The organism is Nocardioides sp. Root151 (assembly GCF_001427925.1).
GTDB lineage: Bacteria > Actinomycetota > Actinomycetes > Propionibacteriales > Nocardioidaceae > Nocardioides.
This window is the reverse complement of record NZ_LMGG01000007.1, coordinates 113,183-168,796: the sequence shown is the minus strand read 5'-3', so window position 1 is coordinate 168,796 and position 55,614 is coordinate 113,183. Positions and strand designations below refer to the sequence as shown.

The following is a 55,614-nucleotide window of genomic DNA, read 5'->3' as shown; positions in this document are numbered from 1 at the left end:
CGACGCCGACCAGCATCAGCACGAACAGGAAGAGCATCAGGATCGCGCCGGTGTAGACGATGATCTGCACCGCGAAGAGGAACGGCGCGTCGAGTACGGCGTACAGGACGGCCAGCGAGATCATCACGACTGCCAGCAGGAGCGCGGCGTGCACGGCCTTGCGGACGAACAGGATGCCGAGCGCGGCCAGCACCATGATCGGTGCGAGGATCCAGAACGCGGTCACCGGGCGTCCCCCTCGTTCGTGCGGGCCTTGAAGTCGCCGCGGTAGTAGTCGCCGTCGTCGTCACCGAGCAGCATGGCGTGGGGCGGCTGCTCCATGCCGGGCAGCAGCGGCGCCAGCAGGTCGGACTTCTCGTAGATCAGGTCGGCGCGGTTGTCGTCGGCCAGCTCGTACTCGTTGGTCATCGTCAGCGCGCGGGTCGGGCAGGCCTCGATGCAGAGGCCGCACAGGATGCAGCGCAGGTAGTTGATCTGGTAGACGCGGCCGTAGCGCTCGCCGGGGCTGAACCGCCCCTCACCGTTGGCGCTCTCGTCGTTGGAGGCACCCTCGACGTAGATCGCGTCGGCCGGGCAGGCCCACGCGCACAGCTCGCAGCCGATGCACTTCTCCAGGCCGTCGGGCCAGCGGTTCAGCTGGTGCCGGCCGTGGAAGCGGGGCGCGGTGGGCAGCTTCTCGAAGGGGTACTGCTCGGTGACGACCTTCTTGAACATGGTCCGGAAGGTCACCCCGAACCCCGCGATGGGGTCCCAGAACTGCTCCTTGAACCCGCGAGACTCCTCGCTGGGCCGATCATTCGGGGCCATCAGATCTCCTCACGAAAGACCAAGGGTTCGGCGGCGCCGCGGACGGCGCCTCCGGCAGGCATGGGCGGGACGGGGTAGCCACCGGCGGGCGGCTCGACCACCGGCTCCTCGGCGGCGTCCTTCTTCGTCTCCGGGATGAAGAGCACCACCAGGAAGGCGACCAGGAAGACCCCGATCACGATCATCAGCTGGCTGCGGTCGAGACCGTCATCGAGGGTCAGCGCCCGCATCGTGGCGACGGCGACGATCCAGATCAGCGAGATCGGGATGAGCCGCTTCCAGCCGAACGCCATGAACTGGTCATAGCGCAGGCGGGGCAGCGAACCGCGCAGCCAGATGAAGAAGAAGATGAAGAGCATGACCTTGCCGAAGAACCAGATCAGCGGCACGTAGCCCTCGTTGGCGCCTTCCCAGATCGCCGAGATCGGCCAGGGGGCGCGCCAGCCGCCGAGGAACAGCGTGGTGGCCAGCGCCGAGACGGTCGCCATGTTGATGTACTCGGCGAGGAAGAACAGCGCGAACTTCAGGCTGGAGTACTCGGTGTGGAACCCACCGACGAGCTCGCCCTCGGCCTCGGGCAGGTCGAACGGCGCCCGGTTGGTCTCGCCGACCATCGAGATCACGTAGATCACGAACGACGGCAGCAGGATCAGGGCGAACCAGCCGGGCACGGGCACGTCGAGGCCGAGCACGTCGAACGACTTGGGGCTGGCCTGTGCCGCGACGATCTCGGAGGTCGACATCGAGCCGGCGTAGAGGAAGACCGCGACCAGGGCCAGGCCCATCGCGACCTCGTAGGAGATCATCTGGGCCGACGAGCGGATCCCGCCGATCAGGGAGTACGTCGACCCGGAGGACCAGCCGCCGAGCACGATGCCGTAGATGCCGATCGAGGCGACCGCCATCACGAAGAGCACGGCCACCGGCATGTCGGTCAGCTGGAGCGGGGTGCGCTCGCCGAAGAAGTTGACCTCGGGGCCGAACGGGATCACCGAGAACGTGATGAACGCCGGGATCACCGCCAGCACGGGCGCGAGGACGTAGACGACCTTGTCGGCCGCCTTGGGGATGATGTCTTCCTTCAACGCCAGCTTCACGCCGTCGGCCAGCGACTGCAGCAGCCCGAAGGGACCGTGCACGTTGGGGCCGATGCGGTGCTGCATGCGGGCCACGACGCGGCGTTCCCACCAGATGTTGAACAGGGTCAGCAGCACCAGCACGACGAAGATGAGCACGGCCTTGACCAGCACCACCCACCAGGCGTCGTGCCCGAAGCCGCTGAGCTCGTCGGTCGCCATCGCGATCATGCCTTCACCGCCTTCACCGTCACCGCGGAGCCCGGCGAGGCGAGGTCCGCGAGCACTCCGTTGCCGTCGTTGTTGGCCGGCACCCAGACCGTGTCGTCGGGCAGGTCGGCGGCCTCCACCGGCAGGGTGACCTCGCCACGGTCACCGGCCAGCGTGACGTGGGTGGCTCCGGCCAGGACGTCGTACGTCGCGTGCGGGACGCGCGCCACGGCGGGACGTGCGGTGGCCGACAACGCGGTGTCGCCGTCGAGCATGGCGCCGTTGTCGAGCATCTGCTTCCAGGTGGCCAGCCAGAACTTGTTGCGGGCCAGCCGGCGCTGCTTGATCTTCGGTGCGGCTGCGGCGGGCGCGCGTGCGCCGTCCCACGGGCCGACCTCGTTCATCTGGCGCCGGGCCTCCTCGACGGTCCGGAAGCCGAGCGGGACACCTGACTCCTCGGCGATGCCGGAGAGGATGCGCAGGTCGGGCAGCGAGCCGGGGTTGCTGAACACCGCGTCGAAGGTGCGCGGGCGCCCTTCCCACGTGACGAACAGGCCGGCCTTGTCGGAGACCGGGGCGACCGGGAAGACCACGTCGGCGGCCCGGGTCACCTCGTTCTCGCGCAGCTCGAGGCTGACCACGAACTCCGCGGCGGCCAGGGCCTGACGTGCGGCCTCGGGGTCGGGCAGGTCGTCGAGCGCGACGCCGCCGACGACGAGTCCGGTGAGCTCACCGGCGTTGAGCGCGGCGACGATGCCGTCGCCGTCACGGCCGGGCTGCTCGGGCAGGGACGTGACGCCCCAGGCGGCCGCGGCGTCGACGCGGGCGGTCGCGTCGGCGACCGGACGTCCACCGGGCAGCAGGTTCGGCAGGCACCCGGTCTCGACGGCGCCGCGGTCACCGGCACGGCGAGGCACCCAGGCCAGCCGGGCTCCCGTCGTACGGGCCAGGTCGACGGCGGCGGTGAGGGCACCGGGCACGGCGGCCAGGCGCTCGCCGACGAGGATCACCGCGCCGGCGTCGAGTGCCGCGTCGGCGTCCTCAGCGAGAGCGGCGAGGGCCTCGCGCTCGTCGCCGGCCGAGGTCGCGACCAGTCGCCCGTTCAGCTTGCGCAGGCCACGCGAGGAGTACGGCGCGACGGCGACGACCCGGGTGCCACCGGCGACGGCCTTGCGCAGTCGCAGGAAGATCGACCCGGCCTCGTCCTCGGGCTCGAGGCCCGCGAGCACGACCACGGAGGCCTTCTCGAGGTCGGCGTAGGTCACCGGCATGCGCAGCACGACCTCGGAGGCCAGGAACGCGGCCTCCTCGGCGGAGTGCGGTCGGGCCCGGAAGTCGATGTCGTTGGTGCCGAGCACCACACGCGCGAACTTGCTGTAGGCGTAGGCGTCCTCGGCGATCAGACGACCACCGGTCAGCACACCGACGCCACCCGACGTACGCGCTGCAGCGAGGCCGCGGGCCGCGACGGCGAACGCCTCGGGCCACGAGGCCGGGCGCAGCTCACCCGACGTGGTGTCGCGCACCAGCGGGTGCGTCAGCCGGTCGGCCTGGCGGGCGTAGTGGAAGCCGAAGCGGTCCTTGTCGGTGATCCACTCCTCGTTGACCTCGGGGTCGTTGCCGGCGAGGCGACGCATCACCTTGCCGCGACGGTGGTCCACCCGGATCGCCGAGCCGCACGCGTCGTGCTCGGCGATCGACGGCGTGGAAACCAGGTCGAACGGGCGCGAGCGGAAGCGGTAGTCGGCACTGGTCAGCGCGCCCACCGGGCAGATCTGGATCGTGTTGCCGGAGAAGTAGGACAGGAACGGGGCGTTGTCGGCGATGCCGATCTGCTGCTGCGCACCGCGCTCGACGAGTGCGATGAACGGGTCGCCGGCGATCTCGGAGGCGAAGCGCGTGCAGCGTTGGCACACGATGCAGCGCTCCCGGTCGAGCAGGATCTGCGCGGAGATGTTGATCGGCTTCGGGAACGTGCGCTTGACACCGCCGGTGGCGGAGAAGCGGGACTCGCCGCGGCCGTTGGACATCGCCTGGTTCTGCAGGGGGCACTCGCCACCCTTGTCGCACACCGGGCAGTCGAGCGGGTGGTTGATCAGCAGGAACTCCATCTGGCCCTGCTGCGCCTTGTCGGCCACCGGCGAGGTGACCTGCGTGTTGACCACCATGCCCTCGGCGACCGGGATGGTGCACGAGGCCTGGGGCTTCGGCATGCCGCGGCCGTTGCCGGCGTCGGGGATCTCGACCAGGCACTGGCGGCAGGCACCGACCGGTGCCAGCAGCGGGTGGTCGCAGAACCGCGGGATCTGGACTCCGACCTGCTCGGCGGCCCGGATCACCAGGGTGTCCTTGGGGACGCTGACCTGGATGCCGTCGATGGTCAGCGTGACGACGTCTGTCTTCTCAGGAGTCGTGGTCATGCCAGGGCTCCTTCCTGCGCGAAGGCCGTCGAGGCGGCCGGGTCGAAGGGGCACCCACCGTGGGTGAGGTGCGCCAGGTACTCGTCACGGAAGTGCTGGATGGACGACGAGATCGGGCTGGTGGCGCCGTCACCGAGCGCGCAGAACGACCGGCCGAGGATGTTCTCGCACTGGTCGAGCAGGACATCGAGGTCCTCCTCGCTGCCCTGCCCCTTCTCGAGGCGGGTCAGGACCTGCACCAGCCACCACGTGCCCTCGCGGCAGGGCGTGCACTTGCCACAGGACTCGTGCTTGTAGAACTCGGTCCAGCGGAGCACGGCCCGCACCACGCAGGTCGTCTCGTCGAAGATCTGCAGTGCGCGGGTGCCCAGCATCGAGCCGGCTGCACCCACGGCCTCGTAGTCGAGCGGCATGTCGAGCTGCTCGGCGGTGAGCAGCGGCGTGCTCGAACCACCGGGGGTCCAGAACTTCAGCTCGTGGCCCGCGCGCATGCCGCCGCCGAGGTCGATCAGCTCGCGCAGCGTGATGCCGAGTGGGGCTTCGTACTGGCCGGGCGTCTTCACGTGTCCGGAGAGCGAGTAGATGACGTAGCCCTTGGACTTCTCGGTGCCCATGCTGGCGAACCAGTCGGCGCCCTTGTCGATGATGCTGGGCACGGACGCGATCGACTCGACGTTGTTGATCACGGTCGGGCTGGCGTAGAGGCCGGCCACCGCGGGGAACGGCGGGCGCAGGCGGGGTTGACCGCGACGCCCCTCGAGCGAGTCGAGCAGCGCGGTCTCCTCGCCACAGATGTAGGCACCGGCACCGGCGTGGATGACCAGGTCGAGGTCATAGCCGGAGCCGTGGATGTTCTTGCCCAGGTGACCGGCCGCGTAGGCCTCCTGCACGGCGCGCTGCAGTCGTCGTACGACGTGGAGCACCTCGCCGCGCACGTAGATGAACGCGTGGTTGGCCCGGATCGCGTAGGAGGAGATGATCACGCCCTCGACCAGGGTGTGCGGGCTGGCCATCATCAGCGGGATGTCCTTGCAGGTGCCCGGCTCCGACTCGTCGGCGTTGACCACGAGGTACTTCGGGTTCGGGTTGTCCTGCGGGATGAAGCTCCACTTCATGCCGGTCGGGAAGCCGGCGCCGCCACGGCCGCGGAGACCGGAGTCCTTGACCGCGGTGATCACGTCGTCCTGCTTCATCTTCAGGGCCTTGGGCAGCGCGGCGTACCCGCCCTGCGCCTCGTAGGCCTCGAGGGTCCAGCTGCGGTCGGTGCCCCAGTTGGCGGTGAGCACCGGCGTCAACATGTCGGTCACGACTTGCCCTCCTCGGCCTGGTCTGACGAGGCCGCTCGGTCGCTCGCTCGTTCCTCGCTCGTCTCGGTCGCGACCGAGGTCTCGGACTCGGCACGCGACGTGGAGGCCTCGACCGACGGCGCGGTCCAGCCCATCGTGCGGGCGATCTGGACACCGGCCAGCGACGCCGGACCCGCCGAGGGGCCCTCGTCGGCGCGGTCGTCGGGGAATCCGGCCAGCACCCGCTCGGCCTCACGCCACGTGCACAGACGCGGACCGCGGGTGGAGTGGACCTCGTTGCCGGCCCGCAGGTCGTCGACCAGTCGTACGGCGGACTCCGGCGTCTGGTTGTCCATGAACTCCCAGTTGACCATCATCACTGGCGCGAAGTCGCAGGCCGCGTTGCACTCGATGTGCTCCAGCGAGACCTTGCCGTCGGGGGTCGTCTCGTCGTTGCCGACCTCGAGGTGCTCCTTGAGCCGCTCGAAGATCAGGTCGCCGCCCATCACCGCGCAGAGCGTGTTGGTGCAGACACCGACGTGGTAGTCGCCGACCGGGCGACGCTTGTACATCGTGTAGAACGTCGCGACACCCGACACCTCGGCCGGGCTGATGTCGAGGATCTCTGCGCAGGCCTGGATGCCCTCGGGGGTCACCTTGCCCTCGACGGACTGCACCAGGTGCAGCATCGGCAGCAGTCCGGAGCGGCCCTGCGGGTAGCGCGCGGCGATCTCACGCAGCTCGTCGTACGTCGCGTCCGTCAGCTGTTGGTCGTTCTCGGAGAACCGGCTGGGTCCAGTCGTCGTCATCGGTCAACGCCTCCCATCACCGGGTCGATGCTGGCGATGGCGACGATGACGTCGGCGACCATGCCGCCCTCACTCATCACGCTGGTTGCCTGCAGGTTCGTGAACGACGGGTCGCGGAAGTGCGCCCGGAACGGCTTGGTCCCGCCGTCGGAGACGACGTGGGCGCCGAGCTCGCCGCGCGGCGACTCGACCGGCACGTAGGCCTGGCCGGGCGGCACCCGGAAGCCCTCGGTGACCAGCTTGAAGTGGTGGATCAGGGCCTCCATCGACTCACCCATGATGTGCCGGATGTGGTCGAGGCTGTTGCCCATGCCGTCGCTGCCGATCGCGAGCTGGCTGGGCCAGGCGATCTTCTTGTCGGCGACCATGACCGGCGCGCCCTCGAGGCCGGCCAGGCGCTCGGCGGCCTGCTCGATGATCTTGAGCGACTCCCACATCTCGTTGAGCCGGATGCGGAACCGGCCGTAGGAGTCGCAGGTGTCCCAGGTCTGCACGTCGAAGTCGTACTCGTCGTAGCCGGAGTAGGGCTGGGTCTTGCGGAGGTCCCAGGCGTAGCCGGTGGAGCGCAGCACGGGCCCGGTGATGCCGAGAGCCAGACAGCCGGCCAGGTCGAGGTGACCGACATTCTCCAGGCGGGCCTTGAAGATCGGGTTCGCGTTGCACAGGTCGGCGTACTCGGGGAGGCGCTTCTTCATCAGGGCGACGAAGTCGCGGATCTCGTCGAGCGCACCCGGGGGCAGGTCCTGGGCGACGCCGCCGGGACGGAAGAACGCGTGGTTCATGCGCAGGCCGGTGATCAGCTCGAAGAGGTCGAGCACGAGCTCACGCTCGCGGAACCCGATCGTCATCACGGTCAGGGCGCCGATCTCCATGCCACCCGTGGCGATCGCGACCAGGTGGGAGGAGATGCGGTTCAGCTCGGAGAGCAGGACCCGCATGACGTTGGCCTTCTCGGGGATCTGGTCCTCGATGTCGAGGAGTCGTTCGACGCCCAGGCAGTAGGTCAGCTCGTTGTGGAACGGCGCGAGGTAGTCCATGCGGGTGCAGAACGTGACGCCCTGCACCCAGGAGCGGAACTCCATGTTCTTCTCGATGCCGGTGTGCAGGTAGCCGATGCCGCACCGTGCCTCGGTGACTGTCTCGCCCTCGAGCTCGAGGATCAGCCGCAGCACGCCGTGCGTCGAGGGGTGCTGCGGGCCCATGTTGACCACGATGCGCTCGTCGGCGCCCGCGTCGGAGCCGATGCTCTCGACCAGCGAGTCCCAGTCCTGGCCGGTGACCGTGAAGACCCGGCCCTCGGTGGTGTCGGACGCGCCGGCGTAAAGGTCTTGTTCCGTCGTCATCAGTTGTACGACCTCCGCTGGTCGGGGGGCGGGATGGTCGCGCCCTTGTACTCCACGGGAATGCCGCCCAAGGGGTAGTCCTTGCGCTGCGGGTGGCCCGGCCAGTCGTCGGGCATCTGGATGCGGGTCAGGGCCGGGTGGCCGTCGAAGATGATGCCGAAGAAGTCCCACGTCTCGCGTTCGTGCCAGTCGGCCGTGGGGTACGTCGCGATCAGGCTCGGCAGGTGCGGGTCGGCATCGGGCACCGAGACCTCGACCCGCACGCGGCGGTTCCAGGTCATCGACAGCAGGTGGTAGACCGCGTGCAGCTCGCGGCCGTGGTCGTCGGGGTAGTGCACCCCGCTCACGCCGGAGAGCAGCTCGAAGCGCAGTGCCGGGTCGTCGCGCAGCTTCTTCGCCACCGCGGTGAGGTTGTCACGATGCACGTGGAAGGTGATCTCACCGCGATGGATCACGACCTTCTCGATCAGCCCGTCGAGGCCGTCGGCGACCACGTCGAACCAGCCGCCGAACGGGCGCTGGGCCGCGGCAGGGAAGGCGACCGGGCTGACCAGGCCGCCGTAGCCGGAGGTGTCGCCGGTGCCCTGGACGCCGAACATGCCGGTGCGTACGCCGACCGTCTCGACCTGGCCGGATCCAGTCGGACCGGTCGGTGCCGGAAGGTTCTCCGGCGACTGCTCGACCGCTGGCTGGTCGGGTTTCTTCTCGTCGGTCATCGAAGCTGGCCCCTCATCTCGGAGGTCGGCAGCGCGTTGAGCGCCTCGGTCTCGAGGTCGACGATCTGCGCGGCACGGTTGGCGCCGAGCTTGGTGTTCTGCACCTGGTCGTGGAGCTTGAGGATCGCGTCGATCAGCATCTCGGGCCTCGGCGGGCAGCCGGGGAGGTACATGTCGACCGGGACGACGTGGTCGACGCCCTGCACGATGGCGTAGTTGTTGAACATGCCGCCGCTCGACGCGCAGACGCCCATCGCGAGCACCCACTTGGGCTCGGCCATCTGGTCGTAGATCTGGCGCAGCACCGGGGCCATCTTCTGGCTGACCCGGCCGGCCACGATCATCAGGTCGGCCTGGCGCGGGCTGGCCCGGAAGACCTCCATGCCGAAACGGGCGAGGTCGTACTTCGGGCCGCCGCTGGTCATCATCTCGATGGCGCAGCAGGCCAGGCCGAACGTGGCCGGCCAGAACGACGCCTTGCGCATGTAGCCCGCGACGCCCTCGACGGTGGTGAGCAGGACCCCGCTCGGAAGCTTCTCTTCAATGCCCATGTCAGATCTCTCCCTCAAGCTGTGAGCGTCGTGCGCGCATGACGGCGGTCAATCCCACTCGAGACCACCCCTGCGCCATACGTAGGCGTAGGCGATGAAGACAGTGGCGATGAAGATGACCATCTCGGCGAGCCCGAAGAAGGCCATCGCGTCGAAGTGCACCGCCCACGGGTAGAGGAAGATGATCTCGATGTCGAAGACGATGAAGAGCATCGCGGTGATGTAGTACTTCACCGGGAACCGGCCACCGCCGACGGGCTGCGGAGTCGGCTCGATGCCGCACTCGTAGGAGTCGAGCTTGGCGCGGTTGTAGCGGGCCGGGCCGGTCAGCGAGCTGACCACGATCGAGAAGATCGCGAAGCCGGCGGCCAGGGCTCCCAACACGAGCACCGGGGTGTAGAGCTCCATCAGTGCGCTCCTTCGCGCTCGTTGATCTCAAGCATTCGGCGCCACCTTGCTCAGGGCGTTGATGATGCGGTCCATCGCGTCGCCGTCACGCGGGTCGGTGAGGTTCGCCATCAGCTTCAGGGTGAAGCGCATCAGGCCGGGCCTCGGCAGGCCGTACTTCGTGGCCTGCTTCATGAAGGTCGGGTTGCCGACGAGGTGGGCGAACGCACGACCGAGCGTGAAGTAGCCGCCGTACGCCGCGTCGAGGGCGGCCGGGTAGCTCTCGAGCACCCGCTCGCGGTTCGCTCCGGGCAGCCGTCCGAGGGCCTGCACGACGATCTCGGCAGCCATCTTGCCGGCCTCGAGGGCGTAGTCGATGCCCTCGCCGTTGAACGGGTTGACCATGCCGCCGGAGTCGCCGACCAGCAGCATGCCGCGGCGGTAGTGCGGCTTGCGGTTGAAGCCCATCGGCAGGGCCGCGGACCTGATCGGCGCGGTGAGGTTCTCGTCCCTGAAACCGAGCTCTTCGGGAGTGTGCGCGAGCCAGCGGCGCATCGACTCCTTGTAGTCCATGTTCTGGAAGGCCGCACTGGTGTTGAGGATGCCGAGTCCGACGTTCGCCGTACCGTCGCCGAGCGGGAAGATCCAGCCGTAGCCCGGCAGCTTGTTGCTCTGGTTGGGCTTGCCGTCCCACAGCTCGAGCCACGACTCCATGTAGTGGTCGTCGTGCATCGGCGTCTCGTAGTAGGCGCGGCAGGCCACGGCCATCGGCCGGTTCTCGCGGCGCTCGATGCCCAGGGCGGTGGCCATGCGGGCGCTGACGCCGTCACAGGCGATCACGATCGGGGCGCGGAACTCGAGCTCGTCGCCGTACTTGCGGCCGCGCTCGTCGACCGACCTCGCGGTCACGCCGACCACCTGGCCGGTGCGTTCGTCGAAGACCGGGCCGGTGACCGACGTGCTCTCACGCAGCCGGGCGCCGGCCTTCTGCGCGTGCCGGGCCAGCAGCTCGTCGAGGTCCATGCGGGCGCGGGCCATGCCGAACGGCGGGTACGTCGTGAGGTCGGGCCACGGCAGCTCGACGCGGTGGCCGGCGCCGATGATGCGCAGACCCTTGTTCTTCTGCCAGCCGGGCTCGTCGAGGTCGAAGCCCATCGCCAGCAGCTGCTTGACCGCGCGCGGGGTCAGGCCGTCACCGCAGATCTTGTCGCGCGGGAAGGACGACTTCTCCAGCACCAGGACGTCGATGCCGGCCGCGGCCAGGTGGTACGCCGTCGCGGCGCCGGCCGGACCCGCGCCGACCACGATCACCTGTGCCTGGCGATCCGCTCCGGGCGTCATCGCGGCGGCGGTCATCGGATGTCTCCCTCACGTGCTGTAGCGCTGTCGGAAGCCGACGCATGTGAGATTGTGAAACACTTCACATGGTGGCGTGCGCCACAGTCTAGGACTCCCGTCCCGCCAGCGAAACCCGGGGGTGAGTTGCTCCGAAACCCCACCTGACCTGCGGAATTACGTCACATTTCCATGCCCTATTTCCGCGAACCGTGGATCGTTGATGCGCGAACCGTGGATCGTTGATGCGCGAACCGTGGATCAGGCAGTGGCGCGGTGCAGTGCCACGATGCCACCGCTGAGGTTGCGGATCTCGCAGCCGCCCCAGCCGGCCTCGGCGATCCAGCGGGCCAGGCCCTGCTGGTCGGGCCAGGCCCGGATCGACTCGGCGAGGTAGACGTAGGCGTCGGGCGCGGAGGAGACCGTGCGGGCGATCGCCGGGAGCGCCTTCATCAGGTACTCCATGTAGACCGTGCGGAACGGCTTGTTCGTGGGGTGGCTGAACTCGCAGACCACGAGGCGTCCGCCCGGCCTGGTGACCCGGCGCAGCTCACGCAGCCCCGCCTTCGGGTCGACGATGTTGCGCAGCCCGAACGAGATCGTCACCGCGTCGAAGGTGTTGTCGGCGAACGGCAGCTTCGTGCCGTCACCCGCCGTGAACGGCAGGTGCGGCTTGGCCTTCTTGCCCACCTGGAGCATCCCGATCGAGAAGTCGCACGGCACGACCGTGGCCCCGAGGTCGGCGAACGGCTGGCTCGACGTACCCGTGCCGGCGGCGAGGTCGAGCACGAGCTCGCCCGGCTGCGGGTCGACCGCACGGATGACGTCCTTGCGCCAGCGACGGTCCTGCCCCATGGACAGCACGTCGTTGGTGAGGTCGTAGCGCCGCGCCACCGCATCGAACATGCGGCGTACGTCGTGCGGGTCCTTGTCGAGTTCGGCTCGGGTCACGCGACAAACCCTATGCGGCCCCGGGTCCAGAGCCGCTTCCGAGGTCACGAGGTGGTGACGCCGAACAGATGACCGGAGAAGTTTCGGCAACCAAATGCCGAGTGAATGCGTCAACCCTTGTGACACTGGAAACTTCTCGGACCTTGGAGGACAGCATGAGGGCCCTGCGCATCATCTTGCTCACCGCACTGACCCTGGTGCTCATGTCGGCAACCGCGTACGGCGCCGGCATGGCCGTGCGCCACCTGAACAACGACGACACCACCTCGAGCGCGAAGTCGCAGACCGGCCGCGAGGGAGCCTCCACCGACGACGGAAGCGAGGCACCGGTCGACGAACCTTCCGAGGAGCCGTCCGAGGAGCCCTCCGAGACGGAGACCCCCGAGCCGCCGGCCGACGTGCTCTCCCCCGGCGACAAGGGCGAGCAGGTGCGCGAGCTGCAGCACCGCCTCTTCCAGATGCAGTGGCTCCCGGAGAAGACCACCGGGGTCTACGACAAGACCACGAAGGACGCGGTCGCCGGCTGGCAGGCCAAGCGCGGCCTCAAGGCGACCGGCGTGGTCGACCAGAAGACGTGGAACAAGCTGGTCAAGATGACCAAGCCCCCCACGCACGACCAGTTGTTCAACATCCTCAAGCCCGGCCCGGCGATCCTGGCCAGCGGCGCGACCGGCGACGACGTCCGCGACCTTCAGGCCCGCCTCAAGGCGATCCAGTGGTACGCCGGCCTGGTCACCGGCACCTACGACGCCAACACGGTCTCGGCGGTGAAGGGCTTCCAGGAGAAGCGCGAGATCCCCGTGACCGGCGAGGTCGACCAGCGCACCATGGACCGGCTGCACGCGATGACCAGCACGCCGACCCACGACGCGAAGCACAACGTCGCCCCCGACCCCGGCACCGCCACCAGCGCCGCGCTGGACCCGCGCTGCGCCACCGGGCGAGTGATGTGCATCGACAAGACCAGCAAGACGCTGCGTTGGGTCGTGGACGGCAAGGTGCTCAAGACCCTCGAGGTCCGGTTCGGGTCCACGCTCAACGACACACCCACCCGCGAAGGCGCCTTCAACGTCGGTTGGAAGGACATCGACCACGTGTCGAACGAGTTCGGCTCGGCGATGCCCTTCTCGATGTTCTTCTCCGGTGGCCAGGCGGTGCACTACTCCTCCGACTTCGCGGCCAACGGCTACGGCGGAGCCAGCCACGGATGCGTCAACGTCCGTGACTACAACGGCCTCGCGTGGCTCTACGACCAGGTCAACGTCGGCGACAAGGTCATCGTCTACTGGTCCTGACCCCGGGACCGGGTAGGCACTGTCAAGGAGTGGTGGTCGCGAGGTTCGGCGTAGGCTGACGCCTCGTGACCACCACTTCGACCGCGGCCGAGCGCATCGTCGTACGCACTTCACTCCTCGAGAAGGACGCGGTCGGGGCCCTGCTCGACGTCGTCCCGCCCGAGTCGCCGGTGAGCTGGATCCGGCGCCGCGAGGGCCTCGTCGGCTGGGGAGTCGCCGCCGAGGTGCGCACCTCCGGGCCGACCCGCTTCTCCGACGCCGCCAAGTGGTGGTCCGAGATGGTGGCCCGCGCCGACATCCGCGACGAGGTCAACGAGCCGGGCACCGGACCGGTCAGCTTCGGCAGCTTCGGCTTCGCCGACGATCCCGGCGACTCGGTGCTGGTGCTCCCCCGCGTCGTGGTCGGTCGCCGCGGCGACCTGGCCTGGGTGACCACGGTCGACTGCGAGATCCCCGACCTGGCGCCTGCCGAACCCGCCCGGGCACCCGTGGTCAGCTTCGCCGACGGTGCCCGCAACGGCGACGAGTGGATGTCCGTGGTGGCCGACGCCGTCTCGCGCATCAACCGCGGGGACCTCGAGAAGGTCGTGCTGGCGCGTGACCTGATCGCCACCTCCGACGTCGACGTCGACGTGCGCTGGCCGCTGCGCCAGCTCTCCGAGACCTACCCGATGTGCTGGACCTTCCATGTCGACGGCCTCTTCGGCGCCACCCCCGAGATGCTCGTCCGCCGCGAGCGCGGCCTGGTCACCTCGAGGGTGCTGGCCGGCACCATCCGGCGGACCGGCGACGACGAGCGCGACCTCGCGCTGGCCGCCACCCTGGCCCGCTCCTCGAAGGACCTCGAGGAGCACGAGTACGCCGTCCGCTCGGTCGCCGAGGCACTGGAGCCGCACTGCTCGTCGATGAACGTGCCCGAGGCGCCGTTCGTGCTGCACCTGCCCAACGTCATGCACCTGGCCACCGACGTTGCCGGCGTGGTGCACGACGCCGAGAGCGTCTCGTCGCTCGACCTGGCGGAGGCGTTGCACCCCTCCGCCGCCGTGGGCGGTACGCCGACCGACGTGGCCACGGACCTGATCGCCGAGATCGAGGGCATGGACCGCGCCCGCTACGCCGGGCCGGTCGGCTGGATCGACGCGACCGGCGACGGCGAGTGGGGCATCGCGCTGCGGTCGGCCCACGTCGCGGGGCCGACGGTGCGCCTCTTCGCCGGGTGCGGCATCGTCGGCGACTCCGACCCCGAGGCCGAGCTGGCCGAGTCGCAGGCCAAGTTCGTGCCCGTGCGCGACGCGCTCACCGCCTCACGCTGAGGTTGAGTGCTGAGGTGGTTGCCCGGGCAGCCACCTCAGCACTCAACCCGGATCAACAGGAGTTCGCGCTGGCGACCCTGACGTTGCCGATCACCGCACGGTGGTCGGAGTGCCGCAGCGGCGCCACCCACGAGCTGACCTTGGTGACCCGTCGCGTGTAGAGGAAGTCGATGCGCGCGGTGCCGCGCTTGTTGGTGTCGCCGTCGCCGGTGCCGACTGCCTTCCAGAGATCGACCAGGTGCGTGTCGAGGACGTCGTGCTCCTGCTGCTCCGGGCCGGCGTTGAAGTCGCCGCCGAGCACCGTCGCGCACCGCGGCGTGCCGATGCGGTCCCGCACCGCCCGGGCCTGCATCAGCCGACCACGACCGGGCTGCAGGTGCGTCACCCAGACGTTGAGCTTCTTGGTGCCGACCTTGACCCGCGCGATCATCAGTCCGCGCCTCTCGGTGCCCTCGGGCTGCGGCAGGGTGAAGCGGTTGGTCGCCACGATCGGGTACTTCGAGATGACCGCGTTGCCCCTCCACCCGAAGGACTTGCGGCTGTTGGCGTCGTACGCCACGTGCCAGCCCAGGCGTCGGGCCAGGTTCTTGGCCTGGTGCACGCCGCCGCTCGCAGTGCGGTTGTCGACCTCCTGCAGGACCGCGATGCTCGCGCCGGTCTTGCGGATGTCGGAGGCCAGGTTGGCCAGGCCGAACTCGCCGAACCGGATGTTGTAGGTGATCACCCGCACGCTGGTCGCAGCGGCACGAGCCTGCTGGACGGGTGCGGCGGCCTGTGTGACCTCGGCCGGGGTGGCCGGGGCCGCTCCCAGCTGAAGCGGTACGACGAGTGCGGCGGCGACAGCGGCGCCGACGAAGGAACGAACGCGCATGGGAGCTCCTCGAGAAGGGGTTCGGTGCATCTCGTCGTACCCGCTGCGGACCGGCGTACACACATATCGTCCCAACGGGCTCGAGTGCTGAAGTGGTTCCCCGGGCAGCCACCTGAGCACTCGACTCCCGTCAGTGGGCCAGCAGCTGCTGCACGCAGGCGACGGCGGCCAGCTGACCTGCTGCGGCGGCGGCCAGCACGGAGGCCATCGGCATCGGGAACGACGACCGATGGGCCAGGTCGCCGGCCGCGTGGACACCCGGGAGTGACGTACGCCCGAAGTCGTCGACCGTGATGCAGCCGCTGTCCTGCAGGTCGAGGCCGAGCTGCTCGGCGAACGGGGCCGACTGCACGAGCCTGCCGGTGCCGACGAACAGTCCGGCGACGGTGAGGTCGTCGGCGCCGTCGAGCTCGACGCGCACCTCGTCGTCGGTGCGGGTCACGCCGAGCACGGGTTCCGCGTGCACGGTCGCGCCGAGGCTGTCGAGCAGTGCGGCGTCATCGGCCGACAGGTCGGCACCCTCGGTGAAGACGGTCACCGACGACCCGATCGGGGCGAGCAGCCCGACCAGGTGGAGCACGGCGGGCGGCCCGGCGAGCACGCCGATCGCGCGGCCGCTCAGCTCGTGGCCGTGACAGAACGGGCAGCCGTAGGCCAGCTCGCCCCAGATGTCGTCGAGGCCGGGGGTGGCCGGCAGCTCGTCGCGGACGCCGGTGGCGAGGATGACCAGCCGGCTCTCGAGCACGCCGCCACCCGTGGTCACGACGAACCGCGCGCCGTCACGGGCGACCGCGTCGACCGTCTCGTCGCGCACCTCCACGGTGTCGTACGCCGACAGCTCGGCGCGCGCCTGCTCGCGGAACTTCTCGGGCGGCGTGCCGTCGTTGGTGACGAAGTTGTGCATGTGAGAAACCCGGCCGTTGCGGTAGGAGCCGGAGTCGAGGAGCAGCACGGACTTGTGCATGCGGCCCAGGGTCAGGGCGGCCTGCAGGCCGGCGGGTCCGCCGCCGACAACGATCACGTCATACATGGTGTGGGTGCCTTTCTCTTGACGATGCACCAAGCCTGTGACTTCATGTCAACATGAAGTCAAGCCCTCACTCGAACGGACCCTGGTCCGTCGGCCAGGTCGCCGAACGGTTCGACCTCCCGACCAACGTGCTCCGGCACTGGGAGACGGTCGGCCTGCTCACCCCCGAACGCGATTCGGCGGACCGGCGTCGCTACGGCCGGGAGGACGTCGTACGCATCGCGGTGATCCAGCGCAGCAAGTCCGCCGGCATGAGCCTCGAGCAGATCTCGACCCTCCTCGACAGCGAGACACCCGACCGGCACAAGGTGCTCGAAGGGCACATCGCCGACATCGACCGGACCATCGAGGAGATGCAGATCTCGCGCGCCATGACCGAGCACGCGCTGCGCTGCCAGGCCCACGACATCGCCCAGTGCCCGCGCTTTCGTAGCCACATCGACGACCTGCTGGCAGGGTTCTGACCATGACCCGCACCCGTGAAGCGATCGTCGTCGGCGCCGGCCTGGGTGGCATCGGCATCGCCATCCAGCTCAAGCGCCTGGGCATCGAGGACTTCGAGATCCTCGAGCGCAACGACGACCTGGGCGGCACCTGGCACGTCAACCACTACCCCGGCCTGGCCGTCGACATCCCCTCGGTGACCTACTCGTTCTCCTTCGAGCCCAACCCGCACTGGTCGCGGTGGTACGCACCCGGTGCGGAGCTGAAGAAGTACTGCGAGCACGTCGCCGAGAAGTACGACGTACGCCGGCACATGCGCTTCGACACCGGCGTCGAGAGCGCGCGCTGGGACGACGACTCGGGTGAGTGGCACGTTCAGCTGGCCGACGGCAGCACCGAGCGTTCGACGTACCTCATCGTGGCGACGGGCTTCCTGTCCCAGCCGAAGGTGCCCGACATCGAGGGCATCGAGACGTTCACTGGCAAGGTCATCCACAGCACCGAGTGGGACCACGACTACGACTTCACCGGCAAGCGGGCCGGGCTGATCGGCACCGGCGCGACCGGCGTGCAGCTGATTCCCGAGGTGGCCGAGCGGGCCGCCGAGCTGACCGTCTACCAGCGCACCGCGATCTGGGTGACACCCAAGCTCGACTTCGCGATGCCCGGCCTGGCCAGGCGCGCCTTCGGTGCGGTTCCCCTGACCCAGCGGGCGGCGCGGCTGTGGAACTCCACCGTGCTCGAGGCGCTGCTCGCCGGGGTGGTCAACTTCCGCCGCCTCAGGCCTGCGGTGAAGGCGGCCGAGCGGATCGGGCGGCGACACCTGGCCCGCAGCATCAGCGACCCCGAGCTGCGCCGCAGGCTGACACCCGACTACGACTTCGGGTGCAAGCGGCCGACGTTCTCCAACTCCTACTACCCGACGTTCAACAAGCCGCACGTGCACCTGGAGACCGGCGGCATCGCCCGCGTCGACGGCGACTCGATCATCACCGAGGACGGCACCCGCACCGAGATCGACGTGCTGGTGCTGGCCACCGGCTTCAGCCTCTGGCAGACGAACTTCCCGGCGTTCGAGGTGATCGGGCGTGACGGGGTGAACCTCGGCAAGCACTGGCGCAACACCAGGTTCGCGTCCTACCAGGGCATCACGGTGGCGAAGTTCCCCAACTACCTGCACCTCGCGGCGCCGTACTCCTATGCGGGCCTGTCGTTCTTCACCACGATCGAGGCCCAGATGAAGCACGTCGACCGGCTCTTCGGCGAGCTGCGACGTCGTCAGGCGACCCGCTTCGAGGTGACCGAGTCCGCCGCCGACGCGTTCACCGACAGGATGCAGCGTCGCATCGACGACTCCGTCTGGACGCTGGGCGACTGCGCCACCTCGCGCAGCTACTACTTCAACGAGCAGGGCGAGGCGACTCTGGCCCGGCCGACCACGACCTGGCAGAACCACCGCGAGCAGGAGACGTTCCCGCTCGACGACTACGACTACGCCTGACCGGCGCCGTCACACCCTAGGGATACCGCCGGTCAGCGAACGGGACGATCTTCGCCTGGCTCGGACCGAACTTGAGGTATTCGATGTTGTAGCCCCACCACCCCTCCGCGTTGCGGGTTTCCCTGGGCCCGACTCCTCGGTCGAGCTGCACGTTGGCGAGGGCCGAGTTGTAGTCGATGACGATCTCGTTGTCGCCATCGACCAGATATTCACTGATGTCCGCGACGGGGTCCATCCAGTTCACACCGCCAGTGAACTGGTTCTCGCCCACCAACGGGACCTGCCGTCCGGTGCCGTCGTCGATGGTCGACTTGCCGACTCCGCCGACGTCTCGCTTCACCTTCGTGGGGTTGGTGCTGACACGTCCGCCGACCTTGCGACCGTTGATCCAGACGTCCATGCTCTCCTCGAGCGAGTCACCGAAGTCGAGGTAGGCACCGCTGGCCGCATCCGCGTCCCAGTCGAAGGTGGCCTCGTAGTGGCCGGTTCCTGAGACCGCCTTGCCCACCTCGGGAATGTCGTTCCAGGTCTTCAAGGTGTCCAACTCCACATTGATCGGGGTGGTGACCGTCGAGGTCTTCCGGTTGGTCGTCGTCACGCCGTCGACGGTCTCGGTGCGGACCAGGTCGCCGACGGTGGGGCTCGGTCTCCACGAGTTCACGGTGAGGTCCCAGTCGGTGATGTCGTAGGAATCCGGGACGATCACGGTGTCGCGATAGGTCTTGCCGTTGCTGAGCTCCGTGGTGACCTCGCCGCTCTTCGTTGCCCGCACAGTCACGCCCTTCGCAACGGCGTACGACGAGTCCGCGTCAGTGGAGACGATGTGGAGCTTCTCCTTGCTGACCTTCTCGAAGGCCATCAGGGCGATGTTGTTGTAGTCGAGGTCGACCGGAACGACGGTCTTGCCGTCCTGCCAGCGATACCCGGCCAACTCGGTGGCCTCGCCCGTCCACGCGTCGATCGTGTAGGGAACGAACGTGCCCTGCATCTCGATGTCGGTCTTGATGTTGGTGCCGGGGTTGGGAGAGTTCCGCACCTCGGGACGCAGACTCTTGTCCCGGTAGGAACCGTCGTCGTAGTTGTAGACATACAGATACCGGTTGCCCTCCTTGTCCTCGCGCGTCTGGCTGAGCAGCTGCTCATTGGGCTCCGAATATCCCGCGTACGGCGAGACACCGAGCTCCTGCAACTTCTCGAGGACGTTGTCGCTGTAGCCGCCGGGAGTGGTGCTGAAGTAGTCGATGTCGTCGTCGACCGTCGCCTGCCTGACCGTCGGCAGCTCCAACATCTCGTCCATGACCTTTTTCAGGGCGCGGTCCAAGCCATCGTTGAACGGCGTCCGCGATGCGGCGTCATCAAGGACGACGACCTTGAGACCCCTCTTGGCCCAGTTGAGCAGCCGCCTGGCCCCGTCCATGTCGAGCCAGTCCTGATAGAGCACGACGGCCTTGTAGCCGGCCTTCTCGATGGTCTTGGTCCGCTGATCGAAGTGGACGTCGTCGTCGAACAGGAACCTCGGGCTGAAGTAGTCATAGGTGTAGCCGTTGTCCTGCAGTTCCGTCGAGCGATAGTGGATGCCTTGGTGCGCACGCTGCCAGTTCATCGCCTGGTTGTTGCTCCCGGTGCCTCCACCAAATGCCAAGCCGTGAACGAACTTCTGCGTCACGAAACCGACGTCGGCGCGAGACTTGCCCGTCTGCATGAGCTGCTGGACGCGCCCAAGGTGCGCATTGAGCTCGTCGTAGTTCGCCGACGATGGCGCCCGTGTCGACACCAGGGTGAAGTCGCCACGAGTCACGTAGCCCGGCCACTGGTAGTTGCCGTACCCGAAACCGGAAGTCCAGATGTGCCAGATGGTCCGCTGCATGCCAGCGGCGAACTGCGAGTAGGCATCCTCGAGACGCACCTGATGCGTGCCGTTCCACGCGAACTGCAGGGCAGTGGTCTCCGACGAGAGCACCTTGTTCTCCAACTTGGCGCCGCCCGTCCAATAGCGGAACATGTCGACCTGGTTGTACTGGTTCCGGTTCTCAGCCTCGGGATAGTCCACATCCATCGCCGGCTCTGACATCTCGATCGGCTGGCCGTACGAGATCTGCGCTCGGGTCTCGATGCCCACCGAGTTCAGCCACTCCTTCATGGGCTGCAGCATCCGCTCGCGGTAGAGCTGGGTCATGACGTCCTGCCAGTCGTTGATGATCCGCTGGCGGCGGTCTTCGTCGCCGTCCAGCTTGTAGGTTCCAGCGGTCGCGACCCGGTGGTAGGGGTTGCTCCAGACATTGCCCACACCGTTGATGAGGAACAGGTAGGGCGTGATGTCGTAACCCTTCCGTTCCTTGAACTGCGCGGCCATGTCCTCGGCCCACCAGGTGAACCCGTCGCCCGTGCTCATCTCGAGCGAGTCCATGAACAGCTGCACGTCGCCGTCCAGGATCTTGCGCCGCAGTGCGGGGTCGGCGAGATAGTGCTCTTCCCAGAACTTCCGCAGGGCATCCACCCCTCGCTCGTCGAAGTAGTTGGTGGCATAACTGGGCTCCGCGGACGGGCTGGAGGACTGGTAGGTCCCCTGGGTCCACAGGCCGAAGACCCGGTAGGTGCCGTCGGGGGGAGCGGTCCAGTCGAGATTCTGCGTCCACACATCGGCGCCCTGGGTGAGCTCGGGCAACAGGTCGATGAAGCTGTCCGGGTCGACACTGTTTCCGTTCACGACCTTGTATGCGTAGGCACTGACGAACGTGGCACCGGCCTTTCGCGCGTTCTGCCCCGGCGCCGGTAGCGCCGTCAACTTCTGGCCGGGGGCGACCGTGCCGGTTCCGAGGGTCAGGTTCTGCATGGCCGACTGGCTGGCCGGGTCCATCCCGGGCACGTTCGAGGTTGACCAGTTCGTGCCGGACGTGAGGTAGACACCCATGCCCAGGTCGAGGACCTTGTTCATCATCAAGTTCCACTTGTGGGTCCACATCTCGGTGCCGTACGCATACACGTCGTTCGGCGCGACAGTGTCGTCCTGCATGCACAGTTCGACACCCCTGAACCCCGCGTCATAGAGGGCCTGGATCTCTTCGAGCAGGGTCTCGTCGGTGGCCGAGGCGTCGCCCAACCACCAGCGCACGTCAGTGCTGAACACCCGGTCAGGGTCGACGTACTTGCCCTCGAGTTGCTGCTCGAACGAACGGTCCCCGGCGGCTACCGAGGCACCCGCTGGTTGTCCACCATACGGCTGCGACACCGCCGCGGACGTTCGCTGCGGTTCCAGGGCGGTGGCAGTCAGGGGCGTCACCACCGTCAGCGCCAGTGCGGCGGCGAGGAGCCACCTGGACGCTGATGCCGGCCTCGTGTCGGGTGTCCTCATGATGGCTGACCACTGACCCTTCTTCTGCTGGTGGAATGTCTACGAAATGATTCGTTTCAATTCACCGGCACAGTAGGCACTGGTGGATGTCGACCACAAGCAGTTGGCCGACATCGGTCACCGACGTCGATCGTTTCAAGACCGACGACCACGCCTGACCCGGCGCCGTCACGGACAGGCGGAGGAGGAGGCCCGTGACAGCGCCGGTCGGTCAGACGAGAACTTCCACCGGCGCGACCGACAGCGCGTGGCCGAACCCGTCTATCACCGCGGTGAGGCCGGGGAGTGCCTCGCCGCTGATCGTGGTCACGCCGTCGCGGTCGGCCTCGATGAACGAGTCGACCACCAGGAACCCTTGGACGACGTGGCGGGCACCCATCGACTGGAGCACCGGCCGCAGCGCATAGTCGAGCGCCAGGGCGTGCGCCAGCGAGCCACCGGTGGCCAGCGGCAGCACCACCTTGCCGGCCAGTGCGAACTGCGGGAGCAGGTCCAGCCAGGCCTTGAGCAGACCCGTGTAGGCCGCCTTGTAGACCGGCGTCGCGATCACCACGCCGTCCGCCCAGGCCAGCTGCGCGATCGACTCGGCGATCTCCGGGTCCTCGGTGTTGCCGGCCAGCAGGGCATCCGCCGGCAGGTCGAGGACGCGCAGGTCACGAAGCTCGTGGCCGTCCTCCTCGACGGCAGCCGCGACGTGCGAGAGCAGCCGGGCCGACCGCGAGACCACCTTGGGTGAGCCGCTGACGGTGAGGATGCGGCTCATCGGGCTCCCCGCCCTTCCGGCCGGCGCCGCAAGGAGGCATCGGTGATCGCCGGGTGCTGCCAACCCTCGTCGGCCACGTTGTACGTCGTACCCGGCGGGACGATCTCGTCGATCCGGTCGAGGATGTCATCGGTCAGCGTGATCTTGTCGGCGCCGAGCGCGGCCTCGAGGTGCTCGTGGGTGCGCGGTCCGATGATCGCCGACGTGACCGCCGGGTGCTGCAGCACGAAGGCGAGTGCCAGGTGGATCAACGTCAGTCCGTTCTCCTCGGCCAGGTCGGTCAGGTCGAGCACCGCCTCGAGCTTGCAGGCGTTGTCTGCCCGCGTCGGGTCGTGGCGGGCCGGCTGGCGACCGGCGCGCGTCGAGGTGGGTGCGGTGATCGCGTCGCGGTTGTAGCGGCCAGACAACCAGCCACCGGCCAGCGGGCTCCACGGCAGCACGCCCAGGCCGTACTGCTCGGCGACCGGCAGCACCTCGCGCTCGACGTGTCGCACCAGCAGGGAGTACGGCGGCTGCTCGGTCACCGGACGTTCCCTGCCCCGGGCGTGTGCGACGTGCTGCGCCTCGACGATCTGGGACGGCTGGAAGGTCGACGTACCGACGTAGCGGATCTTGCCCTGGTGCACGAGGTCGCTCAGCGCCCCGAGCGTCTCGTCGATGTCGGTGTCGGGCTCAGGGCGGTGCACCTGGTAGAGGTCGATCCAGTCCGTCTGCAGCCGGCGCAGGCTGTTCTCCACCTCACGGATGATCCAACGGCGCGAGTTGCCGAACTCGTTGACGTCCTCCCCCAGCCGGCCGTGGAACTTGGTGGCGAGGACGACGTTGTCGCGGCGACCCTTCAGCGCCTTGCCGACGATCTCCTCGGACTCGCCCTGGGAGTAGACGTCGGCGGTGTCGACGAGATTGATGCCCGAGTCAAGGGCCCGGTGGATGATCGCGATCGAGTCGTCGTGGTCGGGATTGCCGTGGCCGCCGAACATCATCGTGCCCAACGTCAGCGGACTGACCTTGAGGCCGGTGCGGCCCAGCGGTCGGTAGTCGGTCATGCGAGGTTCCTCTCGAGTGCTGTCTCAGCGGTGTAGAGGCTGTCCGGTCGGGACAGCCCGTAGTGGTCGCGCAGGGTGGTGCCGGCGTACTCACTGCGGAACAGGCCACGCTCGACCAGGATCGGCACGACGTGGTCGACGAAGGCCTCCAGCCCGGAGGGCAGGACGGCCGGCATGATGTTGAAGCCGTCGGCGGCGCCGGCGTCGAACCAGCCCTGGATCGCGTCGGCGACCTGCTCGGGAGTGCCGGTGAAGGTGCGGTGTCCGCGGCCTCCGCCGAGTCGCCCGATCAGCTGCCGCACGGTGAGGTTCTCACTGCGGGCCAGGGTGACGATCAGCGTGTAGCGGCTCTTCGCGCCCTCGATCTCGTCCTCGCCGGGGAGGTCGGCGGGCAACGGCCTGTCGAGCTGCAGTTGCTCCGGTGAGACGCGGAGGGTGCGGGCCAGCTGCGCGACGGCGTACTCCGGCACGATCAGCTCATCGAGCTGCAACTCCTGGGCCAGCGCCTCGGCCTCGGTGGACCCGATCACCGGCACGATGCCGGGCAGGATCTTGATCGTGTCGGGGTCTCGGCCGGCGGCGATGGTGCGCTGCTTGAGGTCGGCGTAGAACGCCTGCGCCTCCGAAAGGGACTGCTGCGCGGTGAAGACCGCCTCGGCATACTTCGCGGCCAGCTCCTTGCCGTCCTCCGACGACCCGGCCTGCACGATCAGCGGGTGGCCCTGTGGGGAACGCGGGGTGTTCAGCGGCCCGCGCACCTTGAAGAACCGCCCCTCGTGGTCGATCGGGCGCACCTTCGCCTGGTCGCCCCAGACACCGGCGGCCTTGTCGAGGACGGCGGCGTCGTCGTCCCAGCTGTCCCACAGCTTGCGGGCGACGTCGAGGAACTCCGCGGCCCGCTCGTAGCGCTCGCTGTGCACCGGCTGGTCGTCGAGACCGAAGTTCTTCGCCGCCTCCGGCCCCGCGGTGGTCACCACGTTCCACCCGGCCCGGCCACCACTGGCGTGGTCGACCGAGGCGAAGCGACGGGCCAGGTTGAAGGGGTCGTTGTACGTCGTGGAGGCGGTGGCGATCAGGCCGATCCGCTCGGTGGCCGCAGCGATGGCGGTCAGCAGGACGGTCGGCTCGAGGGTGCCGCTCGGCCGTCGTCCGACCTGGCCCCAGAGCACCGGTGAGTCAGCGAAGAAGATCGAGTCGAGCTTGCCGCGTTCGGCGATCTGCGCCAGCCGCTGGAAGTGCGCGATGTCGGTGTTGGACGTCGGGTCGCTCTCCGGCAGCCGCCATGACGCCTCGTGGTGGCCGGTGCTCATCAGGAAGGCGTTGAGGTGGAGCTGTCTTCTGGTCTGGCGAGTCATGCCGATTCCCTTCTCAGGTCGGACGCGGTGGTCTCGCCGACCCCGAGGGTGGCGAGCAGTTCCTTGCGGATCGCGGCGAACCGCGGGTCGGACGGGTCCCGGTCTCCGTCGAGGTCGATGACCTGCTCGACGGCGATGCGTCCGTGGTCGAGGACGACGACCCGGTCGGCGAGCTTGATCGCCTCGTCGACGTCGTGGGTGACCAGCAGCACGGAGGGCTGGTGGGCGCGGTGCAGCTTGCGCAGCAGCTCGTGCATCTTCAACCTGGTAAGGGCATCGAGGGCGCCGAACGGCTCGTCGGCGAGCAACAGCTTGGGGTCGCGCACCAGGGACCTGGCCAGTGCCGCGCGTTGCTGCTCGCCTCCGGAGAGCTCGTGCGGCCAGGCCCCGTCCCGTCCCTCGAGGCCGACCTCGCGGAGCGCCGTACGACCGACGTCACGGGCCGCCTTGCCGCGTTGGCCGAGGGTGATGTTGTCGAGCACCCGGGCCCACGGCAGCAGACGGGAGTCCTGGAAGACCACGGCCCGCTCCGCCGGCACGACGATCCGGCCGCTGCCGGAGACCGCGCGGTCGAGGCCGGCCAGGGCTCGCAGCAACGTGCTCTTGCCGCAGCCGCTGGGGCCGAGGAGCGCGACGAACTCGCCCTCCTCGATGGTCAGGTCGACGCCGTTGAGCACTCCCTTCGGACCGAAGCCGCGGACCAGGCTCTCGACGACCACGGGTGCGGTGGTGGTGGGCCTCAGCCCAGAGTGCGCTGCCATCGCAGGGCCCTCCTCTCGATCAGGCGGACGGCGCCGTCGGAGAGCAGGCCCAGCAGTCCGTAGACGACGAGACCGACGACGATGATCTCGGTCTGTCCGTAGGTGCGGGCGAGCTCCATCATGTAGCCGATGCCGCTGGTGGCGTTGATCTGTTCGACGACGACCAGGGAGATCCAGGCGCCGGTGACCGCGAAGCGAAGGCCGAGCAGGAAGCCGGGCAGCGCACCGGGCAGGACCACACGTCGCAGGAAGTCGGTCCGCGACAGGTCCACGGTCTGGGCCAGCTCGACGTACCGCAGGTCGATCTTGCGCAACGCAGAGTGGGTCTGGAGATAGATCGGCACGAAGGCGCCGAGGGCGATCGTGTAGATCTTCATGTTCTCGCCGATGCCGAACCACAGGACCAGCAAGGGGATCAGGGCCAGCGACGGAATGGCTCGCTTGATCTGCACGGGCCCGTCGATGACCGCCTCGCCGAACCGGCTGAGCCCGCTCACGAGGGCGAGCAGCAGTCCGACGACCACCCCGAGGGCCAGGCCGTACGCCGCCCGCTCGGCCGAGACCTTGAGGTTGTCCTGGAGCCGGCCGTCGGCGATCAGCTCGCGAGCCGTCGACCAGACCGTCCACGGCTCGGAGAGGATGCGCGGGTCGAGGACGCCGGACCACGAGGCCAGGAACCACGCGCCCAGGAGGAGCAGCGGGCCGATCAGGCCCGAGAGCCTGATCGGAGCGCCGGGGCCCAGCTTGCGGGCGAGTGGCCGCTGGTCGACGGTGAGCTCGACCGGCTTGCCCTCGGGAGGCGCCACCTCGGGCGGGGTGATCACCGCGGTCACGAGATCTTGCCCGTCTCGTAGGCGGTGCCGCCGAGCTTCTCGAAGCGCCGGTCCCAGAGCACGGCGGCGTCGAACTCCTTCTGGTCGGTCTCGCGGGCCAGGAGGTCGACGGTGGCCTGGTGGTCCGTGATGTGCTGGCTCCAGTCCGTCGGGATCTCCGGGTGGCCGGTCGCCTTGATGAGGTACTCGCCGTCCTCCTTCGACAGGCCCTGGTCCTTCTCGTAGTAGCCCTCGAGCCATTCCTTGGGGTGCTCGTCGATCCACTTCTGCGCAATCGCCCACCGCTGCACGTACTCGCGGATCGCGGCGGCCTTGTACTCGTCCTCGAGCGAACTCTTCAGGACGTAGAGGTGGCTGGGATCGTCGCGCAGGCCATGGCGGATCGTGGTCGCGCCGTCCTTGCCGTAGTTGGCCAGGTAGCGCTTGATCTGGGTGCTGCCGAGGGGTGCCACGTCGACCTCGCCGGCGGCCAGCGCGGTCGCGTAGACGTCGCCGGTGCTGGGCAGCTCGACGAGCTCCACGTCGTCCTGCTCGAGACCGGCCTTCTCCAGGACCCGCAGGATGAGCGCGCCCTGGGCCTGGCCCGGGCTGTAGGCGATCTTCTTGCCGCGCAGGTCCTCCAACGTCTTCACGTCGGCGCCGGGCTTGATGCCGAGCTCGTAGATCGGGTGCTCGATGGGATCCTGGCGGTACTTCGCGGCCACGATCTTCACGTCGAGGCCGGTCCAGTGGGCGTGGATCGGCGGGATGTCGGCCACCGCGCCAACGTCGAGCGCCTTGGCCCGGAAGGCCTCCGTGGTCTGCGGCCCGCCACTGATCTGGGCGAACTCGATGTCGAAGCTGAACTTGTCCTTCTGCCCGGACAGCTCGAAGGCGACCTCCGTGGTCGGGTCTCCGACGACCAGCTTGGTCTCCTTCGGCGCGCTGGTCGGCAGCGGCTCGTCGAGCCCGAGGTGCGGGCCGGCGGCGGCTTCGTCGCAGGCCCCCGTCAGTGCGAGCAGGGGGAAGAGTGCGGCCACGGCGACGAGGCGCCACGGGCGGATGGGTCGGGACATGGGTGTTCCTTTGCGGGGTGCGTGCGGGAGAGGCGCCGTACGACGCCGGCGCGGGCGCCCTGCGTGAGTTCGCCCGTCGCCGGCGTACGGCGGAGAGAGGCCTGCGCCGCGACGGGTGCAGGCGGCCGGCTGACCAGTCGGAGTTGATGGTCAGCGGCGAGAGTGGACCGAGGGGTCAGCGACAGACCGCGCTGGCGACACCCATGAGGTCGACCGCGCGGCGCTGGGTGAGGAGAGCGCTGCGGTTCATGTCCTCAATACAACAGTAACTTAGTAGTCTTTGTCGAGTTAAAGACCGGATCATGAGATCGACGTCCGGCATCCGACCCGGAATCCGTGCCGGACGGCGTAGGTTGCACCGACATGACCACCCTCGCAGTGACCGGCTCGACCGGCGCCCTCGGCGGAACCGTCGCCCGCCTCCTCACCGATCTCGCACCGCGCCTGATCGTCCGCGACGCCTCGCGGGCACCGACCCTCCCGGGCAGCACCGTCGCCGTGGCGTCGTACGACGACGCAGTGGCGGCCGAGACTGCATTGCGCGGTGTCGACGTGCTCTTCATGGTCTCGGCGGCCGAGTCGTCCACTCGGCGCGAGGAGCACCGCACGTTCATCGCGGCGGCCGCAGCCGCCGGGGTGCGCCACATCGTCTACACGTCGTTCGCGGGTGCGGCAGCGGACGCCACGTTCACCCTGGGCCGCGACCACCACGACGCCGAGGCCGCGATTCGCGAGTCCGGCATGGACTTCACGCTGCTGCGCGACAACTTCTACCTCGACGTACTGCCATTCTTCGCCGACGATTCGGGCGCGATCCGCGGGCCCGCGGGGAACGGTCGAGTCGCCGCGGTGGCCCGCGCCGACGTGGCCGACGTCGCGGCCGTCGTGCTCCGCGCACCACAGGAGCACCGCAACGTCGCGTACGAGCTGACCGGCCCGGAGGCGCTCACCCTCGACGAGGTCGCGGCCCGCGCCGGCATCGTGCTCGGCCGCGAGCTGCGTTACGAGGAGGAGACCCTCGAGGAGGCCTATGCCTCGCGGCGCGCGGCGTACGACGTCGGGCAGTGGCAGCTCGACGCCTGGGTGAGCACCTACACCGCGATCGCCGACGGCTCCACCTCACGTGTCACCGGCGATGTCGAACGGCTCACCGGCCACCCGGCCAGCACTCTCGAACAGGCACTCTCCTAGAGGTCCTCGCCGTCGGCGCGGCGTACGTAGCTGTGGCCGTCGGGCAGGAACTTCGCCATGTGTCCCTCGAGCATGCGGTGCGCGGCCTCGGTGTAGATGCGGTCGTGGATGGCCAGGTTGAGCGGCGCATCCACCGCGCGGGTGAAGTCGATCGCCTCGGACACCTTCAACCACGGGGCACTCGACGGCACCAGCAGCACGTCGACCGGCTGGTCGGGCAGGGTCAGCGCGTCACCGGGGTGGTAGACCGACCGCCCCTCGGACTCCACGACGTAGCCCGAGTTGAAGAACCGCGGGAACTCCGGGTGGATCACCGCGTGCAGCTCCCCCACGGCGCGCACCGGCAGGCCGGCGTCGAACGACTGGCCGGGCTCCACCACGGTGACCCGCTCGGCGACATCGGGCGCGTGCTCACGGATCTGCGCGGCCACGGCCTCGATGGTGAAGATCGGCGCGTCGGTGGCCCTGAGCCGACTCGCGTCGTAGTGGTCGGCATGCTCGTGGGTGATCAGCACGGCGGTGGCTCCGTCGACCGCCGAGGGTTCGGTGAACATTCCGGGGTCGAACACCAGGGCCTGGCCGCCGGCCTCGAGACGGACGCAGGCATGGCCGAACTTCGTGATGCGCATGGCCCCACATTACGACCGGCGGCGGCACGCTGACGGCCGAATCAATTTCGGCCCAGTGTCGATCTGCGCCGGGTTCGCGCGTCATCACGGTGACAGACTGACCAGCGGAGAGAGGATCACACCATGACCAGGTACGTCGTACTCCTGCCCGGCGACGAGGCCAGTTGGGAGAACGCCACCGAAGAGGCGCGCCAACAGGTCTACGGACTTCACGAGGAGTTCGCGAGGCAGCTGGCCGAGCGCGGGCACACGATCGTCTCCGGCGCCGAGCTGACGCACTCGCGGGAGGCCAAGGTCGTCCGCCGCAGCGGCGAGCAGGTCGAGATCACCGACGGTCCGTACGCCGAGAGCGTGGAACAGCTGACCGGCTTCTACATGATCGACAGCGACGACCTCGACGACCTGCTCCAGGTGGTCGCCGTTCTCGCCCCGACCGGCGGCGACGAACCGGTCGACATGGCCCACGCACCCATCGAGGTGCGGGCCACGACGCATGAGGCGTCGGAGTGAAGATCCTCGTGCTGCTCGCCGAGCGTGATCCCGATGCGTGGCTGACCGCCTCGGAGGCCGACCGCGCGGCCGGCTTCGACGCGCATCGGGCGTTCGACAAGGCGATCAAGGAACGCGGCGAGACCGTCGCCGCGGCGGCACTCGACGCGACGTCCACGGCCCGCACACTGCGCGCCGGCGTGGTCACCGAGGGGCCGTACGCCGAGAGCGTGGAGCAGCTGACCGGCTTCTACCTGATCGACGTCCCGTCCGTGGAAGACGCCCTCGAGCTGACCCGCATCCTGCCGGAGAACTACACGATCGAGGTGCGGCCCACCGTCAAGATCGAGGGCTACGACGAGGAGTGAACGACGTCCTGGCGCAGGTCTGGCGCGACGAGTGGGGCCGGTTGCTGGCCCTGCTCGTCGCCCAGTACCGACGCCTCGACCTGGCCGAGGACGGTCTCGGCGACGCCTTCGAGGCCGCGGCACGCACCTGGCCGGGCGACGGCGTACCGACGAATCCGCCTGCCTGGCTGTTGACCGCAGCCCGTCGACGCATCCTCGACCGGCTGCGCGCGGAGGCCGTCGCGGCGCGCAAGCTGCCACTGCTGGCGGTCGATTCCGACGTGGAGGAGGTGGTGGACATGGACGAGGTGCCGGACGAGCGCCTGCGCCTCGTGTTGCTGTGCGCCCACCCCTCCCTGCCGCGCGAGGCGGCCGCCGCGCTGACCCTGCGGCTGGTGCTGGGCGTGTCGACCGCCGACATCGCCCGCCTCTTCCTGGTGAGCACGCCGACCATGGCCGCACGTCTCACCCGGGCCCGGAAACGGCTCGCGAACGAACGCTTCGAGGTGCCCGACGACCTGGCCGAGCGGGTCGGGGTCGTGGCCGACGTGGCCTACCTGGCGTTCACCGCCGGCTACGCGCCTGGGTCCGGCGCCGACGTGCTGCGCGCGGATGTGTCGGGTGAGGCGATCCGACTGGTACGCGTGTTGCGCTCCCTGCTGCCGGGCTCGGGCGACTGGTCCGACCTCGACGCACTGCTGGCACTGATGCTGATCCAGCACTCGCGGCGCGACGCCCGGGTGGCCGACGGGGAGTTGGTGCTCCTGCCCGACCAGGACCGCACCCGATGGCACCGGGACGAGATCGCGGAGGCCCTGCAGCTGTTGCTCCCGTTGGCCATGCGGCCCGCCACCTCCTACCTGCTCCAGGGGTTGATCGCCGCCGAGCATGCCGTGGCGGCGACCGCGGCCGACACCGACTGGTCGCGGATCGCCGGCCACTACGCCGAGCTCGAGCACCTGACCGGGTCCCCCGTCGTACGCCTCAACCGGGCGATCGCCGTGGCCGAGGCGGACGGGCCGCTGGCCGGGTTGGCCGTGCTCGACGGGCTCGAGCTGCCCGGTCACCGCTTGCCGGGCGCGCGGGCCGAGCTGCTGTCCCGCGCGGGGCGGACCGAGGAGGCCCGCCAGGAGTTCGACCGGGCGATCGACCTGTGCGACAACGACGCCGAGCGCTCCCACCTCGTCGCACGTCGCGCAATGTCCGATACTCCCTGACGTTCCGGTCCGCCGATCGGGATACTCCCTGACGTTTCGGTCCTCGCGTCAGGTGTGTCAGGCCGTGAGGCCACCGTCAACGACCAGCACCTGGCCGGTGATGTAGGTGTTGGCCGGGTCGGTCAGGAACAGCACGGCCCGCGCCACGTCGGAGGGCTCGCCGAGGCGGCCGGCCGGCGTACGACGCGTGATCTGGGTCAGCTGCGTCTCGTCGAGGCCGTGGCTCATCTCGGTGCGCAGGTAGCCCGGCGCGACGCTGTTCACCGTGATGCCGCGAGAACCCAGCTCGCGGGCCAGGCCCCGGGTCATGCCGTCGAGGGCGGCCTTGGTCGCGCTGTACATCGAGAGTCCTCGGTAGCCCGACATCCCGACCACCGAGGACACGTTGACGATCGAGCCGGAGCGGCGGGCCAGCATCACGCGCGAGGCGGCGCGGGTGACGTACGCCGTGCCCTTGATGTTGAGGTCGACGACCTGGTCGATCTGGTCGTCGCTGAACAACGCGATCACGCCCTCGGGGGCGACACCGGCGTTGTTGACGAGCACGTCGATGCGCCCGCGACGACGCGCGACGTCCTTCACCCAGGCGTCGGCGGCCGCGGAGCCGGAGACGTCGACCGAGGCGAAGCCGAAGTGGTCGGGGAACTCCTTGGCCCACAGGTCGACCTGGTCGGTGGCGGACCGCGAGCAGGTCTCGACGACGTACCCGGCGGCGAGGTAGGCCTCGACCAGCCCGGCGCCGAGGCCCTTGCTGCCGCCGGTGATCAGGGCGACGCGGGTCTCTTCGGGTGCGGTCACGGTTCCATCCTTCTCACTGTTTTCTGGCCCTGCGTGGCGATGGCCTCGACAAGGGTGATGCTGCGCGGGTGCCACGCGCGGGGCAGGTCGGCGACGGCGGCCTTGACCTGCCGTCGCAGTTCTTCCTCGTCGGTGCCGTTCACGGCGACGACCTCGGCCGCCACGATCGCACCGGTGAGCTTGTTGGCGCGACCGAACACCCGCGCCGCCGCCACCGAGGGCAGCGCGATGATCGCGTTCTCCACAGGCAGCGGGTGCACCTTGACCCCGCCGACGTTGATCACGTCGGAGTCGCGGCCACGGAACTCGACGCGGTCGCCGACGATCTCCACGAGGTCGCCGGTGGGCTTCCACGCGTCGTCGGCCGGGACGTCGGGGCGCCCCGCGTAGCCGAGCATTCCGGCCGTACGCCGGACGTGCAGCTCGCCGTCGACGATCTTCAGGTGGGCATCGGGATTCTCGACGGAGAAGAGCTTGTCGACGCCGAACCCGGCCCGGCCGTCACCGACCGAGACAATCGAGCCGAACTCGGTCGAGGCATAGACCTGCGAGATGCGCGCGGTCGGGAAGGTGCGCTCGAGGTCGGCCAGGAGGTCCGGTGGGATCGCCTCGCCGCCGAGGGTGATCTGCTCCAGCTCCGGGAGCTCGACGCCGCGGCTGCGAGCCTCGGTCAGCAGGAACCGCCAGTACGTCGGGGTGGCGCTCACACAGGTCACGTCGTGCTGCAGCAGCGCGTCGACCCCGTCGCGCGGTTGACGCGGGAACGGCGCGACCAGGGTCGCCTGCGCGGCCACGACGTGCTGGAGCACCTGGATGCCGGCGAACTGCTGGGGCCCGTAGGCCAGCAGCCAGCGCTGGTGCGGTCGCGGGGCCACGGCCTCGACGGTGCGGGCCAGGATCTCCCAGTCGTGCCGGGCCGCCTTGGGCTCGCCGGTCGTGCCGGTCGTCCTGATCAACACCCGACCCGTCGCTTGTTTCGGTCGACCCGTCGCTTGTTCTGAAACTGGCGACGGGTCGATGAGAACTGGCGACGGGTCGATGAAGACTGGCGACGGGTCGGCGAGTTCGAGGAGGTCCGGGCGGCGGGTCACGACGAGCGTGTGGTCGAACGCGGCCAACTGGGGCAAGAGGTCACCGACGGGGGTGTCGGGCTGGTACTGGCAGGCCTCGACGCCGGCCAGCGCCGCGCCGGCCAGCAGTCGCAGGACCCACGCGGCGTCCGGCTCCACGATCGCGACCCGACGCACGCCTGCCAGACGAACTGGCGACGGGTCGGCACGAACTGGCGACGGGTCGACGAAAACTGGCGACGGGTCGGCGAAGGCGGCGGCCACGGCGTGGGCGTCACGCAGGAGCTCGGCATACGTCAGGGAACCCTCGGGCGTGACCACCGCGACCTGGTCGGGCGCGGCAGCCGCGGCACGCGAGAGGAGTCGGATCATGCGGGCGCAGCGACCTCGTAGAACGCCAGGATGTCGCCGACGGTCTGCGGCAGCTCATCACCGGAGGAGAACGGGTCGTTGCCGAACTCGTCCTCGAGCATGGCGGACAGCTCGGCCGCCTCGAGGGAGTCGAGCTCGAGCCCGTCGCCGTACAGGCCGGTGGTCGCGGAGACGTCGTCGGTGCTCTTGTCGGCACGCGTGAGGAACTGCGTGATCACCGCGAGGGTCTTGTCCTGATCGGTCACGGTCGGGCCTTCCTTCTGAGGGTCAAGTGTGTGGGTCACTGCGACGCCTTTGTCGCGGCGAGTATTCCGTAGCCGAGGGTGCCGTCGTTCCAGAACGCCTCGAGCACGTGCGTGGCCTGCACGAAGTCGGTGACGCTCTGTTCGCCGAGGAGGCCGGTGAGGGTGTCGGTGTGAGCGTCGACATTGGCACGCCACGCGGCGAAGGTGGGCAGGGTCTCGGCGGAGACGTCGGTCGCCTCCAGCACGGTCATGCCGAGCGCCTCGAGACGCGAGGCGTAGTCCTCGAGCGGCTCCATGTGCGCGTCGCCGAACGCGGCACGCAGGGTCGCGAAGTCGTGGCGCCGGTCGCGCACCTCGAGGAACGGGATCTCGCGCTTGCGGATGATGTCGCACAGCACCAGCCGACCCTCAGGGGCCAGCACGCGCACCGACTCCGACAGCAGGCCGGCCCGGTCACGCATCAGGTGCGAGGACTCCAGCGCCCACACCACGTCGTACGACGAGTCGGGCAGCCCGTTCGACGTACCGTCACGCTGCTCGAAGCGGGCGTCGACACCGCGGGAGCGGGCCAGCGCGGTGGCCGCGGCGACTCCGCTGGCCGACGTCGTGATGCCGAGGACCTTCGCCCCGAGCTGCTCCGCCAGGTCGCACGACTGGCGGCCGGTGCCGCACCCGATGTCGAGCACGCGGTCGCCCTCGCCGATTCCGGCCAGCTCGAGCATCTCGGAGGTCAGCGCACCGGTCGCCACGTCGAGCGGGGTGATCGGCGTCGCGAAGTGCCCGTAGTGGAACTCCTCGCCCATGATCAGCGTCCACGCCTCGTGCACGCGGTCGTAGTGCGCGGCGGGCTGGGTGCTCATGCGGGTGCTCCTTGGCTGGTCGTGAGGCGGACTCTGGTTTCGTGATGGTCGCAGAACGACCTCCTCAACCAGCGGGGGTTTGTGGATATGGTGTCGCGGTGCGCCTCGCCCTTGCCGTCCTGATGATCGTGCTGCCCCAGCGCCTCAAGCACCTGCTGGCCCGTCATGTGCTGAAGTGGGACGTCGACCCCACGGCGTACATCGGGCGCAGCCTGGTCATGGTCCGCAAGGTCACCCTCGGGCCGGGCTCCAGCATCGGCCCGATGAACATCATCCGCGACCTCGAGGAGCTGCGGCTCGGGGAGGGCGCGAGCATCGCGACCCGCAACCGGATCGCCGGGATCCCGCTGGCCTCCACGGTGTTCCAGAAGCCGAACCGCAACCCGAGCCTGGTCCTCGGCGACTACGCGATGATCACGGTGGCCCACGAGCTCGACTGCTCCGACCTCATCGAGCTCAAGGAGTACGCCGTGGTGGCGGGCTTCCGCTGTTCGATCCTGACCCACAACCTGAATCTCGTGAAGGACCGCTTCGAGAGCAAGCCGGTGGTGCTCGGCGCGCGCAGTGTGGTGATGTCGAACTGCACCCTGCTCAGCAGCAGCGTGCCGGACCGCTCGATCATCTCGGCCGGCTCGGTCGTCACGACTCCGTTGACCACGAACCTGACGCTCTACCGCGGCAACCCGGCCGAGGCAGTCCGTTCGCTGCCGGAGAGCCTGAAGTTCTTCCACCGCGTGGGCCTGCAGGCGCAGATCGCCGACGAGGTCGCGGCGCTGAAGAAGGAGACGCTGCAGGGAGAGGTGTGAGTCAGCGGACAGCAAGCTGCAGGATCTCCTCGAACTTGTCGGCGCAGCCGTCGAGCGCGAACTCCTGCTCGGCCAGGAAGCGCGACTTCTCACCGAGCTCGTCGCGCAGCTCCCGATCGGCGATGACCTCGCGCACCCACTCCGCAGCGGCCGACAGCGACTCGGCATCGGGCGGCAGGACGCAGCCGTCGACCGAGGAGATCATGCCGGCGGCCAGGTTCTCCGAGGGCATCAGTCCGAGCACCGGGCGCCCCGCACACAGGTAGGACAGCGTCTTGGAGGGTACCGAGAACGCGCCGGCGTCCTGCTCGAGCAGCACCACCAGAAGGTCGCCCGAGCCGAGCACCTCCGGCAGCCGGTCGTAGGGCTGGAACGGCAGCAGGGTCAGGGGGACGTCGAGGCGCGCCGCGGCGTCACGGAGCACGTCGACCGCGGGGCCCTCATTGACCACCACGAGGCGCACCGGCTGGCCGCCGTCGATGACCTCACGGGCCAGGCCGACCAGCAACGCCGGGTTGTGCTTGAGGCCGAGCGTGCCGGAGTAGAGCAGCGTCTTCACGTCGTCGAGCTCGTGGTCGACGGCCCAGTCGTTCTTGCGGTCGACCGGGTAGATCTCGTCGAGCGGCGCCCAGTTGGGGATCACCGTCGTCTTGTCGGAGGTGCCCCACTGGCGGTGCACGTCGAGGAACGACTCGGCGATCACGACCACGGCTGCCGCGCGCCGGGAGCACCACTTCTCCCCGGCCTCAATCGCCTTGCCCACAAGGGCAAACCCACGCGAGAGCTGCTTGCCGGCGAACGACTTGATGGCCACCGCCTGCACGTCCTGGTGCCACAGCACCCACGGCGTCCGGCGTACGAGGAGGAACGCCGCGAAGACCACCAGGGTCGGGATGGGGGCGTTGGCCACCATCACCGTGTCGGGACGTTCGGCGCGGGCCAGCCGGGCCAGCTCGAGGCCGAACCGCAGCTCCTGGACGAGGCGGCGGGCGAAGGCGAGCTTCTCGATCTTCTCGCCCTGGCCGATCGGCCGGAACCGGAGCGTCTCCCCCGCCTCCGCGGCCAGGTGGCCCTTGCCCGAGCTGTAGGCGTCGCACCACGAGTGGGTCACGTCGTGGCCGCGCCCGGCCAGCTCGCGGCTGAGCTCGACCTGGAAGGGGTGTCCGGCGTAGTCGTGGACGAGGACGCGCATGATCAGCCGATCGAACGCTTCACCTGGTCGAAGACCCAGGCGTACGTCTCTGCGAGGCCGTCGGCCAGCGAGATCGACGGCGCCCAGCCGTAGGTCTCCTGGATCTGGGTGTTGTCACTGTTGCGGCCACGCACACCCTGCGGTGCGTCGAGCTTGTGGTTGCGCTCGCACCGGATGCCGGCGATGCCCTCGACGATGTCGACCAGCTGGTTGATCGAGACGAGCTCGTCGGAGCCGAGGTTGACCGGGGCGTTCGAGTCGCCGGCCAGGATCATCTGCGAGCCCTTGAGACAGTCGTCGATGTACATGAACGAGCGGGTCTGCTCGCCGTCGCCCCAGATCTCGATCTGGTGCTCGCCGGTGATCGCGGCGGTGGCGATCTTGCGGCACACGGCGGCCGGAGCCTTCTCGCGACCGCCCTCCCACGTGCCCTCGGGGCCGTAGACGTTGTGGTAGCGCGCGATCCGGGTGGTGAGCCCGAAGTCCTCTTCGAAGTGGCGGCACATCCGCTCGGTGAAGAGCTTCTCCCAGCCGTAGCCGTCCTCCGGCATGGCCGGGTAGGCGTCGGCCTCCTTGAGGGCGGTGATGTCGGTGTCGGTCTGCTTGTCCGCGGCGTACACGCAGGCGGACGACGAGTAGAAGTAGCGTTGCACGTCGTGCTCGCGGGCGGCCTGCAGCATGTGCGTGCTGGTCAGCACCGTCAGCATGCAGAGGGCCTTGTTGTTCTCGATGAAGCCCATGCCACCCATGTCGGCGGCCAGCATGTAGACCTCCTCGGCGCCCGCAGTCTGCGTCATCGCGGTGTCGAGCAGGGAGAGGTCGCCGACGACGTTCTCGGCGTCGGGGTGCACCTGGTACCACTCGGACTGCGGCTTCACGTCGACCGAGCGAACGGTCTTTCCCTGTCGCAACAGGTCGGCCACGAGGTGGCCTCCGATGAACCCGCCGCCACCGGCGACCAGGACATCCACGGGTTTCGACACGACAGCCCTCCAAGCGACTGGACAACGGTATGGAGAGGCCCCCGGCCCTCACGGAAGACTTCAACGACCCGGTTACCGGATGGTTATGCTTCTCGGGTTCACGAACCGGAAGGCTCCGTTCCCTGATGGCTGTCCAGACCTGCCCCGCCTGCCACTCGCGCGGACTGCACCCCTATCCGGTGTCCCGGCGCACCGGGCGACGCAACTTCCGCTGCACCTCCTGCGGCCTGGTCGGCTGGGGGCAGCGCGACGAGCTGGCGCCGGTCGAGACCGTCGGGCTCGACACGATCTCGGTCGAGCAACGCGAGGCGTGGTTCCAGCTCAAGCGCGACGGCGTCACCGCCGCCGCATGGGCCGAGACCCTCGACGAGCTGTCATCCCGCCTTGGTCTCGAGACAGGCGCCGGCCAGCCGAAGATCTACGACATCGGCGCCGGCGACGGAGCGTTCCTCGACTTCGCCAGGTCACGCGGGTACGACGTCGGGGGCAACGAGCTGCTCGAGGCGGCCATCGAGATCGCGCGTTCGAAGTTCGACATCGACCTCGACCTCGGCGACCTCTCGGCCCTCGACCTGCCTGCAGCGAACGACGCCGTGACCCTGTGGTGCGTGCTGGCCCACGTGCCCTCCCCCGACGAGCTCCTCGACGAGTGCTTCTCGCTGCTGAAGCCCGGCGGCGTGCTCTTCCTGCAGACGCCGTACCGCTGCACGATCGACGCGATGGCACTCGGCGCGCTCCGGGCCTCGCGCGGACGGGTCAGCCGCTGGGTCGACCGCCGCATCGCGCAGCACCACTGGCTCCTGCACACCCGCCGCAGCATGACCGTCGCGTTGGAACGCGCGGGCTTCGTCGACGTACAGGTCACGCCGCAGGCGCGCTACTCGCTGCAGGCCGCGCCCTACCTCGCCTCGCTCGGCCTCAAGGGACGCGGCGGCGAAGTCGTCTCCAAGGGCGTGGATCGCCTGCTGGACAAGGGATTGGCGCCACGCATCGTGCTCGACGTCTATGCCCGACGCCCGCTCGCGGCCACTCCCGGCCAGGCGCTGACCGCATGAAGCGGGCCTTCATCACCGGGATCACCGGCCAGGACGGCTCCTACCTCGCCGAGCTGCTCCTCGAGAAGGGGTACGACGTCCACGGGCTGGTGCGGCGCGCCTCGACGCTGAACCGCAGCCGCATCGACCACCTGCACGACAACCCGCACCTGACGCTGCACTACGGCGACCTGACCGACGGGGTCAGCCTGGTCAACCTGATCCACAAGATCGAGCCGCACGAGGTCTACAACCTGGGCGCGCAGAGCCACGTGAAGGTGTCCTTCGAGATGCCCGAGTACACCGCCTCGACCGACGCCGTCGGCACCCTCCGGTTGCTCGAGGCGATCCGCGCCGCCGGCATCGACTGTCGCTTCTACCAGGCCTCCACCTCAGAGATGTTCGGCGCGACGCCGCCTCCGCAGAGGGAGTCGTCGGCGTTCTACCCGCGGTCGCCGTACGGCGCGGCGAAGCTCTACTCGCACTGGGTGACGGTGAACTACCGCGAGGCCTACGACCTGTTCGCGGTCTCGGGAATCCTCTTCAACCACGAGTCCCCGCGGCGCGGTGAGTCCTTCGTGACCCGCAAGATCACGCTCGGCGCGGCCGCCATCAAGCTCGGCGTCAAGGACCGGCTCGACCTCGGCAACCTCGACGCGGTGCGCGACTGGGGCTACGCGCCGGAGTACGTCGAGGGCATGTGGCGGATGCTCCAGCGCGACGTGCCCGACGACTACGTCCTGGCCACGGGCGTCGGCACCTCGGTGCGCGAATTCTGCGCCGCCGCCTTCGCCCACGTCGGGCTCGACTGGGAGGAGCACGTCACCCACGACTCCCGCTACGAGCGCCCGACCGAGGTCGACGCGCTCATCGGCGACGCGTCGAAGGCCCAGTCGCTGTTGGGCTGGAAGGCCGCGACCCTGCCCGACGAGCTGGCGCGCATCATGGTTGACGCCGACCTGGAGAAGATGGCGCGGCTGATCGAGCGATGACCGGCCGCACGCACCTGGTCACCGGGGTCGGCGGGCAGGACGGCATCCTGCTGGCCCGGCACCTCCTTGCCGCGGGCGACCGGGTGATCGGCACGGTCACGACCCACGACGACCCTCGGCTGGCGGTCTACCTGCCCGGCGTCACCCTCGAGGAGCTCGACGTGCGATCGACCGCGTCCTTCGAGTCGCTGGTCCGCCAGCACCGCCCCGACGCCGTCCACAACCTGGCCGCACTGTCGTCGGTCGGCGCGTCCTGGGACTCCCCCGAGCTGACCGATGCGGTCAACCACCGAGCGGTGCTCGGGATGCTGTCGGTGATCAGCTCGTCCGGCATCGACTTCATCCAGGCCTCGTCGTCCGAGATCTTCGGCCCGGTCGAGGCCGGAGCCGTCACCGAGGACACTCCGCTCAACCCGGTCAGCCCGTACGGCGAGGCGAAGACACACGCCCACGTGGCCGTGGCCGAGGCGCGCACCGCCGGCTCCCGGGCCAGCAACCTGGTGCTCTTCGGGCACACCAGTCCCCTGCACGACGCGGGTTTCGTGCTGCCCACCATCGCCCGCCAGGCCGCCGAGGTCGCTCTGGGCCGGGCCGACGGGATCAGCCTGCGCGACCCGTCGGTGACCCGCGACTGGGGTGCGGCCGCCGACCACGTCCGCGCGTTCGCGCTGGCGGTCGGTGCGCCGTACGGCGAGTACGTGATCGCGACTGGTCGGACGCACCGCCTCGCCGACGTCGCGGCCTGGGCCCTCGAGGCAGCCCGCGCCGACCCGTCGCCAGTTCCGGACGACCCGTCGCCAGTTCCGGACGACCCGCAAAACTCACGACGGGTCGATCAGAACTCACGACGGGTCGTCCGGGCGTCGGGTGAACAGGCGCGACGAAACGACTTCGGCGGCGCGTACGGCGACTCGACGCGCGCCGCGACCAACCTGGGCTGGTGGCCGACGATCACCCTGCGCGAGACGATCGAGCAGATGGTGCGCGCCGAGCTGGCCAGACTCCGCACCGGAGTGGCCGACGCGGTGACCTACCTCGATCCGGTCTGACCGCCGAGCCATGCAACGAGGACGGCCGGTGGCTGGGTCAGGGGCGGTGGTTGGTGGCCTGGATCCCGAAGTCCGAGCGCAGGGCGCTCCTCTCGAGGAGGCGCTGCCACACGGGCCCCTGTGTCGACCAGTAGGTGAACACCTCGACGTGGAACCGCTCGGACAGCAGGTCCCGGATGGCTTCCTCGTCAACGCCCTGTCGCACGACGTGGTACTCGACCAGGTCGGACTCGACAGTCTCGTCGTACACCCCACGGAGCCGGCGGATCCGGGTGGCGACCCCGCGCGCGTAGTTGCCCTGCCCGAGCCGCCAGGCGAAGTAGGTGCCGCGGCTGGCCAGGTGGGAGGCGCGCGAGCGGCGCGGGTAGAACAGCGGGTCCTGGACGGAGAAGATCGCCCCGTCTGGAGCGATGAGGTCCTGGAGACGGTGGAAGAACTTGAGGTACTCGGGGATGTGGTGCACGACGCTGATCATCACCGCGAGGTCCCAGGTCTCGTCCTGGTCGAGCACGAACTCGCCGGTCTCGTCGTGGAACACCGACACCCGGTCATCGCCGGCGTACGACCTGCGCAGGTGGTCGGCGCTCGCCTCGCTGGCCTCGGTGACGGTCACCGTGGCACCGGCCGCCACGAGCACGTCGGTGAACGTGCCGTGCCCGGCACCGATCTCGAGCACCCGGCAGGCACCCGTGCGCGAGATGGCGTCGTGGACCAGGCCGGTCAGCCGTCCTTCGATGTCCTCGCGCAGCCGACGGTGCCGCAGGTGCGGCGATCCCTTGACGTAGTCATGCCCTGCCGCGTGCCCCGAATCCTGCGCACGAACGACACTGTCCCCGTTGTTCACGCCGTCAACAATTGCACATGCCAACCGCCGGGTACGCGGGAACCTGGAAACTCATACCCGTGAGTAGTCTTCCGCCATGAAGGAGCGCACCGCATGAGGGTCCTGGTCGACGCGCTGGCCGCCGACTTCGGTGGCATCCGGACCTACGTCGAGAATCTGCTGGCCAGCTGGGACGAACAGGCCGATGACTTGGGCGACCACCTGCTGGTGATGGTCCGGGAAGGCTCCGACCTCGACACCGGTCGGCACAGTCGTCACGAGGTGAGGATCCCGCGGCCCGGTCCGGTGGGCCGCCCGTTCAAGCAGTCCGTGGTCACCAGGAGACTGGTCACCGACTTCGGCGCGGACGCCGTCCTGGCGACGATGCCGTCCACCAGCCTCGTGCGCGTCGGCGTGCCCCTCGGCGTGGTCGTCCACGACCTCCGCCACGAGCTGCGCCCCGAGCAGTTCTCCCGCCCGCGCCGGCTGTTGCGCCGGGTCGCGTACGACCGGGCCTACGACCTGGCCGACGTGATCGTCTCGGTGTCGCAGCGCAGCCTCGACGACCTGTTCCGTCTGCACCCCGACCTGCGTACGACGACCGCGACCGTCGTGCACCACGGAGCCGACCACGTGCTGGCGTGGCCCAGGCCCGAGCAGACGGGCCCCGCAGTCACGTTCGCGCACCACTCCAACAAGAATCCCGGTCTGGTCCTCGACGCCTGGGCCGACGGGCGACGTCGAGGGATGGCGATGCCGCCGCTGACCGTGCTCGGCACCGGCGGCCAGCGCACCGCCCTGGCCGCCCGGGTCGCCGAGCTGCGCCTGACCGACCTGGTCACCCTCGCGCCGTACCTGCCCGAGCCCGAGTTCCGCGCCACCATGGCCGGCGCGTCGATGATCGTCTTCCCCTCCGACTTCGAGGGCTTCGGACTACCGGTCGTCGAGGGCATGCTGCTCGGCATCCCGGTCGTGATCGGACCCGAGCCGGCCAGCCTCGAGGTCGCCGGCGGTCACGCCTCGGTGATGACGTCGTTCTCCGCACCTGCACTGGCCAATGCCGTCGTACGCGCCGCGGGCTTCGACGCCGACCGCCTCGAGGCGGCCCGCGCCCACGCCGCGGAGTTCACCTGGCGCCGCACCGTCCAGCAGACCCGCGCCGCCCTCCTAGCGTGCGGCGGCAGGTGACCCGGGCGTCGGGAACCAGCGCCACACCACGGCCGACTGGCCGCAGGTCCACATCGCGTTGACCACCCAGTAGACGAGCAGCGCCACCGGCACGACCCCGCCCGCGACGACCATGCCGACCGCGGACAAAAGCGGCATCCACTGCTGCGCCTTGAGCATCGCCTCGGGCGCATCAGTCAGCACCGTGTTGGGCGCGACGAGGAACTTCTGGGTCACGAACGACAGGGCCGCCGCGGTGGCCGCGAGGCCAGCCACGACCAGCAGGTGCGTCGGCCCGCCACCGAGGTAGCCCCGGTCGGCCAGCGGCACGCCGACCAGCGTGGCCGCGCCCAGCGAGGCGACCAGACCGGAGCTCATCGCACCGACCGGCACACCGGCCGCGACGTCCGAGACGACCCGGTAGAGCGCGAACCAGATCGGCAGCTGCACCAGCAACGGCAGGCAGCCGAGACGTGAGACGCCGTGCTCGGCCGAGATCCGGCGCCGCTCGTCCAGGTAGGCCCGCATTCGTTCAGGGTCCTTGAGGTGGTCGCGATGCTGCTTGGCGAGCTCCTGCAGCTGAGGCCGGGCCCGCGCACCGGCGTGGGCCGTGCGCACGCCGTGCACCACCAGCGGCAGCAGGGCAAGGCGTACGACGACCACGACGGCGGCCAGGCAGACCAGCCAGGTGAGGCTGGACGTGGGTGCTGCGCCGAGGTGGGTGAGTGTGGTGTGGGCAGCGGCAACCACCGCTGCGAGGGCATGGGTCAACGGGTCGAGAAGAGACATGGAGTGCTCCAGGAGTTGGCCGGACGGACCTGACGGCTCGCGCGAGTGGCGAGGGTCAGGCGAGTCCGGGAGCACGTGGACGGATCGGGTGGTGGACGGGGTCGGTGACCCGGCCCAACGGCACGGGCGCGGCGTCACGACCGCGCGACGGCGAGGCGGCCAGCGCCCGGGCGGTGTGCCCGGCCATCGAGCTGCCGACGTGCGCGAGCGCCCCGACTGCGAGGGCGATGATGGCGAGCGCGACCGCCGCCAGGCCACCGTTCGACTCCGGCGTCGGGGCGAGCACGACAGGCGCCAGCAGGGCCAGGGCGGTGGCGACCAGCGACCCGATCAGCACGGAGGCACGCGCCCTGGCGTCGTCCTCCCGGTGGTTCATGCCGTCGAGCGTACGCCGGGGCGCAATCAGCCCCAGATGCCCGACTTGCCGACCAGCTTGCCCTTCATCGAGCTGGCCAGCTTCGGGAAGCGGCTGCGCAGCCGGCCGTACTCCTCCGGCAGGGCCAGCCGGGCACTCTTGGCCGCATCGCCCAGGAGCTCGCGGCTCTTCTTCTTCCACGATCTCCGCCGCCAGGCCGCAAAGGCCTCCGCGTCCGACGCGGCGAAGGCCGACGGCAGCGCCGAATCCTCGAGGCCCGCACTCGAGAGCCGGTAGGCCCGACGCAGCTGGCGAGAGATGCGCCTGCCCGACGAGTCGGTCCAGTAGGGGTACGCCGGCGCATCGCCGAGCGCGGAGCGGTGCCGCAGCACGCGGTCGGCGTACTCACGGCACAGTGCGTCGACGGCCTCGCTCGAGCTGCGCAGCTCCGAGGTCGACCCGGTCTGGCGGGTCGACAGCTCGGTCGGGTTGTCAGGGTCGAACGCGTGGAAGTGGAAGAGCCGCAGCGGCTCGCCCGTGGTCAGCATGACGAGGCCGGACGAGTCGGCGCCGATCGGACGCTCGTGGAGGTTCACCACCGACACGTTGTAGCCGTAGTGGCGCAGGCTGCGGGCCTGGTAGAGCACGCTGCCGATGTCCATCCACTTCTGGTCGACGAACAGTCCCGAGAGGTAGTCGAAGAGGCACTCCTCCTTGAGGCGAGCCCACCACCAGTCGAGGAACTCCAGCGCCCGCCGGTCCCATGCGCCGAAGCCGAGGTTGTAGACGCCGACGGTGAGCAGGTGGCCCTGTGCGACCGGTCCTCCCTCGGGCAGCGGCTCGAGGAAGTGCGGGGTGAGCAGGATGCCGCCGTCGCTGGCGTCGAGCTCCTTCGAGAGCTCCTCCATCGGCGCGGTGACATAGGTGTCGGGGTCGAGGTAGGCGACCTGCTCGGCCGTCTCGAGCACCCGCTTGAAGGCCAGCGGTTTGATCGCGGTGGCGAACTCGACGAGGTCGTAGATCATCGCCAGGTGGTCGACCTGCGCTTGGGGAAGGCCCAGGAACGCCGTGGAGACGAGGCGTACGCCGGGCAGGTCGGCGTGGCTGATGTCGGGGAGCTCGGAGTCGTTCGCGCAGTCGATCAGCAGCACGACCAGCTCGGCGTCCGGGTGATGCTCGGCAAGGCTCTCGGCCAGCGACAACGCCTTCGGAAGGTAGTTGGTGGCGAGGATCGTGCAGTAGGTCAGGTCCGACATCGTGGCCTTCGCAGAAGAGTGGCGGTCGGCAGGTTCAACGACTGAGTCGAGGCCGGGATACGGGCATTTCGTGCGGCGTTCAACACGGTGATCCGGGCCACGTATGGGTGTTATGTTCCTGCGCGTGTCCACATCTGATGCAGTCCTCCGCGACCTCTACCTCGACCTCGTCAAGCGCAGCCTGACCGGCGCCCTGGCCGAGGACAACGACACGATTCTCGGTGGCGCACGCAGCGTCGGCACCGGCACTCTCGGTGAGCCGGGCCTCAACCGGGCGACCGCCACGCAGGTGCTCAAGCGTGGCGCGCACGCGGCCGGAAGGCTCGCGAACAGGTTCAACCTGGAAATCGCCTACAAGCGCCCGTACTCCCCCGAGTTGCGCGAGGTGGGGCAGGACTGGCCCTCGCGCTCGGAGTCGATGATCGGCCTGAAGCGGATGGACAACATCCAGGAGGCGATCGCCACGATCGAGGCCGAGGGTGTCCCCGGCGACCTGATCGAGACCGGCGTGTGGCGGGGCGGCGCGACGATCTTCATGCGCGCCAACCTCAAGGCGTGGGGCGACACCGCGCGCAAGGTGTGGGTGGCCGACTCGTTCCAGGGACTGCCCGAGCCGGATGCCGACCGGTATGCCGCGGACGCGGGCGACACCCACTACAAGTGGAGTGGTCTCGCGGTCGGCACCAAGATCGTCGAGCACAACTTCCGCAGGTACGACCTGCTCGACGACCAGGTCGAGTTCCTCGTCGGCTGGTTCAAGGACACCCTGCCGACCGCCCCGATCGACCAGCTCTCGCTCATGCGCCTCGACGGCGACATGTACGAGTCGACGATCCAGGCACTCGAGCCGCTCTACCCCAAGCTCGCCCCCGGCGGCTTCTGCATCATCGACGACTTCGGCAGCCACGCCTCCCAGGCCGGCCAGGCGGTGCTCGACTACCGCGCCCAGCACGGCATCACCGACGAGATCATCCAGATCGACGACTTCGGGGCCTACTGGCGCAAGAGCTGACTCCGGTCAGCCGCGACCGAGCCGCCGGTCGCGCTCTGCGGCGTGGGCGATGAACGCGTCGACGTCCTTGCCGGCGATCAGCGGGACGGCCTCGCGGACGTCCTCGTCGGGCCAGTCCCACCAGGCGATGTCGAGGAGCGCCTTGCGCTGCTCCTCGGGGAACCGGTAGGAGATCACCTTCGCCGGGTTGCCCCCGACGATCGCGTAGTCGGGCACGTCCTTGGTCACTACGGCGCCCGCGCCGATGATCGCGCCGTGGCCGATGCGGATGCCGGTGAGCACGATGGCGTTGTCGCACAGCCACACGTCCGAGCCGATCGACGAGTCCTCCGAAGGCATCGGGAAACCGTCCTTGCCGGCCCCCTCCATCTTCCAGAGGATGCGGTGCGGGTAGGTCGTCAACGCGTCCGTGGCGTGCCGTCCACCGAGCAGGATCAGCGCGTCACCGGAGATCGAGCAGTACTTCCCGATCGTCAGCTTCGTGTTGTCGTGGTCGAAGACCTTGATCATCGGCGGGCCGCCGTACGTGTGCTCCCCGACGGTCACGCGGCCGGCCTTGACCAGGCGGTTCAGGTTGGCGATGTTCTTGCCGATCACGGCGTCGCGGCCACGCAGCAGGGCGTATTTCACGAAGCGGAGGAAGTTCAGCACAGGTGGGGCCCCTTCACAGGTCGGTGTCTGTCTGGCCAACGAAGGCGGCCGGGGTGAGGTCACGCGTGCGTCGGGCGTGCCGCCCGCCCCGAGCACGACCCGTGTGGCCCCAGAAGACGGACCACCAGATCGCGGCGATCACGCCCTGACCGATCGCGCAGCCCCAGAACGCACCGACCGCCCCGTCGACCGCGGCGCCGGCCACCGTCAGCACCAGCAGGATCACCGTGCTGGCCACGTCGATCACCACGGTCTTCTGGATCGCGCGTACGCCGAGCAACCCGGAGCGCGGACCGGTCACCAGCGCCAGGAACACGATCTGCAGACCGGCCGGCAGCATCAACGGCTCGGTCACCTCCCAGGTCTCGCCGAGCACCGCACGACCCAGCCAGGTCGGCAGGAACAGCAGCACGAGCAGGTTCAGCACCGCCACCAGCACGGTGAGCACCGTCGTACGACGGGCATGGCGACGCAGCACGGCCCGACCAGCGTCGAGGTGCGCGATCTCGGCGATACCGGCGGCCACCGACGCGGTCTGGAAGGTCATGAACGGCCGCACCAGCAGCAACGCGCCACGCACGCCACCCAAGGCACGCGCTCCGGCGACGGCGGCGATCGCGACGGTCGTGGCCAACGAGGCGCCGTACGTCGCGACGAACGAGAGCATGTAGCGCCACGAGAAGCTCCACTTGGACCGGAGCCAGGTCAGGTTCGGGGTGATCCGGTGGTGGCGGTACTGCCAGAAGACCAGGAGCGCCGCGACGGCTCCGGTGCCGGCCCACGCCACCATGAACCAGGTGAGCGTCTGCCGGTCGAGCGCGAAGAGCGCCACGATCGCGGCCACCAGCAGCACCAGCCAGACCAGGTCCAGGGCCAGCGAGCGGGTCGGTCGGTGGGTCGCGAAGCCGAGGTAGCGGCCGAGGTCGTGCAGCACGAGGAACGGCAGGCTCACCGCCAGGACCAGCAGGCCGTTGCGCAGGTCGGCGTCGAAGAAGTGCGCCACCAGGCCGCTGGCCAGCACCACCAGCGCGATCAAAGATCCGACCACACTCGCCGACCCGATCACCGCCCCCGGACGCTCCACGGCCTCCTCGGGGTGCACCAGGACGGGCTCGCAGACCATCGCCCGGGCCAGCCCCTGCGCGGTCACGTAGACCATGAAGATGATGCCGAAGAGCCCGAAGGACGCGACGCCGAGGAAGCGGGCGGCCAGCACGGCGATCAGCAGGTTCGAGGCGCCCGAGACGACCTGGTCGATCGTGATCACGCTCAGTCGACGGCCCGCCGACCCCACCGACTGCTTGCTCTGACTCAAGCCATCCCTCGTTGTCCTCGGCCCCTGGCTGCGATCCTCCGGCAACGGACGGCCGCGGGTAGCGTAACCGAACACGTCTCCCGGACGTTTCCCTTACAACGCGCCTGATGCGGCGCGGCTACGCCCTTCACCATCGAGCACTGCCACCCGGAGGTTTCGCTTGTCGCCGTCAACACCCGAGGCGCGTGCCCACGACGGCGCAGTCCGCGAGTGGGCCACCCGGGCCGTCCAGTGGGATCCCGCCCGCAACACCATCAAGCGCGGGGTGCACCTTGCCGCCCGGGCGCGCGGCGTACGCCTGGAGCGCTCCGGCCGGGTGCCGGCGATCGCGAACCTCTACGCCGCCGGGTCACCCAAGGCCGGCAGCCAGTGGATGAAGGCGCTCCTCGACCACCCCGTCGTACGCCGCCACACGGGGCTGTTCACGTTGCCCCAGCTCGACTACCAGCTGAAGCCCTCCAAGCCGTTCCCGGCGGGGACGTTCGTCCCGGGGCTCTACTTCAGCCACGACGAGTACCTCGCGATGACGCACCGCCACCCCTACCGCCTGATCTACATGTTCCGCGACCCGCGCGACCTCTTCGTCTCCGGCTACTTCTCCGCGATCGGCACGCATCGGCCGGTCGCCGGCTACGAGGACTTCCGTGAGGACCTGCGGTCGAAGCCGATCGAGGAGGGGCTGCTCGAGGTGATCCGCCTCGGCGGCTCGCGACTGCTCGAGATGGCCACCTGGCTCGACGTCGACGACCCGAATGTCGCGACGTTCAAGCTCGAGGAGGTCTCGGCCGATGCCCGCACCAACCTGTCCGCGATCTTCAAGCACTGCGAGATCGACCTCACGCCCGACGAGTTCGAGACCGTGCTGTCCGACGTCTCCCGCGAGGCGTTGCAGGTCAAGGACCTGGCCCAGCGCGACGCCGGGTCCGAGTCGCACTACCGCCTCGACCGCAAGACCTTCCGCGACCTGTTCAACGAGGAGCACTACGCGGCCGTCGAGGCCCTCTCGCCGGGCCTCGCCGAGCGACTGGGGTACCCCGCATGAACGGCCCCGGTATGACGACGTCCGAGCCCGCGGCGCCGCCCACGGCCGCGACCGGTGACGACCACTTCCAGCCCGGTGAGACGCTGGCCCGCCTCTATCCCGAGGCCGCGGTCGGCGGCTTCACCCGGCACGACGGCTTCGTCGACTTCTACACGCGGGTCAACGCCCTGCTGACGCCCGAGTCGGAGGTGCTCGACTTCGGCGCCGGCCGTGGCCAGTGGGCCCACGACCCGATGCCGGCCACCCATCTGGCGCTGCGATCCTTCCACGAGCGGGTGCGCCGAGTGGTCGGCATCGACGTCGACACCGCCGTCATCTCCAACCCCACGCTCGAGGACGCCCTGGTCGTGCCCCCGGGCTCACCGATCCCATACCCCGACCAGAGCTTCGACCTGGTGCTGGCCGACTACGTGCTCGAGCACGTCACGGAGGCCGACGCGCCCGGGGTCGCCGCAGAGGTCCTGCGCGTGCTGAGGCCCGGCGGCTGGTTCGCCGCGCGTACGCCGAACAAGTGGGGACTGATCGGACTCGGCGCCCGGTCCGTGCCGAACCACCTGCACACCCGGGTGCTCTCCAGGCTCCAGCCCGGCCGCAAGGCGGAGGACGTGTTCCCGGTGGAGTACCACATGAACACCCGACGACACCTCGCACGGCTCTTCCCCGAGCCGAACCGGCTGGTCGTCTACGGCCACAACTCCGAGCCGACCTACATGGGCAACTCCGTGCCGGCCTGGCGGGCCGCGCAGTTCCTCGACCGGCTCACCCCGCCCCGCCTGGCCTCCACCCTGATGGTGTTCGTCCAGAAGGCCTGACGCGGCCAGGAGCGTGCTCCTAGAGCCGGGCCAGCGCCGCCAGCACCTGTTCCTTGCGCGGCGCCCCGGTCGCCCGGGTGACCTCCCGGCCGTGTGGGTCGAGGACCAGCGTGGTCGGCGTACGCAGGATGCCCACGCGGCGGACCAGCTCGAGGTGGTGCTCGGCGTCGACCTCGATGTGCTCCACCCCGGGGACGATCCCGGCGATGTCGGACAGCACCCGCCGGGTGGCGCGGCACGGGGCGCAGAACGCGCTGGAGAACTGCAGGAGCGTGGCCTTCTCCCCCAGCGTGTGCTCGATGTCGGTGGCGTCGAGGATGCTCTCGACCCCCTCCTCCTCGACCTCGGGCGCGCCGTGCACCTTGTGCGTGCCGCGGAACCGGCCGTCGGCGTACGCCCGCCACACCCCGAACGCCAGGGCGAGGGGTACGACGACGAGCAGGACGATCTGGCCGGTGGTCACGTGAGCCTCAACCGACGTGCGCCGCCGGGTGTTCCCGGCTCAGCCACCGGCGAACGGCGGCAGGAACTCCACCGACTGGCCGGGTCGCACCCGCACGGTGTCCGGATCCTGCCTCCCCGCGGGCTCGTCGTCGACCAGCACCGAGCACACCCCGATGACCCGCTCGAGGGTGTCGGAATCGGGGTGCAGGGCCAGCGCGCGGGCCCGGACCTCGGTCAGCGTGAGCGGCCCTTCGACCGCGAGCACGTCCTCGTTCACGCCCGACGCAGCCCGCGCCGAGGCCCAGTAGCGCACGATGATCTGCGTCTCTCTCTGCGGCGACGCAGCGGAATCAGGGGTCATGACCGATATCCTTCCTTATCTGCGTCTGCGGATCACCACGTGGAAGGAGCGCCCGTGAGCACACTTCTCCTACTGACCAGCGCCCTCCAACCGTCAGCCGACGTGCTTCCGGGGTTGGCCCTGCTCAACCACCAGGTCCGCATCCTCCCCTCCGAGGGCAGCGCCCTGCTCGAGGCGCCCGACGCCGACCTGCTCCTGGTCGACGGGCGCCAGGAGCTGGCCCACGCGCGTGACCTCTGTCGCCTGATCCGCACGACCGGCTCCGACGCCCCTGTCCTGCTGATCACCACCGAGGGTGGCCTCGCGGTGGTCGCCGCCGACTGGGGCATGGACGACGTCGTGCTGCACACCTGCGGACCGGCCGAGCTCGAGGCCCGGATCAAGCTCGCCATCGGCAGGCTGGCCCAGCAGCGCGAGGCCGACGATCCCGACGCCCACGTGATCCGCAGCGGCGAGGTGGTCGTCGACGACGCGACCTACACCGCCAAGCTCGGCGGCCGCACGCTCGACCTGACGTTCAAGGAGTTCGAGCTCCTGAAGTTCCTGGCCCAGCACCCGGGTCGGGTCTTCTCGCGCCAGCAGCTGCTCCAGGAGGTCTGGGGCTACGACTACTTCGGCGGCACCCGCACCGTCGACGTGCACGTACGCCGCCTCCGCGCCAAGCTCGGGCCGGAGCACGAGACGCTGATCGGCACCGTCCGCAACGTCGGCTACCGCTTCATGGTGCCGACCAAGGACAAGGAAGAAGCCGAGCAACCGGCCCAGGAGCCCGCCGACTCCTGACCCGGGGTGGCTAGGGTCGCTCCATGGCCTCCGCACTGCTGACCGAGATCACCGCGCTCGACGACGAGGTCCTGACCGCCCTGCAACGGATCCGCGCAGCGTGCGCGACCGGCGACCGTCAGGACCCGCTCGACGAGTCGGCCACCCTGCGACTCAAGAACCGCGGCCTCGAGGGGTCGCGCCTGTGGCTGATCGGTGACTCGGGCTTCGCCCTGCTGCACGACGAGGGCGTCGACCTCGCGGTGGCGCCCTCCGCACGCGGTGCCGGCTTCGGTACGACGCTCGCGGCCGAGGCCGCACCCCTGGCACGTTCGGCGTGGTCCCACGGCGACCACCCGGCGGCCGCCGTGCTCGCGAAGCGTCACGGCTTCGACCGCGCCCGCGAGCTGTGGGTGATGCGTCGTCCCGTCTCCAGCGAGCTGCCCGAATCCTCAAGCAGGGTTGAGATCCGCGGCTTCCAGCCGGGCGACGAGGCCGAGCTCCTGCGGGTCAATGCGGCGGCCTTCGCGCACCACCCTGAGCAGGGTTCGATGGACGCCGAGAACCTCGCGGAGCGGATGGCCGAGCCGTGGTTCGACCCGGCCGGCCTGCTCGTCAGCTTCGACGGCGACCACATGCTGGGGTTCCACTGGACCAAGCGGCACTCCGCCTCCACCGGCGAGGTGTACGTCGTCGGCATCGCCCCGGAGGCGCAGGGGCGCGGCCTCGGGAAGGCGCTGACCCTGGCCGGCCTGGAGCACCTGGCCGACCGGCTCACGTCCGACGGAGAGGTCATCCTCTACGTCGAGTCCGACAACCTGCCGGCCCGGGCGGTCTACGAGGGGCTGGGCTTCACGCACGCGCCGAGCGACACGCACGTGCAGTACCGCCACCCGCGCTAACGCAGGGCGATCGCCAGGCGCGAGGCGATGTCGGCGACCGCGGCCGGACCCGACGTACCGACCCCGACCGTGTTGAAGAACCCGTGCATCAGGCCCGGTTCGCGTCGGTGCGTGACCGCCACTCCGGCAGACCTCAGGTGCTCGGCGTACGCCTCACCCTCGTCGCGCAGCGGGTCGAAGCCGGCGGTCACCACGTGGGCCGGGGCCACCCCGGCCGGGATCGTGCCGAGCAGCGGCGAGACCCGCGGGTCCTTGCGGTCCTCGTGGTCGGGCACGTAGCTCTCGAGCGCGAGCTCGATGAACTCGTCGGTGAGGAAGAACCCCTGGCCGAACATCCGCCGGCTCTCCGTGGTGCCGACACAGTCGGTCATCGGATAGACCAGCAGCTGCCACACGGGCGGAACGTCGTCGTCGACCGTGGCCAGTGCCACCGTCGCGGCCAGGTTGCCGCCGGCCGAGTCACCGCCGACCGCGATCCGGTCGAGGTCGACCTTGAGCGAGGACGCCCGCGAGACCACGGTGCGGAACGCGGCCACCGCGTCGTCGTACGCCGCGGGGAACGTCGCCTCGGGCGCCAGCCGGTAGTCGACGGAGATGAGCTGCACGCCGGACCGCTCGGCCAGGAAGCGGCAGGCCTGCTCGTGCGTGCTGTGCCCGCCGCCGTAGATGAAGCCTCCGCCGTGGAGGAAGACCAGCGTCGGTCGCTGCTCGGAGCCCAGCAGCGTCGTCGGGACGTAGACCCGCGCGGGGATCCCGGCGAGCGAGATGTGCGCGGTCGACCCGATCGGCTGGTTGCCGCCGACCAGGACGCTCTGCGCGGCCAGCCGCTCGCGGCCGTCGGGGATCGGCAGGGTCTCGGCGGCCGTCTCACGAGCCACCTTCTGCAGCCGCAGCAGCAGCTGCGTGTCGACGTCGAGGGTCGCTCCGTCGAGCACGACCGGCTTGCCGGCGAGCCGGCGCTTGACCCCTGCGGGGAGGCTCAGCGCACCGGCCACGGTCAGCTTCTTGAGGCGATCTTCCAGAGACATGTCGAGAAACCTACCCGCGGTACGCCGGATCCGTGCGTGACGCACACCACGCGGGACGTCCCCAGCCATTCCAGTCGCTCGTGGGTGGCTGGTGGCTCTTCATCGCGCTGCGAACAGCCACCAGCCACCAACCAAGCCCACCCCCGCTGGCCCTTCCTCCGTTCGGCCCTGTCCATCAGATCGGCGGAGGTCGCCGGTCCAGAATCTCATCAAGAGTCAGTTCGGGCGTGAGATGAAGCGGACGAACGAGGGTCCAGGCGCGCGGCATACGCGACGTTGCTGCCCGCGCACGGGCGGCATGCATGCGCGGCACCATGATCTTGGCCGCCAGTTCGCCCCGCACCGCGGCGAAGTACTCGAGTCCATGGTTGCGCAGTCGCTGCTCTCGCGTGTTGTCCCTTCCTCGCTGAGGATCCGCGTCGTGATGGATCCCGTCGTACTCCCCGACCACTCCGGCCACGCGGTCGAGCAGGTCGGGGCGGGCCAGGAATCTGCCGCTCGAGCTGTAGAGGGTCGGGTTGCACAGCGGCCGCGGCAACCCCGCGTCCACCTCCCAGATGAGACGCATCTGCACCTCTTGGCGCGATTGGGCACCCTCTGATGCCAGCTCCAGCGCGGCGCGGAGAGTCGGCATCCCCACTCGTCGGGGCGCGGCATCGACATAGACGCCGAAGCGGGCGAGCGAGGTGAACTGCGCGTGGCACGCCATGTCGATCACCTCGACCGCCAGGCGTACGTCGTCGCTGTGCCGCATCTCGTCCTGGATCGCTCGGTCAACGCTGGTGCAGCGGGCGCCCAGCCGGTGGACGATCTCATCTGGCCTGAATCCCTCGCGATGTACGCGCGCTCCTTCCAGCTCACGGCGATGGCGCCCGCGGGCAGCTACCACCGGTACAGGGAGTTCCCGCATGCGGTGGTCACGGCCGTCGAAGTACGGAGCACCGGCCAGGCGCAGGCTGGCCCATCCGGTGATCGCGGCGTCCGGGGGCAGCGCCGCCGCAACCTCGACGATGCGTTGGGTCGTCTCGTCGTAGATCGCGTCCGAGGGGACGAACCGGTTCGGCGACGTACGCCGCCAGTGCGGGCCACGCGACTGGCCGTATGTCGGGCCCCGCTGCCCCGACGGGTCCACGGCCACGGGTACGACGAATTGCGGGCGCGCGATCCGGGGCGGTGGATCGAGCATCCATGCGCCTTCGAGGGGATCCTTCGGCAAAGCCATGACGACGAGCATCTCCGAAGTCACGGGGTCGCGGGCCCGTCCTCCACAGGCCACGGTGGGCTGAGACTGCTCCACCGGCAGATCCACCTCTTCGTTGGTGGCTGGTGGCTCTTCATTGCGCCGCGAACAGCCACCAGCCACCAACGAAGCCCGCGATCGCCCGACCGGGCGCTCGCCGACTGCCCGAGCGCGCGGGAATCCTTCGTCACCTGCCGTTCACCATGCGGTGCCACACTCGGTGGCATGACGCACGACAGCCTCCCCTCGCACACGGCCGGATCACTCGACGAGGGGCCTGTCGACGCCGGGCTCCGCGTGGTGGGAGGCAGTGAGACCTTCGACGTCGAGCCGCCGTACGTCCCCGGCAAGGGTGAGCTGCCCCTCGAGGACTTCCCCGACCGGTTCCTCGACCGCGAGCTCAGCTGGCTGCACTTCAACCAGCGGGTGCTGGAGCTCGCCGAGGACGAGGAGCAGCCGCTCCTCGAGCGGGCCCGGTTCCTGGCCATCTTCGCCAGCAACCTCGACGAGTTCTTCATGGTGCGGGTGGCCGGCCTCAAGCGCCGGATCGCCGCTGGAGTCGCCGTACGCGCGGCCAGCGGACATCTGCCGCGCGAGGTCCTCGACACCATCTGGGTCGGGACCAAGGAGCTGATGGCACGCCACGCGGCCGTCTTCGGCGACCAGATCGTGCCGGCGCTCAAGAACGAGGGCATCGAGCTGGTCCGCTGGGACGACCTCGACAAGGACGAGCAGAAGCAGTGCAAGCGGCTGTTCAAGGAGCGGGTCTTCCCGGTCCTGACGCCGCTGGCCGTCGACCCGGCCCACCCGTTCCCCTACATCTCGGGGCTCTCCCTCAACATCGCCGTGCTGGTGCGAAACCCGAAGACCA

At 69.3% G+C, this 55,614-nt stretch carries 57 protein-coding genes (2 of these 57 only partly in view); 19 read left to right on the top strand and 38 right to left on the bottom strand.

From position 1 onward, the window contains the following. The 12 genes from ASD66_RS18395 to ASD66_RS18340 form a co-directional block, all read right to left on the bottom strand. Window positions 1-226: the 5' end (the start) of an NADH-quinone oxidoreductase subunit J gene (locus ASD66_RS18395; RefSeq protein ID WP_056682620.1), read on the bottom strand. Its footprint begins 623 nt before the window's first position; only the first 226 of its 849 coding nucleotides appear in the window; the start codon lies at window positions 224-226; the stop codon falls past the left edge of the window. Next, window positions 223-807, bottom strand: coding sequence for an NADH-quinone oxidoreductase subunit NuoI (nuoI, locus tag ASD66_RS18390; protein ID WP_056682622.1), 585 nt, complete (start codon window positions 805-807; stop codon window positions 223-225). Before nuoI ends, ASD66_RS18395 begins: the two co-directional genes overlap by 4 nt. After that, entirely contained in the window at window positions 807-2,114 is a 1,308-nt protein-coding gene (nuoH, locus tag ASD66_RS18385) for an NADH-quinone oxidoreductase subunit NuoH (RefSeq protein ID WP_156388789.1), read from the bottom strand. The genes nuoI and nuoH overlap by 1 nt, the downstream gene beginning before the upstream one ends. Continuing rightward, on the bottom strand, window positions 2,111-4,513 hold the full coding sequence (locus ASD66_RS18380) for an NADH-quinone oxidoreductase subunit G (RefSeq protein ID WP_056891842.1): 2,403 nt from the start codon (window positions 4,511-4,513) through the stop codon (window positions 2,111-2,113). The genes nuoH and ASD66_RS18380 overlap by 4 nt, the downstream gene beginning before the upstream one ends. Then, window positions 4,510-5,811 carry an NADH-quinone oxidoreductase subunit NuoF gene (gene nuoF / locus ASD66_RS18375; RefSeq protein WP_056685017.1) on the bottom strand — a complete coding sequence of 434 codons (1,302 nt, stop codon included), beginning with the start codon at window positions 5,809-5,811 and terminating at the stop codon, window positions 4,510-4,512. Before nuoF ends, ASD66_RS18380 begins: the two co-directional genes overlap by 4 nt. A 5-nt stretch (window positions 5,812-5,816) precedes the next feature. Then, the gene (nuoE, locus tag ASD66_RS18370; protein WP_056682627.1) at window positions 5,817-6,608 is read right to left on the bottom strand and encodes an NADH-quinone oxidoreductase subunit NuoE; all 792 of its coding nucleotides are present in this window, start codon (window positions 6,606-6,608) and stop codon (window positions 5,817-5,819) included. Further along, complete coding sequence (locus ASD66_RS18365; protein ID WP_056682628.1) at window positions 6,605-7,951, bottom strand: NADH-quinone oxidoreductase subunit D; 1,347 nt, start codon at window positions 7,949-7,951, stop codon at window positions 6,605-6,607. The genes nuoE and ASD66_RS18365 overlap by 4 nt, the downstream gene beginning before the upstream one ends. After that, window positions 7,951-8,667: an NADH-quinone oxidoreductase subunit C gene (locus tag ASD66_RS18360; protein WP_056682630.1), complete on the bottom strand. Its 717-nt coding sequence runs from the start codon at window positions 8,665-8,667 to the stop codon at window positions 7,951-7,953. Before ASD66_RS18360 ends, ASD66_RS18365 begins: the two co-directional genes overlap by 1 nt. Beyond that, a complete protein-coding gene (locus tag ASD66_RS18355) occupies window positions 8,664-9,218 on the bottom strand; it encodes a NuoB/complex I 20 kDa subunit family protein (protein WP_056682632.1) in 555 nt (184 codons plus the stop codon). The genes ASD66_RS18360 and ASD66_RS18355 overlap by 4 nt, the downstream gene beginning before the upstream one ends. A 48-nt stretch (window positions 9,219-9,266) precedes the next feature. Next, window positions 9,267-9,626 carry an NADH-quinone oxidoreductase subunit A gene (locus ASD66_RS18350; RefSeq protein ID WP_056682635.1) on the bottom strand — a complete coding sequence of 120 codons (360 nt, stop codon included), beginning with the start codon at window positions 9,624-9,626 and terminating at the stop codon, window positions 9,267-9,269. Between the two features lie 27 nt (window positions 9,627-9,653). Further along, a complete protein-coding gene (locus ASD66_RS18345) occupies window positions 9,654-10,961 on the bottom strand; it encodes a geranylgeranyl reductase family protein (protein WP_056891841.1) in 1,308 nt (435 codons plus the stop codon). A 240-nt stretch (window positions 10,962-11,201) separates the two neighbouring features. Beyond that, a complete protein-coding gene (locus ASD66_RS18340) occupies window positions 11,202-11,891 on the bottom strand; it encodes a demethylmenaquinone methyltransferase (RefSeq protein WP_056682642.1) in 690 nt (229 codons plus the stop codon). A gap of 155 nt (window positions 11,892-12,046) precedes the next feature. Between ASD66_RS18340 and ASD66_RS18335 the strand changes: the two genes are divergently transcribed. Both ASD66_RS18335 and ASD66_RS18330 read left to right on the top strand, forming a co-directional pair. Further along, a complete protein-coding gene (locus ASD66_RS18335) occupies window positions 12,047-13,186 on the top strand; it encodes a L,D-transpeptidase family protein (protein WP_235530158.1) in 1,140 nt (379 codons plus the stop codon). Between the two features lie 65 nt (window positions 13,187-13,251). Continuing rightward, window positions 13,252-14,499, top strand: a complete 1,248-nt coding sequence (locus tag ASD66_RS18330) for an isochorismate synthase MenF (RefSeq protein WP_056682644.1) — start codon at window positions 13,252-13,254, stop codon at window positions 14,497-14,499. Window positions 14,500-14,551: 52 nt separating this feature from the next. Here the strand turns inward: ASD66_RS18330 and ASD66_RS18325 are convergent, their stop codons facing one another. Together ASD66_RS18325 and ASD66_RS18320 are read right to left on the bottom strand one after the other, a co-directional pair. After that, complete coding sequence (locus tag ASD66_RS18325; RefSeq protein WP_056891840.1) at window positions 14,552-15,370, bottom strand: endonuclease/exonuclease/phosphatase family protein; 819 nt, start codon at window positions 15,368-15,370, stop codon at window positions 14,552-14,554. 130 nt (window positions 15,371-15,500) lie between these two features. Then, a complete protein-coding gene (locus tag ASD66_RS18320) occupies window positions 15,501-16,400 on the bottom strand; it encodes an NAD(P)/FAD-dependent oxidoreductase (protein ID WP_056891839.1) in 900 nt (299 codons plus the stop codon). 53 nt (window positions 16,401-16,453) lie between these two features. Here ASD66_RS18320 and ASD66_RS18315 point away from each other — a divergent pair, with 53 nt between their 5' ends. Together ASD66_RS18315 and ASD66_RS18310 are read left to right on the top strand one after the other, a co-directional pair. Beyond that, window positions 16,454-16,864, top strand: a complete 411-nt coding sequence (locus ASD66_RS18315) for a MerR family transcriptional regulator (RefSeq protein ID WP_056682654.1) — start codon at window positions 16,454-16,456, stop codon at window positions 16,862-16,864. A gap of 2 nt (window positions 16,865-16,866) precedes the next feature. Continuing rightward, window positions 16,867-18,345 carry a flavin-containing monooxygenase gene (locus ASD66_RS18310; protein WP_056682657.1) on the top strand — a complete coding sequence of 493 codons (1,479 nt, stop codon included), beginning with the start codon at window positions 16,867-16,869 and terminating at the stop codon, window positions 18,343-18,345. A 16-nt stretch (window positions 18,346-18,361) separates the two neighbouring features. Here the strand turns inward: ASD66_RS18310 and ASD66_RS18305 are convergent, their stop codons facing one another. From ASD66_RS18305 to ASD66_RS18275, 7 genes are all read right to left on the bottom strand, one after another. Next, a complete protein-coding gene (locus ASD66_RS18305; protein ID WP_200950125.1) occupies window positions 18,362-21,472 on the bottom strand; it encodes a glycosyl hydrolase in 3,111 nt (1,036 codons plus the stop codon). A 436-nt stretch (window positions 21,473-21,908) separates the two neighbouring features. After that, window positions 21,909-22,460 carry an NADPH-dependent FMN reductase gene (gene ssuE, locus ASD66_RS18300; RefSeq protein WP_056682663.1) on the bottom strand — a complete coding sequence of 184 codons (552 nt, stop codon included), beginning with the start codon at window positions 22,458-22,460 and terminating at the stop codon, window positions 21,909-21,911. Next, on the bottom strand, window positions 22,457-23,506 hold the full coding sequence (locus tag ASD66_RS18295; RefSeq protein WP_056891837.1) for an aldo/keto reductase: 1,050 nt from the start codon (window positions 23,504-23,506) through the stop codon (window positions 22,457-22,459). Before ASD66_RS18295 ends, ssuE begins: the two co-directional genes overlap by 4 nt. Then, on the bottom strand, window positions 23,503-24,861 hold the full coding sequence (locus ASD66_RS18290) for an LLM class flavin-dependent oxidoreductase (RefSeq protein WP_056891836.1): 1,359 nt from the start codon (window positions 24,859-24,861) through the stop codon (window positions 23,503-23,505). The genes ASD66_RS18295 and ASD66_RS18290 overlap by 4 nt, the downstream gene beginning before the upstream one ends. Then, the gene (locus ASD66_RS18285; RefSeq protein ID WP_056891835.1) at window positions 24,858-25,622 is read right to left on the bottom strand and encodes an ABC transporter ATP-binding protein; all 765 of its coding nucleotides are present in this window, start codon (window positions 25,620-25,622) and stop codon (window positions 24,858-24,860) included. Before ASD66_RS18285 ends, ASD66_RS18290 begins: the two co-directional genes overlap by 4 nt. After that, a complete protein-coding gene (locus tag ASD66_RS18280) occupies window positions 25,601-26,455 on the bottom strand; it encodes an ABC transporter permease (RefSeq protein ID WP_082599605.1) in 855 nt (284 codons plus the stop codon). The genes ASD66_RS18285 and ASD66_RS18280 overlap by 22 nt, the downstream gene beginning before the upstream one ends. After that, complete coding sequence (locus ASD66_RS18275) at window positions 26,452-27,510, bottom strand: ABC transporter substrate-binding protein (RefSeq protein ID WP_056891834.1); 1,059 nt, start codon at window positions 27,508-27,510, stop codon at window positions 26,452-26,454. Before ASD66_RS18275 ends, ASD66_RS18280 begins: the two co-directional genes overlap by 4 nt. Window positions 27,511-27,873: 363 nt before the next feature. On the opposite strand from ASD66_RS18275, the gene ASD66_RS18265 reads away from it, so the two are divergent. Then, on the top strand, window positions 27,874-28,701 hold the full coding sequence (locus tag ASD66_RS18265; protein WP_056891832.1) for an NAD(P)H-binding protein: 828 nt from the start codon (window positions 27,874-27,876) through the stop codon (window positions 28,699-28,701). Here the strand turns inward: ASD66_RS18265 and ASD66_RS18260 are convergent. Next, window positions 28,698-29,330 carry an MBL fold metallo-hydrolase gene (locus ASD66_RS18260; protein WP_056891831.1) on the bottom strand — a complete coding sequence of 211 codons (633 nt, stop codon included), beginning with the start codon at window positions 29,328-29,330 and terminating at the stop codon, window positions 28,698-28,700. The genes ASD66_RS18265 and ASD66_RS18260 overlap by 4 nt on opposite strands. Window positions 29,331-29,453: 123 nt before the next feature. On the opposite strand from ASD66_RS18260, the gene ASD66_RS18255 reads away from it, so the two are divergent. The 3 genes from ASD66_RS18255 to ASD66_RS18245 are packed head-to-tail and all read left to right on the top strand — an operon-like array spanning window position 29,454 to window position 31,383. Further along, complete coding sequence (locus ASD66_RS18255) at window positions 29,454-29,840, top strand: YciI family protein (RefSeq protein WP_082563844.1); 387 nt, start codon at window positions 29,454-29,456, stop codon at window positions 29,838-29,840. Further along, window positions 29,837-30,187 carry a YciI family protein gene (locus ASD66_RS18250; RefSeq protein WP_056891830.1) on the top strand — a complete coding sequence of 117 codons (351 nt, stop codon included), beginning with the start codon at window positions 29,837-29,839 and terminating at the stop codon, window positions 30,185-30,187. Before ASD66_RS18255 ends, ASD66_RS18250 begins: the two co-directional genes overlap by 4 nt. After that, a complete protein-coding gene (locus ASD66_RS18245) occupies window positions 30,184-31,383 on the top strand; it encodes an RNA polymerase sigma factor (RefSeq protein ID WP_056891829.1) in 1,200 nt (399 codons plus the stop codon). Before ASD66_RS18250 ends, ASD66_RS18245 begins: the two co-directional genes overlap by 4 nt. Window positions 31,384-31,440: 57 nt before the next feature. Here the strand turns inward: ASD66_RS18245 and ASD66_RS18240 are convergent, their stop codons facing one another. From ASD66_RS18240 to ASD66_RS18225, 4 genes are read right to left on the bottom strand one after another with little or no spacing between them, the layout of a single operon-like run. Beyond that, window positions 31,441-32,181: an SDR family NAD(P)-dependent oxidoreductase gene (locus ASD66_RS18240; protein ID WP_056891828.1), complete on the bottom strand. Its 741-nt coding sequence runs from the start codon at window positions 32,179-32,181 to the stop codon at window positions 31,441-31,443. Beyond that, window positions 32,178-33,623, bottom strand: coding sequence for an AMP-binding protein (locus ASD66_RS18235; protein ID WP_056891827.1), 1,446 nt, complete (start codon window positions 33,621-33,623; stop codon window positions 32,178-32,180). Before ASD66_RS18235 ends, ASD66_RS18240 begins: the two co-directional genes overlap by 4 nt. After that, window positions 33,620-33,868 carry a phosphopantetheine-binding protein gene (locus tag ASD66_RS24820; RefSeq protein WP_056891826.1) on the bottom strand — a complete coding sequence of 83 codons (249 nt, stop codon included), beginning with the start codon at window positions 33,866-33,868 and terminating at the stop codon, window positions 33,620-33,622. The genes ASD66_RS18235 and ASD66_RS24820 overlap by 4 nt, the downstream gene beginning before the upstream one ends. Window positions 33,869-33,903: 35 nt before the next feature. Next, window positions 33,904-34,728 (bottom strand): SAM-dependent methyltransferase, encoded by an 825-nt coding sequence (locus ASD66_RS18225; RefSeq protein WP_056891825.1) that lies wholly within the window; start codon window positions 34,726-34,728, stop codon window positions 33,904-33,906. A 98-nt stretch (window positions 34,729-34,826) separates the two neighbouring features. Between ASD66_RS18225 and ASD66_RS18220 the strand changes: the two genes are divergently transcribed. Beyond that, the gene (locus tag ASD66_RS18220) at window positions 34,827-35,534 is read left to right on the top strand and encodes a hypothetical protein (RefSeq protein ID WP_056891824.1); all 708 of its coding nucleotides are present in this window, start codon (window positions 34,827-34,829) and stop codon (window positions 35,532-35,534) included. 1 nt (window position 35,535) lies between these two features. Here the strand turns inward: ASD66_RS18220 and ASD66_RS18215 are convergent, their stop codons facing one another. Both ASD66_RS18215 and ASD66_RS18210 read right to left on the bottom strand, forming a co-directional pair. After that, entirely contained in the window at window positions 35,536-36,726 is a 1,191-nt protein-coding gene (locus tag ASD66_RS18215) for a glycosyltransferase family 4 protein (RefSeq protein WP_056891823.1), read from the bottom strand. Window positions 36,727-36,728: 2 nt separating this feature from the next. After that, a complete protein-coding gene (locus ASD66_RS18210; RefSeq protein ID WP_056891822.1) occupies window positions 36,729-37,709 on the bottom strand; it encodes an NAD-dependent epimerase/dehydratase family protein in 981 nt (326 codons plus the stop codon). Window positions 37,710-37,834: 125 nt separating this feature from the next. On the opposite strand from ASD66_RS18210, the gene ASD66_RS18205 reads away from it, so the two are divergent. Genes ASD66_RS18205 through ASD66_RS18195 form a run of 3 tightly spaced genes read left to right on the top strand, consistent with a single transcriptional unit; the run spans window position 37,835 to window position 40,784 of the window. Continuing rightward, on the top strand, window positions 37,835-38,764 hold the full coding sequence (locus tag ASD66_RS18205; RefSeq protein ID WP_056682710.1) for a class I SAM-dependent methyltransferase: 930 nt from the start codon (window positions 37,835-37,837) through the stop codon (window positions 38,762-38,764). Further along, a complete protein-coding gene (gene gmd / locus ASD66_RS18200; protein WP_056682715.1) occupies window positions 38,761-39,735 on the top strand; it encodes a GDP-mannose 4,6-dehydratase in 975 nt (324 codons plus the stop codon). Before ASD66_RS18205 ends, gmd begins: the two co-directional genes overlap by 4 nt. Further along, entirely contained in the window at window positions 39,732-40,784 is a 1,053-nt protein-coding gene (locus ASD66_RS18195; RefSeq protein WP_056891821.1) for a GDP-mannose 4,6-dehydratase, read from the top strand. The genes gmd and ASD66_RS18195 overlap by 4 nt, the downstream gene beginning before the upstream one ends. Window positions 40,785-40,821: 37 nt before the next feature. Here the strand turns inward: ASD66_RS18195 and ASD66_RS18190 are convergent, their stop codons facing one another. Further along, complete coding sequence (locus tag ASD66_RS18190) at window positions 40,822-41,628, bottom strand: class I SAM-dependent methyltransferase (protein ID WP_200950124.1); 807 nt, start codon at window positions 41,626-41,628, stop codon at window positions 40,822-40,824. Window positions 41,629-41,721: 93 nt separating this feature from the next. Here ASD66_RS18190 and ASD66_RS18185 point away from each other — a divergent pair, with 93 nt between their 5' ends. After that, on the top strand, window positions 41,722-42,795 hold the full coding sequence (locus ASD66_RS18185) for a glycosyltransferase (RefSeq protein WP_056891820.1): 1,074 nt from the start codon (window positions 41,722-41,724) through the stop codon (window positions 42,793-42,795). Here ASD66_RS18185 and yidC read toward each other — a convergent pair. From yidC to ASD66_RS18170, 3 genes are read right to left on the bottom strand one after another with little or no spacing between them, the layout of a single operon-like run. Next, complete coding sequence (yidC, locus tag ASD66_RS18180) at window positions 42,775-43,563, bottom strand: membrane protein insertase YidC (RefSeq protein WP_056682724.1); 789 nt, start codon at window positions 43,561-43,563, stop codon at window positions 42,775-42,777. The two genes, ASD66_RS18185 and yidC, sit on opposite strands and share 21 nt — an antisense overlap. A 55-nt stretch (window positions 43,564-43,618) precedes the next feature. After that, on the bottom strand, window positions 43,619-43,939 hold the full coding sequence (locus tag ASD66_RS18175; RefSeq protein WP_056682728.1) for a hypothetical protein: 321 nt from the start codon (window positions 43,937-43,939) through the stop codon (window positions 43,619-43,621). 26 nt (window positions 43,940-43,965) lie between these two features. After that, window positions 43,966-45,174, bottom strand: coding sequence for a hypothetical protein (locus tag ASD66_RS18170; protein ID WP_056891819.1), 1,209 nt, complete (start codon window positions 45,172-45,174; stop codon window positions 43,966-43,968). A 124-nt stretch (window positions 45,175-45,298) separates the two neighbouring features. On the opposite strand from ASD66_RS18170, the gene ASD66_RS18165 reads away from it, so the two are divergent. Further along, complete coding sequence (locus ASD66_RS18165) at window positions 45,299-46,186, top strand: TylF/MycF/NovP-related O-methyltransferase (protein ID WP_200950123.1); 888 nt, start codon at window positions 45,299-45,301, stop codon at window positions 46,184-46,186. Window positions 46,187-46,192: 6 nt separating this feature from the next. On the opposite strand, the gene ASD66_RS18160 is transcribed toward ASD66_RS18165, so the two are convergent. Then, the gene (locus ASD66_RS18160; RefSeq protein WP_056682734.1) at window positions 46,193-46,837 is read right to left on the bottom strand and encodes a CatB-related O-acetyltransferase; all 645 of its coding nucleotides are present in this window, start codon (window positions 46,835-46,837) and stop codon (window positions 46,193-46,195) included. A gap of 13 nt (window positions 46,838-46,850) precedes the next feature. Beyond that, on the bottom strand, window positions 46,851-48,152 hold the full coding sequence (locus tag ASD66_RS18155) for an oligosaccharide flippase family protein (RefSeq protein ID WP_162254292.1): 1,302 nt from the start codon (window positions 48,150-48,152) through the stop codon (window positions 46,851-46,853). A 160-nt stretch (window positions 48,153-48,312) separates the two neighbouring features. Between ASD66_RS18155 and ASD66_RS18150 the strand changes: the two genes are divergently transcribed. Together ASD66_RS18150 and ASD66_RS18145 are read left to right on the top strand one after the other, a co-directional pair. Beyond that, entirely contained in the window at window positions 48,313-49,194 is an 882-nt protein-coding gene (locus ASD66_RS18150) for a sulfotransferase domain-containing protein (RefSeq protein ID WP_056682742.1), read from the top strand. Beyond that, window positions 49,191-50,006: a class I SAM-dependent methyltransferase gene (locus ASD66_RS18145; RefSeq protein WP_082599603.1), complete on the top strand. Its 816-nt coding sequence runs from the start codon at window positions 49,191-49,193 to the stop codon at window positions 50,004-50,006. Before ASD66_RS18150 ends, ASD66_RS18145 begins: the two co-directional genes overlap by 4 nt. 19 nt (window positions 50,007-50,025) lie before the next feature. On the opposite strand, the gene ASD66_RS18140 is transcribed toward ASD66_RS18145, so the two are convergent. Next, complete coding sequence (locus ASD66_RS18140) at window positions 50,026-50,469, bottom strand: TlpA family protein disulfide reductase (RefSeq protein WP_056891816.1); 444 nt, start codon at window positions 50,467-50,469, stop codon at window positions 50,026-50,028. A gap of 39 nt (window positions 50,470-50,508) precedes the next feature. Next, a complete protein-coding gene (locus tag ASD66_RS18135) occupies window positions 50,509-50,811 on the bottom strand; it encodes a MoaD/ThiS family protein (protein WP_056682747.1) in 303 nt (100 codons plus the stop codon). 54 nt (window positions 50,812-50,865) lie between these two features. Between ASD66_RS18135 and ASD66_RS18130 the strand changes: the two genes are divergently transcribed. After that, entirely contained in the window at window positions 50,866-51,594 is a 729-nt protein-coding gene (locus ASD66_RS18130) for a response regulator transcription factor (protein WP_056891815.1), read from the top strand. Between the two features lie 23 nt (window positions 51,595-51,617). Beyond that, complete coding sequence (gene mshD / locus ASD66_RS18125; protein WP_056891814.1) at window positions 51,618-52,475, top strand: mycothiol synthase; 858 nt, start codon at window positions 51,618-51,620, stop codon at window positions 52,473-52,475. Here the strand turns inward: mshD and ASD66_RS18120 are convergent. Both ASD66_RS18120 and ASD66_RS18115 read right to left on the bottom strand, forming a co-directional pair. Next, complete coding sequence (locus ASD66_RS18120; protein WP_056891813.1) at window positions 52,472-53,503, bottom strand: alpha/beta hydrolase; 1,032 nt, start codon at window positions 53,501-53,503, stop codon at window positions 52,472-52,474. The genes mshD and ASD66_RS18120 overlap by 4 nt on opposite strands. A gap of 175 nt (window positions 53,504-53,678) precedes the next feature. After that, window positions 53,679-54,749: a hypothetical protein gene (locus tag ASD66_RS18115; protein ID WP_056891812.1), complete on the bottom strand. Its 1,071-nt coding sequence runs from the start codon at window positions 54,747-54,749 to the stop codon at window positions 53,679-53,681. A gap of 219 nt (window positions 54,750-54,968) precedes the next feature. On the opposite strand from ASD66_RS18115, the gene ASD66_RS18110 reads away from it, so the two are divergent. Next, on the top strand, window positions 54,969-55,614 hold the start of the coding sequence (locus ASD66_RS18110; RefSeq protein ID WP_082599602.1) for an RNA degradosome polyphosphate kinase. It continues 1,535 nt past the right edge of the window; only the first 646 of its 2,181 coding nucleotides appear in the window; the start codon lies at window positions 54,969-54,971; the stop codon falls past the right edge of the window.

Coding starts and splice junctions, on each gene's coding strand:
- nuoF (WP_056685017.1), bottom strand. CDS start 5,811: ATGTTGACGCCGGTGCTCACCGCCAACTGGGGCACCGACCGCAGCTGG.
- nuoI (WP_056682622.1), bottom strand. CDS start 807: ATGGCCCCGAATGATCGGCCCAGCGAGGAGTCTCGCGGGTTCAAGGAG.
- ASD66_RS18320 (WP_056891839.1), bottom strand. CDS start 16,400: ATGTATGACGTGATCGTTGTCGGCGGCGGACCCGCCGGCCTGCAGGCC.
- ASD66_RS18195 (WP_056891821.1), top strand. CDS start 39,732: ATGACCGGCCGCACGCACCTGGTCACCGGGGTCGGCGGGCAGGACGGC.
- ASD66_RS18120 (WP_056891813.1), bottom strand. CDS start 53,503: ATGTCTCTGGAAGATCGCCTCAAGAAGCTGACCGTGGCCGGTGCGCTG.
- ASD66_RS18205 (WP_056682710.1), top strand. CDS start 37,835: ATGGCTGTCCAGACCTGCCCCGCCTGCCACTCGCGCGGACTGCACCCC.
- ASD66_RS18355 (WP_056682632.1), bottom strand. CDS start 9,218: ATGGGCATTGAAGAGAAGCTTCCGAGCGGGGTCCTGCTCACCACCGTC.
- ASD66_RS18175 (WP_056682728.1), bottom strand. CDS start 43,939: ATGAACCACCGGGAGGACGACGCCAGGGCGCGTGCCTCCGTGCTGATC.
- ASD66_RS18225 (WP_056891825.1), bottom strand. CDS start 34,728: ATGAGCACCCAGCCCGCCGCGCACTACGACCGCGTGCACGAGGCGTGG.
- ASD66_RS18350 (WP_056682635.1), bottom strand. CDS start 9,626: ATGGAGCTCTACACCCCGGTGCTCGTGTTGGGAGCCCTGGCCGCCGGC.
- ASD66_RS18380 (WP_056891842.1), bottom strand. CDS start 4,513: ATGACCACGACTCCTGAGAAGACAGACGTCGTCACGCTGACCATCGAC.
- ASD66_RS18365 (WP_056682628.1), bottom strand. CDS start 7,951: ATGACGACGGAACAAGACCTTTACGCCGGCGCGTCCGACACCACCGAG.
- gmd (WP_056682715.1), top strand. CDS start 38,761: ATGAAGCGGGCCTTCATCACCGGGATCACCGGCCAGGACGGCTCCTAC.
- nuoH (WP_156388789.1), bottom strand. CDS start 2,114: ATGATCGCGATGGCGACCGACGAGCTCAGCGGCTTCGGGCACGACGCC.
- ASD66_RS18215 (WP_056891823.1), bottom strand. CDS start 36,726: ATGCGCGTCCTCGTCCACGACTACGCCGGACACCCCTTCCAGGTCGAG.
- ASD66_RS18185 (WP_056891820.1), top strand. CDS start 41,722: ATGAGGGTCCTGGTCGACGCGCTGGCCGCCGACTTCGGTGGCATCCGG.
- ASD66_RS18315 (WP_056682654.1), top strand. CDS start 16,454: ATGAAGTCAAGCCCTCACTCGAACGGACCCTGGTCCGTCGGCCAGGTC.
- ASD66_RS18265 (WP_056891832.1), top strand. CDS start 27,874: ATGACCACCCTCGCAGTGACCGGCTCGACCGGCGCCCTCGGCGGAACC.
- ASD66_RS18255 (WP_082563844.1), top strand. CDS start 29,454: ATGACCAGGTACGTCGTACTCCTGCCCGGCGACGAGGCCAGTTGGGAG.
- ASD66_RS18135 (WP_056682747.1), bottom strand. CDS start 50,811: ATGACCCCTGATTCCGCTGCGTCGCCGCAGAGAGAGACGCAGATCATC.
- ASD66_RS18260 (WP_056891831.1), bottom strand. CDS start 29,330: ATGCGCATCACGAAGTTCGGCCATGCCTGCGTCCGTCTCGAGGCCGGC.
- ASD66_RS18345 (WP_056891841.1), bottom strand. CDS start 10,961: ATGACCGCCGCCGCGATGACGCCCGGAGCGGATCGCCAGGCACAGGTG.
- ssuE (WP_056682663.1), bottom strand. CDS start 22,460: ATGAGCCGCATCCTCACCGTCAGCGGCTCACCCAAGGTGGTCTCGCGG.
- nuoE (WP_056682627.1), bottom strand. CDS start 6,608: ATGACGACGACTGGACCCAGCCGGTTCTCCGAGAACGACCAACAGCTG.
- ASD66_RS18335 (WP_235530158.1), top strand. CDS start 12,047: ATGAGGGCCCTGCGCATCATCTTGCTCACCGCACTGACCCTGGTGCTC.
- ASD66_RS18145 (WP_082599603.1), top strand. CDS start 49,191: ATGAACGGCCCCGGTATGACGACGTCCGAGCCCGCGGCGCCGCCCACG.
- mshD (WP_056891814.1), top strand. CDS start 51,618: ATGGCCTCCGCACTGCTGACCGAGATCACCGCGCTCGACGACGAGGTC.
- ASD66_RS18275 (WP_056891834.1), bottom strand. CDS start 27,510: ATGTCCCGACCCATCCGCCCGTGGCGCCTCGTCGCCGTGGCCGCACTC.
- ASD66_RS18170 (WP_056891819.1), bottom strand. CDS start 45,174: ATGTCGGACCTGACCTACTGCACGATCCTCGCCACCAACTACCTTCCG.
- yidC (WP_056682724.1), bottom strand. CDS start 43,563: ATGTCTCTTCTCGACCCGTTGACCCATGCCCTCGCAGCGGTGGTTGCC.
- ASD66_RS18290 (WP_056891836.1), bottom strand. CDS start 24,861: ATGACTCGCCAGACCAGAAGACAGCTCCACCTCAACGCCTTCCTGATG.
- ASD66_RS18360 (WP_056682630.1), bottom strand. CDS start 8,667: ATGACCGACGAGAAGAAACCCGACCAGCCAGCGGTCGAGCAGTCGCCG.
- ASD66_RS18325 (WP_056891840.1), bottom strand. CDS start 15,370: ATGCGCGTTCGTTCCTTCGTCGGCGCCGCTGTCGCCGCCGCACTCGTC.
- ASD66_RS18235 (WP_056891827.1), bottom strand. CDS start 33,623: ATGATCCGACTCCTCTCGCGTGCCGCGGCTGCCGCGCCCGACCAGGTC.
- ASD66_RS18285 (WP_056891835.1), bottom strand. CDS start 25,622: ATGGCAGCGCACTCTGGGCTGAGGCCCACCACCACCGCACCCGTGGTC.
- ASD66_RS18310 (WP_056682657.1), top strand. CDS start 16,867: ATGACCCGCACCCGTGAAGCGATCGTCGTCGGCGCCGGCCTGGGTGGC.
- ASD66_RS18295 (WP_056891837.1), bottom strand. CDS start 23,506: ATGACCGACTACCGACCGCTGGGCCGCACCGGCCTCAAGGTCAGTCCG.